The organism is Butyricimonas sp. RTP31003st1_G1_RTP31003_210430, assembly GCF_040920905.1.
Classification (GTDB): Bacteria; Bacteroidota; Bacteroidia; order Bacteroidales; family Marinifilaceae; genus Butyricimonas; species Butyricimonas paravirosa.
Genome location: NZ_JBCOSQ010000020.1, coordinates 1 through 57,671, shown reverse-complemented (window position 1 = coordinate 57,671; position 57,671 = coordinate 1). Strand labels below are relative to the sequence as shown.

Annotated in this window: 46 protein-coding genes and 3 tRNA genes (1 of these 49 running past the window's edge); 12 read left to right on the top strand and 37 right to left on the bottom strand. The window is 43.6% G+C overall.

Translation table 11 applies throughout. The features are described from left to right. The 5 genes in view from AB5542_RS08320 to AB5542_RS08300 are tightly spaced (at most 24 nt apart) and all read right to left on the bottom strand, a layout consistent with a single transcriptional unit that may run on beyond the window. Positions 1-1,333, bottom strand: the 5' end (the start) of a protein-coding gene (locus AB5542_RS08320; protein ID WP_279037074.1) for a S41 family peptidase. 1,919 nt of this gene lie to the left of the window's left edge; only the first 1,333 of its 3,252 coding nucleotides appear in the window; the start codon lies at positions 1,331-1,333; its stop codon lies beyond the left edge, outside the window. 24 nt (positions 1,334-1,357) lie between these two features. Beyond that, the gene (locus tag AB5542_RS08315) at positions 1,358-1,690 is read right to left on the bottom strand and encodes a hypothetical protein (RefSeq protein WP_279037071.1); all 333 of its coding nucleotides are present in this window, start codon (positions 1,688-1,690) and stop codon (positions 1,358-1,360) included. A 13-nt stretch (positions 1,691-1,703) separates the two neighbouring features. Further along, positions 1,704-2,621 (bottom strand): DUF4296 domain-containing protein, encoded by a 918-nt coding sequence (locus tag AB5542_RS08310; RefSeq protein WP_279037069.1) that lies wholly within the window; start codon positions 2,619-2,621, stop codon positions 1,704-1,706. Positions 2,622-2,641: 20 nt separating this feature from the next. Next, on the bottom strand, positions 2,642-3,412 hold the full coding sequence (locus tag AB5542_RS08305) for an ABC transporter ATP-binding protein (protein ID WP_279037066.1): 771 nt from the start codon (positions 3,410-3,412) through the stop codon (positions 2,642-2,644). After that, entirely contained in the window at positions 3,412-4,149 is a 738-nt protein-coding gene (locus tag AB5542_RS08300) for an MlaE family ABC transporter permease (RefSeq protein WP_087421470.1), read from the bottom strand. Before AB5542_RS08300 ends, AB5542_RS08305 begins: the two co-directional genes overlap by 1 nt. A gap of 138 nt (positions 4,150-4,287) precedes the next feature. Between AB5542_RS08300 and AB5542_RS08295 the strand changes: the two genes are divergently transcribed. Continuing rightward, positions 4,288-5,367, top strand: coding sequence for a mannose-1-phosphate guanylyltransferase (locus AB5542_RS08295; protein ID WP_270546472.1), 1,080 nt, complete (start codon positions 4,288-4,290; stop codon positions 5,365-5,367). A gap of 14 nt (positions 5,368-5,381) precedes the next feature. On the opposite strand, the gene AB5542_RS08290 is transcribed toward AB5542_RS08295, so the two are convergent. The 10 genes from AB5542_RS08290 to AB5542_RS08245 all read right to left on the bottom strand — a co-directional run bounded on the left by AB5542_RS08290 (position 5,382) and on the right by AB5542_RS08245 (position 16,570). Continuing rightward, entirely contained in the window at positions 5,382-6,632 is a 1,251-nt protein-coding gene (locus AB5542_RS08290) for a hemolysin family protein (protein WP_279037062.1), read from the bottom strand. Beyond that, positions 6,633-7,205 carry an LPS export ABC transporter periplasmic protein LptC gene (gene lptC, locus AB5542_RS08285; protein ID WP_279037060.1) on the bottom strand — a complete coding sequence of 191 codons (573 nt, stop codon included), beginning with the start codon at positions 7,203-7,205 and terminating at the stop codon, positions 6,633-6,635. A gap of 4 nt (positions 7,206-7,209) precedes the next feature. Then, positions 7,210-8,529 (bottom strand): tetratricopeptide repeat protein, encoded by a 1,320-nt coding sequence (locus tag AB5542_RS08280; protein WP_279037058.1) that lies wholly within the window; start codon positions 8,527-8,529, stop codon positions 7,210-7,212. A 122-nt stretch (positions 8,530-8,651) separates the two neighbouring features. After that, positions 8,652-9,389, bottom strand: coding sequence for a type III pantothenate kinase (locus AB5542_RS08275; RefSeq protein ID WP_118303876.1), 738 nt, complete (start codon positions 9,387-9,389; stop codon positions 8,652-8,654). A 3-nt stretch (positions 9,390-9,392) separates the two neighbouring features. Beyond that, positions 9,393-12,698, bottom strand: coding sequence for a transcription-repair coupling factor (mfd, locus tag AB5542_RS08270; RefSeq protein ID WP_279037055.1), 3,306 nt, complete (start codon positions 12,696-12,698; stop codon positions 9,393-9,395). Positions 12,699-12,768: 70 nt separating this feature from the next. Further along, positions 12,769-13,818, bottom strand: a complete 1,050-nt coding sequence (queA, locus tag AB5542_RS08265; protein ID WP_027200460.1) for a tRNA preQ1(34) S-adenosylmethionine ribosyltransferase-isomerase QueA — start codon at positions 13,816-13,818, stop codon at positions 12,769-12,771. A gap of 38 nt (positions 13,819-13,856) precedes the next feature. Further along, positions 13,857-14,573 carry a tRNA pseudouridine(55) synthase TruB gene (gene truB, locus AB5542_RS08260; RefSeq protein WP_087421463.1) on the bottom strand — a complete coding sequence of 239 codons (717 nt, stop codon included), beginning with the start codon at positions 14,571-14,573 and terminating at the stop codon, positions 13,857-13,859. After that, positions 14,573-15,361, bottom strand: coding sequence for an undecaprenyl-diphosphate phosphatase (locus AB5542_RS08255; protein WP_279037053.1), 789 nt, complete (start codon positions 15,359-15,361; stop codon positions 14,573-14,575). Before AB5542_RS08255 ends, truB begins: the two co-directional genes overlap by 1 nt. Before the next feature lie 68 nt (positions 15,362-15,429). Then, complete coding sequence (locus AB5542_RS08250; RefSeq protein WP_027200463.1) at positions 15,430-15,693, bottom strand: DUF3098 domain-containing protein; 264 nt, start codon at positions 15,691-15,693, stop codon at positions 15,430-15,432. Positions 15,694-15,703: 10 nt separating this feature from the next. Further along, positions 15,704-16,570, bottom strand: coding sequence for a cell division protein FtsX (locus tag AB5542_RS08245; RefSeq protein WP_087421461.1), 867 nt, complete (start codon positions 16,568-16,570; stop codon positions 15,704-15,706). A 288-nt stretch (positions 16,571-16,858) separates the two neighbouring features. On the opposite strand from AB5542_RS08245, the gene AB5542_RS08240 reads away from it, so the two are divergent. Continuing rightward, positions 16,859-16,934, top strand: a tRNA-Gly gene (locus AB5542_RS08240). 4 nt (positions 16,935-16,938) lie between these two features. Further along, positions 16,939-17,023 (top strand) — tRNA-Leu (locus tag AB5542_RS08235). Between the two features lie 60 nt (positions 17,024-17,083). Here the strand turns inward: AB5542_RS08235 and AB5542_RS08230 are convergent. The 15 genes from AB5542_RS08230 to AB5542_RS08160 form a co-directional block, all read right to left on the bottom strand. Further along, complete coding sequence (locus AB5542_RS08230; protein ID WP_087421460.1) at positions 17,084-17,620, bottom strand: GNAT family N-acetyltransferase; 537 nt, start codon at positions 17,618-17,620, stop codon at positions 17,084-17,086. A gap of 446 nt (positions 17,621-18,066) precedes the next feature. Beyond that, positions 18,067-19,455, bottom strand: coding sequence for a thioredoxin family protein (locus AB5542_RS08225; protein WP_279037049.1), 1,389 nt, complete (start codon positions 19,453-19,455; stop codon positions 18,067-18,069). Between the two features lie 15 nt (positions 19,456-19,470). After that, positions 19,471-20,589 (bottom strand): TlpA disulfide reductase family protein, encoded by a 1,119-nt coding sequence (locus AB5542_RS08220; RefSeq protein ID WP_279037048.1) that lies wholly within the window; start codon positions 20,587-20,589, stop codon positions 19,471-19,473. Between the two features lie 46 nt (positions 20,590-20,635). Continuing rightward, a complete protein-coding gene (locus AB5542_RS08215; RefSeq protein WP_279037047.1) occupies positions 20,636-21,877 on the bottom strand; it encodes a thioredoxin family protein in 1,242 nt (413 codons plus the stop codon). A gap of 26 nt (positions 21,878-21,903) precedes the next feature. After that, complete coding sequence (locus AB5542_RS08210) at positions 21,904-23,310, bottom strand: thioredoxin family protein (protein WP_087421456.1); 1,407 nt, start codon at positions 23,308-23,310, stop codon at positions 21,904-21,906. 12 nt (positions 23,311-23,322) lie between these two features. Next, a complete protein-coding gene (locus tag AB5542_RS08205; RefSeq protein ID WP_279037044.1) occupies positions 23,323-24,786 on the bottom strand; it encodes a hypothetical protein in 1,464 nt (487 codons plus the stop codon). A 12-nt stretch (positions 24,787-24,798) separates the two neighbouring features. Beyond that, positions 24,799-25,764, bottom strand: a complete 966-nt coding sequence (locus AB5542_RS08200) for a hypothetical protein (RefSeq protein ID WP_279037043.1) — start codon at positions 25,762-25,764, stop codon at positions 24,799-24,801. 23 nt (positions 25,765-25,787) lie between these two features. Then, positions 25,788-26,744, bottom strand: a complete 957-nt coding sequence (locus AB5542_RS08195) for a hypothetical protein (RefSeq protein WP_087421453.1) — start codon at positions 26,742-26,744, stop codon at positions 25,788-25,790. Positions 26,745-26,770: 26 nt separating this feature from the next. After that, positions 26,771-28,366, bottom strand: a complete 1,596-nt coding sequence (locus tag AB5542_RS08190; RefSeq protein ID WP_279037041.1) for a RagB/SusD family nutrient uptake outer membrane protein — start codon at positions 28,364-28,366, stop codon at positions 26,771-26,773. 13 nt (positions 28,367-28,379) lie between these two features. Beyond that, positions 28,380-31,907, bottom strand: a complete 3,528-nt coding sequence (locus AB5542_RS08185; RefSeq protein WP_288215165.1) for a SusC/RagA family TonB-linked outer membrane protein — start codon at positions 31,905-31,907, stop codon at positions 28,380-28,382. Positions 31,908-32,081: 174 nt separating this feature from the next. After that, complete coding sequence (locus tag AB5542_RS08180) at positions 32,082-33,245, bottom strand: FecR family protein (protein ID WP_279037037.1); 1,164 nt, start codon at positions 33,243-33,245, stop codon at positions 32,082-32,084. A 105-nt stretch (positions 33,246-33,350) separates the two neighbouring features. Continuing rightward, positions 33,351-33,920 carry an RNA polymerase sigma factor gene (locus AB5542_RS08175; RefSeq protein WP_087421449.1) on the bottom strand — a complete coding sequence of 190 codons (570 nt, stop codon included), beginning with the start codon at positions 33,918-33,920 and terminating at the stop codon, positions 33,351-33,353. Positions 33,921-34,063: 143 nt separating this feature from the next. After that, on the bottom strand, positions 34,064-36,655 hold the full coding sequence (gene clpB / locus AB5542_RS08170) for an ATP-dependent chaperone ClpB (protein WP_087421448.1): 2,592 nt from the start codon (positions 36,653-36,655) through the stop codon (positions 34,064-34,066). A gap of 217 nt (positions 36,656-36,872) precedes the next feature. Next, positions 36,873-37,931: an S-methyl-5-thioribose-1-phosphate isomerase gene (gene mtnA, locus AB5542_RS08165; RefSeq protein WP_288215164.1), complete on the bottom strand. Its 1,059-nt coding sequence runs from the start codon at positions 37,929-37,931 to the stop codon at positions 36,873-36,875. 76 nt (positions 37,932-38,007) lie between these two features. After that, positions 38,008-39,177, bottom strand: a complete 1,170-nt coding sequence (locus AB5542_RS08160; RefSeq protein WP_279037033.1) for a multidrug effflux MFS transporter — start codon at positions 39,175-39,177, stop codon at positions 38,008-38,010. Between the two features lie 144 nt (positions 39,178-39,321). On the opposite strand from AB5542_RS08160, the gene AB5542_RS08155 reads away from it, so the two are divergent. Together AB5542_RS08155 and AB5542_RS08150 are read left to right on the top strand one after the other, a co-directional pair. Further along, the gene (locus AB5542_RS08155; protein ID WP_158571848.1) at positions 39,322-40,209 is read left to right on the top strand and encodes a helix-turn-helix domain-containing protein; all 888 of its coding nucleotides are present in this window, start codon (positions 39,322-39,324) and stop codon (positions 40,207-40,209) included. 48 nt (positions 40,210-40,257) lie between these two features. Beyond that, complete coding sequence (locus AB5542_RS08150) at positions 40,258-41,346, top strand: choloylglycine hydrolase family protein (protein ID WP_279037031.1); 1,089 nt, start codon at positions 40,258-40,260, stop codon at positions 41,344-41,346. A gap of 53 nt (positions 41,347-41,399) precedes the next feature. Here AB5542_RS08150 and AB5542_RS08145 read toward each other — a convergent pair whose 3' ends face one another. The 4 genes from AB5542_RS08145 to AB5542_RS08130 all read right to left on the bottom strand — a co-directional run bounded on the left by AB5542_RS08145 (position 41,400) and on the right by AB5542_RS08130 (position 44,819). After that, positions 41,400-41,834 (bottom strand): PepSY-like domain-containing protein, encoded by a 435-nt coding sequence (locus AB5542_RS08145; protein WP_087421443.1) that lies wholly within the window; start codon positions 41,832-41,834, stop codon positions 41,400-41,402. A 408-nt stretch (positions 41,835-42,242) separates the two neighbouring features. Then, positions 42,243-43,538: an MATE family efflux transporter gene (locus AB5542_RS08140; RefSeq protein WP_410518800.1), complete on the bottom strand. Its 1,296-nt coding sequence runs from the start codon at positions 43,536-43,538 to the stop codon at positions 42,243-42,245. A 105-nt stretch (positions 43,539-43,643) separates the two neighbouring features. Further along, a complete protein-coding gene (locus tag AB5542_RS08135; RefSeq protein WP_279037027.1) occupies positions 43,644-44,567 on the bottom strand; it encodes a hypothetical protein in 924 nt (307 codons plus the stop codon). Positions 44,568-44,734: 167 nt separating this feature from the next. After that, positions 44,735-44,819, bottom strand: a tRNA-Leu gene (locus AB5542_RS08130). Positions 44,820-45,182: 363 nt separating this feature from the next. On the opposite strand from AB5542_RS08130, the gene AB5542_RS08125 reads away from it, so the two are divergent. Together AB5542_RS08125 and AB5542_RS08120 are read left to right on the top strand one after the other, a co-directional pair. Then, positions 45,183-47,591 (top strand): TonB-dependent receptor, encoded by a 2,409-nt coding sequence (locus AB5542_RS08125; RefSeq protein WP_279037026.1) that lies wholly within the window; start codon positions 45,183-45,185, stop codon positions 47,589-47,591. A gap of 26 nt (positions 47,592-47,617) precedes the next feature. Beyond that, entirely contained in the window at positions 47,618-48,235 is a 618-nt protein-coding gene (locus tag AB5542_RS08120) for an HAD family hydrolase (RefSeq protein WP_279037024.1), read from the top strand. 61 nt (positions 48,236-48,296) lie between these two features. Here the strand turns inward: AB5542_RS08120 and AB5542_RS08115 are convergent, their stop codons facing one another. Together AB5542_RS08115 and AB5542_RS08110 are read right to left on the bottom strand one after the other, a co-directional pair. Further along, positions 48,297-49,637 carry an MATE family efflux transporter gene (locus tag AB5542_RS08115; RefSeq protein ID WP_087421437.1) on the bottom strand — a complete coding sequence of 447 codons (1,341 nt, stop codon included), beginning with the start codon at positions 49,635-49,637 and terminating at the stop codon, positions 48,297-48,299. A gap of 121 nt (positions 49,638-49,758) precedes the next feature. After that, complete coding sequence (locus tag AB5542_RS08110) at positions 49,759-50,223, bottom strand: DUF2059 domain-containing protein (protein WP_087421436.1); 465 nt, start codon at positions 50,221-50,223, stop codon at positions 49,759-49,761. A 117-nt stretch (positions 50,224-50,340) separates the two neighbouring features. Between AB5542_RS08110 and AB5542_RS08105 the strand changes: the two genes are divergently transcribed. Next, complete coding sequence (locus tag AB5542_RS08105) at positions 50,341-51,708, top strand: S28 family serine protease (protein WP_270543948.1); 1,368 nt, start codon at positions 50,341-50,343, stop codon at positions 51,706-51,708. On the opposite strand, the gene AB5542_RS08100 is transcribed toward AB5542_RS08105, so the two are convergent. Beyond that, positions 51,697-52,917 carry a 3-deoxy-D-manno-octulosonic acid transferase gene (locus AB5542_RS08100; protein ID WP_270595303.1) on the bottom strand — a complete coding sequence of 407 codons (1,221 nt, stop codon included), beginning with the start codon at positions 52,915-52,917 and terminating at the stop codon, positions 51,697-51,699. The genes AB5542_RS08105 and AB5542_RS08100 overlap by 12 nt on opposite strands. A gap of 245 nt (positions 52,918-53,162) precedes the next feature. On the opposite strand from AB5542_RS08100, the gene AB5542_RS08095 reads away from it, so the two are divergent. The 4 genes from AB5542_RS08095 to AB5542_RS08080 all read left to right on the top strand — a co-directional run. Continuing rightward, positions 53,163-54,356: a DUF4252 domain-containing protein gene (locus tag AB5542_RS08095; protein ID WP_279037021.1), complete on the top strand. Its 1,194-nt coding sequence runs from the start codon at positions 53,163-53,165 to the stop codon at positions 54,354-54,356. A gap of 228 nt (positions 54,357-54,584) precedes the next feature. Further along, entirely contained in the window at positions 54,585-56,012 is a 1,428-nt protein-coding gene (locus AB5542_RS08090; protein WP_279037019.1) for an efflux transporter outer membrane subunit, read from the top strand. A gap of 106 nt (positions 56,013-56,118) precedes the next feature. After that, the gene (locus tag AB5542_RS08085) at positions 56,119-57,210 is read left to right on the top strand and encodes an efflux RND transporter periplasmic adaptor subunit (RefSeq protein ID WP_340278654.1); all 1,092 of its coding nucleotides are present in this window, start codon (positions 56,119-56,121) and stop codon (positions 57,208-57,210) included. Between the two features lie 155 nt (positions 57,211-57,365). After that, the coding region (locus tag AB5542_RS08080) for an efflux RND transporter permease subunit (protein ID WP_368243027.1) at positions 57,366-57,671 on the top strand (306 nt) is incomplete at its 3' end.

Genomic DNA, 57,671 nt, shown 5'->3' with positions numbered 1-57,671 from the left:
GCCGCACTTTCTTCGTCTTCAAATCAACGACCATCAATTTCGTACGATCCTCGATAAAAGCCAACTCTTTTCCATCCGGAGAGAATTGTGGGGCAAACCGCTCTTTGGTTGAAGCCGGAAGAACAGCTTCCTCTTCGATTAAAGTCGCATTCGGGAAATTCACCTCTTCCTCACGGGCAATCTTCGCCGTGTAGATATTCCAATTTCCTCCCCGCTCGCTGGCGTAAGCGATCGTCCGGTTGTCAGGAGCAAAGCTCAACCACTTCTCTCCCTCCGGAGTCGTGGTAACTTGTTTTGTCGTCGTGTAATCGGTAGAAGTCACGAATACATCTCCCCGGATAATCATGGCCACCTGTTTCCCGTCCGGCGAAACAGTCGCACTAGTTGCCCCGGAAGTAAAACGCAACGAGGCAATATTATCTTTCGCATTGTCACCAATAATATCCACTTTCACTTTCTTGGGACTTCCGGATGCATCTTTCACGTATATTTCACCATCATAACCAAAACACAAACGCCCGTTACCCGCGATACTCAAGAAACGCACCGGGTGAGTCTTGAAAGAGGTCTCTGCCTTTACGGCAGAAGGATCGGCCACCGGGAACGAGTACACGTTAAACGAACCCTCTCGCTCACTCAGAAAATATACCCTTTGTTCGTCCGGAGACAACACGGGAGAACGATCTTCCCCCGCCCGATCAATCAGACGGGTATGTTTCCCGCTTTTCATATCATAGCGATAAATATCACGTGTGATGGACGAGGTATGATGTTTACGCCATTCATTCTCCCCGCCTTTTTTATCTTGGTACAAGAATGCATCACCCGATTTGAAGAAACAAATCTCTTCTGCCGGGGTTGCCAATACCTGCCGAGGACGTCCCCCATTTACCGAAATGGCATACAATTCGGTCATGGAACCTGCCGGAAATAAAGCACTCTGAGCGGGATCACTCATTTGCGCCCCATAGACAATTTCTTTTCCATCCGGGGTAAACGTGTAGGGTATCTCCCTAGCTGAATTCGTCGTCACTTGCCGGGCATCACCTCCCCGGGCCGACATCACGAAAATATCGAAATTACCATTCCGATCACTCGTGAACGCAATCTGTTTCCCATCCGGAGACCACACGGGATACGATTCATACGCCGGATGCGTGGTCAACTGGCGAGCCTCGCCACCTTCCACGGGGACAACATAAATATCCCCCTTATAACTAAATGCAATTTGCTTTCCATCAGGTGAAATCTTCGGATAACGCATCCAAAGCGGTCCCGCCTGAACGAAAAAAGCAACCAGTAAAAAAGTAACAGTCAATACGATTTTATTCATCCTTCATTTATTTTGGTATTTAACTTAGCGCAAATATACGATCCGGGATTCCGGCATCCAGATAAAACGAGTAAAATCAACCCCTTGAATAAGGGCAAGGCCATTCCCACACACTCCATTTTCCCAGTATAATTGAAGTATTTTCTCTCGAATCGGATCACCGGGTACCCACTGGATATGCTGTCGGACACAATCATCAACAATCATTCCCCCATAGAATTCGAGACAAGGAATTTCCCGGATCTCGCCTCCGGTATTCACCACGTCCACCACCTTCCCATCCTTCAAAACAACATATCCATTCTTCACGAATTCAAATCCGGGTAACAAAATATAATTAGCCGCAATCTTTCTCATTCAGAATATGATCTTATTTCTTTTTTACAGATTTCCTTTCAAGCTCCATCTGTCTCCTCTGTTCGTATTCCTTTTTCAATTGTTTCTCCCGGTTCGGGGCCACGTACGTTTTAAAGATCTCGGTTTTGTACACGCAGCCTTCCCGATCATTCAACTTCTTCACTTTCACCCTCGTATCCCGGTCACTCTTGGGAATCTTCATGAATAACTTCGTGTAGCTGGAATCCGCCACGTAGAACTCCCAGTCTTTCTTGTAAGGGCGCAACGTGTCGACTCCCACGTACTGATCCGGAACTTTCAACGTGTCATTATCGGCAGACAGAAAATAAGTCTGTATGAAATTCCGTTTCCCCCGGTCGGATTTTTCCAATTTTATCGTCGAGGTAAATTTGTACATACCGGGAACAATGCTATCCAATTTCACCAGCACGAATTGATTCCGCTTGTCAAAATAAACCGTATCGGCTTTCACCACACGTGTTTCGTACACGATAGAATCTTTCTTCCGGACTTTAGCTTGTGTAGAATCCGGGCGTATGGTATCTGCCACGATCATCGTGTACCCCGGGAACAGATTAACCGTATCATTCACGGTCAACTCTTTCCACTCCCGCATGATTTTCGTCTGGCGACGACTCAAGGTATCGATCACCACGTCATAAATTTTATTGAATAACGTTGATTGCAGGGAATAGTAAGTTACGCAAGAATCAAAATCCTCCCGTGTAATCCCGTATTTCTCAAACAGGTCATTATAATATAAATAATTATCTTTTTCGGTTCGTATATCACCCCGTGCGACCGACAACATTCCATCCGTCGTGTGCATATCAATCAACAAAGATGTGAATTGATCCTTGTCCAACGGGACCTTCTTCGAACAAGCCGTTATCGCCGCAATAATCAATATCACCCATAAAATACGCTTCATATCGCTAAAACTTTTAGTATTTATTCCTCGCTCTTTTTTCCTAGTTTCTCCCGCACCATCCTGTTCAACTTCGACGAGAACAGGAATTCGTTCAACGCCTTGTTGTTCGTGTACATGATCTCTTCGTTACTGCCCTCCCATTCTTTGTGTCCTTCATGGATAAACAATACCTTTTCCCCAATCTCGAAAACCGAGTTCATATCATGCGTGTTTATAACCGTGGTCATATCATATTCATGTGTCAACTCGGACAACAGATTATCAATCACGATCGAGGTCAAAGGGTCCAAACCGGAATTCGGCTCGTCACAAAACAAGTATTTAGGCTGTAAAACTATAGCCCGGGCAATAGCCACACGCTTTTTCATCCCTCCACTGATCTCCGCAGGATAAAGATTTTCCACGTTATTCAGGTTCACCCGGTTGAGGCAGAAAATAGCTCGCTCCGTTTTCTCCTTTTCCGTCATCGAGGAAAACAGATTTAACGGGAACCTCACGTTCTCCAACACGGAAAGCGAATCAAACAATGCCCCGCCTTGAAAAACCACTCCCAGCTCCTTCCGGATCTCCTTTATCTGTTTGTTATTCATCACGGTAATATCCCGGTCATTGTAGAATATCTTTCCTTTATCAATCGAGTGCAAGCCAATCAACGACTTCAATAACACGGTCTTCCCGGAACCACTCTTCCCGATAATCAGATTTACCTTTCCCGGTTCGAAAACGGCATCTATATCCGTCAACACCTCTTTTTTATCAAATGACTTACATACCCCTTCCGCCCGTATCATTACAATAATATTTTGGTTAATATCAAGTTCACAAGCAGGATGGCAATACTACTATCCACCACGGCTTTCGTACTCGCCTTTCCGACTTCCAGCGCCCCTCCCTGCACGTTATACCCGTAAAAGGCGGGAATAGAAGTAAATATCACGGCAAAAAACAAAGTTTTGACAATAGAATAGGTCACGTAATAAGGATTGAATGAAAAGTGCAACCCGTGTATATAATCATCATAGTTTACCACCCCGGATGCCAATCCCGAAAGGATTCCCCCGATAATACCGATAAACACGCTGAATATATAAAGAACCGGATTTACCACCAAGGCAGCCGCAATCTTCGGCCCCACCAAATAGGAAACGGAATTCACTCCCATCACCTCCAACGCCTCGATCTGTTCCGTGATTTTCATGCTACCGATCTCGGATGCGATATTACTCCCAATCTTTCCGGCCAGAATCAAGCTCACGATCGTCGACGAGAACTCCAGTAATAACGTCTCCCGGGTCAAATAACCAATCAGATAACGAGGTAGCAGGGGACTCGACATATTGTAAGCCGTTTGAAGCGTCAACACCGCCCCGATAAAGAAAGAAATAATCATCACCAACATAACGGAATTCAACCCCAACTTCTCCAACTCGTTAGTCAATTCTTTTAAATAAACTTTCTTCTTCTCAGGTTTCGTGAAGATTCGCCCCATGAATAATATGTAAGCTCCTATCTTATCTAATACTTTCATCTATACTAACTCCTTAAATAATACCCTCCTGTAAACCCTGTCTCAAATTTTATCGTAAAAATAGAAATTATTCACGGATTTATTACTAATTTCGACAACAATAAGATGAATTTAATTTTAAATGTATAACTAAATAAGATGAATAAGAACTCATATTGCGTTATAATGGCCGGCGGTCTCGGAAAACGTTTCTGGCCCGTGAGTACGAAAGCCTGTCCGAAACAATTTTGTGACATCTTAAATGTCGGGAAAAGCTTCCTCCGTCAAACCTTTGAAAGAGCAAATCAAATCTTTGATACCCAAAATATATTCATTGTTACAGGTACCGCCTACGAAGAGCTGACTAAACAGCAAATCCCGGAAATTCCTTCCGAGAATATTCTGAAAGAACCTTTCGGCAAGAACACCGCCCCATGCGTGGCTTATGCGGCCTACCGGATTGCTCGGGTTAACCCGCATGCGAGTATGGTAGTTGTCCCTTCCGACCATTTTATCACCAATGACGCAGTCTATCTCGATAACATTCAGAAAGGGATTTCTTTCGTTGAACAGTTCGGCGGATTACTCACCATCGGTATCAAACCAACCCGACCGGAAACAGGCTACGGGTACATCCAGATCAAGAAAAACAAGTTCTCCGAATTCATATCCAAGGTTAAAACGTTCACCGAAAAACCGGACAAGGAACTGGCAAAAGTCTTTCTGGAATCGGGTGATTTTCTTTGGAACGCCGGGATATTTATCTGGAAAGTAGAAGATATTATCGAAGAGTTCAAAACATACCTCGAAGATATGTATTTACTGTTCGAGCAGGAATATAAAAATGTGGAGAACCCGGATTCTCCCGAAAATATTGCTCACATCTACGGACAATGCCGTAATATTTCCATCGACTTCGGCATCATGGAGAAGTCCGCGAAAGTCTATGTCATGAAAGGTGAGTTCGGTTGGTCCGATGTCGGCACGTGGCACTCGTTCCATGAAATCAGCCCGAAAGACGAGAATAACAATGTATCCAACAGCGAACAAGTCCGCTTAATCGAAACAAAAGAATGTATTATTAACGTTCCCCAAGACAAGAAAGTCATTATTGAAGGGATCGAGAATTGCATTATCGCAGAAAACAATGATATTCTAATGATCTGCCACCGGGATCACGAGGATAACATCCGGCATTTCGACGATATGCTAAAACATACAACAAAGGAGCTTAATTAAAGCTCCTTTTCTTTTTATATCTTTACCCGAACCTCCTCTATCCGGGCGCTCTTGACACTCACGATTTCAAAAGATATATCCTCAATAGAGATCCGTTCCCCCTCTTCCGGAATATCCTCATTGTAATAAAGAATCAACCCGGCCAAAGTCTCGTACTCCTCGTTCTCCGGAAGATTCAAATCATATTTTTCATTCAGATAATCCACTTCAAGACGGCCGGAGAAAATATATTCATCGGGAGCGACCTGTTCTTCTTTCAGATTCAAACGGTCATGCTCATCCTCGATCTCCCCGAATATCTCCTCCATAATATCTTCAATCGTAACCATCCCGGCCGTTATTCCAAATTCATCAACCACGACCGCCACGCTTTTCTGTTCCTTCGTGAAAAGATTCAACAACCTCAAGGCCGACATGGTTTCGGGAACAATCAATATTTTGCTCACCGCTTTCTTCACGGTTTCGGGATGATGAAACAAGGCGGATGAATGTACATAACCGATCACGTTATCAATCGAATCCCGGTAAATCAATATCCGGGACAACCCCGTTTTCACAAATAGTTCCCTCAACTCATCCAGACTGCCATCTATCGATAAGGCCACAATATCCGGACGGGGAACAATACATTCCCTCAATTTCACTTCCGAAAAATCCAACGCATTCCGGAACAATTTAATATCGTGTTCGTCTTCATTTTCTTCTCCCCCGGTCTCACCCTCTTCTATCAGATTATTTAAATCTATCTTGCCAAAAGCCCGGTTTTCCTCTTTATGCGTCAGTTTGCGTCCGGTAAATATCCTCAGCAACAATCCCCCGAACCACACGGAGAAATACGAGATCGGGAAAAACAGGATATAAAACAAAAATACCGGAATAGCGAATACCCGTAAAAACACATTCGGCCTCAAACGGAACACCGCTTTCGGGAAAAACTCTCCCGTCACCAGCATGATCAACGTCGATATCAACGTCACAAGAATCATTCGCAATCCCAGCGAAATCCCGACACTCTCCAACCTAGGATCGAGATAATCGGACATAAAGATACCGTAAATAACCATCACCACGTTATTCCCTACCAGAATCGTGGTGATATACATCCCCGAATTGGAAACAAAAAGATCTATTAACTTCTGCGTGATACCCTTGTTCGATTTATCAATCTCGATTCGGAGTTTATTGGAAGCCATAAAAGCAATTTCCATCCCCGAAAAGAAAGCAGACAGGACCAAACAAATCAATATGGCAACAAATCCTGACATTTAAGGTTTATTTTCAATTTCTACCACACCCGTAATCTTGTTAAAGACCGGGTTTTTCAAGGATTGATCCGACTTGAAACCTTTATTCCCCTCTATAATCTGGTCCCCAGAAGTGAGCCGGGAATAGCGATCGGAATAAACGATCTCTTTTTTCATATCCCAGTACATCAGATCGGTTTCCAACTTCTTCCCCTCGGCATTGATCACGACCACCTCGTTACGCAACTCCCACAGCATCTCTTCTTCCAACTTCTTCGCATATTTCGAGGTAATGGAACCGACCATGCTACCATCCTTCTCGTACAACTCCGCATGAATCCCTTTCGGAAATTCATCATATTTCTTGTCATCCTGGTTATACTTATTATAAAGGGGTGTTATTACTTTATACTTCAGCAATGCGGAATCGGAATAAAATAACTCCATGTTCTCCCCGGACATTTCAGGCATACCGTTCCGGTTCCCAATCGCATCCACATCCTTCATATTCGTTTTACACGAAAAGAGCATTACCGTCCCTAAAGCAAGGACGGTAATGCTTTTTATTTTTAATGCACGATATAGAAATGTCATGTATCTAATCTCTAAATCTGGCAGTCGTTGTCTCGTTAATCCATCCACCGACTTTCACGCTTTTCCCTGCCGTAATATCACGGAAGAAAGCCTCGTCCTTCGTCGGGAAGTGAGGAGAATACCGCTCAATATATTCGTTAGCCTTTCCTGCTACTGATGGATCAACTTGTTTCGCTTTCACAAACTTATCCACGGCAGCCCAGAATACGGTACGTTTGTCGAACTCGTCTCCTTCATAGTCATTGCTACTTACCGCGTAAGCCAAACCTATCGTGATGTAAGCATCACCCATATTCGGGTTTGTCTTCAAAGCATCCAAAGCATATTTTTTGGCTGACGGATAATTCTTCTTTGACAAATACACCTGTGCCAGCTTGTAATTATAATCTGCTTTAGCTTTCGGATCATCTGATTTATCAATAGCCTCCTTCAAATATTGCTCGAATTTCGCAATATCTTGTTTTGAAAAGAACATCATAGCCAAACTGTAAGCAGCATCGGCACTCGGTTCTTGCTGATAAATCTTCTCGGCAACCGTAGCATACAACGGTAAATCCGTACATTCACGTCTTCTCAAAATAGAAGAAATATCTTTCAGAACAGGCAGACTATCTTTATTCGCCTCGTATTTCTGATTCAACAAACCGGCCAATGTATTACAATCAGCATACCCGGACTCGAAGAAAATGGCATCCAATGCAGATTTACATACGGCAAAATTATCACATCCTTTTTCACCCGATGCCAAACGTTTGTCCGCAAAATCAGAGAATTTCATATACAAATTAATGAATTCCTCTTGAGATAACTGATTTTGTTGAACCAATCCACACCCCACTTCAAAAGTGGCATGAATCAACTGTGCCGGAGTACCTTCTCCTTCCAATTCATACGACCTCATCAAATTATCAAACCCGGCTTTCAACATATTAATATCCCCATTGGAATATTTCACTTGAGCCATACCTTTTTTCCCAAGAACATATCCTTCACGGCTCCTTTTTCCCATATATTGAAGACGACGATCGAAAACCATCATTAAAGTATCCACATACTCCTTCTTTTTCGTCTTCTGGATCATGAACTCAATAATATCTTCCCCCCGGATATAGGTATTTAATTGAAATGCAGGTGCGTTCAAGAAAACGTATCTCCAAGAGGGTAACGCTTCTTCGTAATTTTTCTGTTTCCAGTATTCCGTGTACAGAGAAGCATTCAGAATGGTATTCGCACTATCCAATCCGTACTGAGACTCCAACGTTTGCGCTTTTGTCGGTAGAATGAATAGAAACATCCCAAATGCTATAACAGCAATCTTTTTCATGGTCATCCCTTTTATTTAAGTTAGTTCGAATAAGTTTTTTTTCATCATAGCCAGTCCACCCACGTGAGGACTATCGCAAAATTACCACTATTTCTTTAAAACGGAAATGTTTCACATATTTTTCATGTATAATTAACCGTTTTTTGGTATTCTAAAATTCTGTTTAAACCAGTGATCACTAACTTGTCTTCAAAAAAAACCGTCCGTTTCAACGTTTTTCTCAGATATTCACTTCCGCCACCCGTTATAATTACCGCAGCATGGGGATTATTTCGGAGCAACTCATCTATATACCCTCTTACTTCAAAAAGTATACCATTCATCACCCCGTTCAAAATTGCATCATGCGTGTTCTTCCCGACATACCCGTGTTCCATGGAACACTTCACCAACGGAAGACTCGCAGTAAACTCGTTTAGCGCTCGGAAACGAATACCCAGCCCCGGAGAAATATTCCCTCCCCGGAACTCCCCGTCCGCACTGACAAAATCATACGTAATCGCCGTACCGGAATCAATCACCAGCAACTCCCGACCCGGAAAAAGGAATGCCCCGCCCACACAACCGGCAATCCGGTCAACGCCCAAGGTCTTCGGGGTATCATATCCCAAGCGTATCGGCAAAGGGATTTCCGACGACACTTCACAAAAGAAAGTGGAAACCTCACGCAGTCTTTCCCGAACTTCCGCCGAGATAGCTCCCGTGCTTGACAAAATCAAGTTTACTTCCTTCCCGCTTTTTCGGTAAGTCGTCGCCAGATCATATACTTCCGGTAATCCCAATCCACACTCCACCCAATCGCCCTCGTCAAAAACAGCGTACTTGGTTCGTGTATTTCCAATATCAACAATTAGATTCATAGCTTAATTATTACCATAAGCAAAGTCCCGCATCTCCCGCGTAATTTCCGATACCCGATTAATATCGACAATACTCGTGAAAACCAGACTCAACTTATCATTCTTTTCGCTGATCTTGCAAGGGATCACCTGTTTCTGTATAAATTTCAATAACTCGCTAAACACGGGAGAGGCATAGAATGGCGAATTCTGATCACTGATAAAATAAACAATCATCTTGTTATTCTTCACCATCAACCGCTCGATTCCCAAGTCTATACATCTCTGACGAATTCGGACCACTTCCATCAACCCGACAACCGGAGCCGGAATCTCGCCAAAACGGTCTTTCATCTCTATCTCGAAACGCTGCAAAGCCTCTTCGTTCGCAATATTATCCAACTCCCGGTACAAGCGGATTCGTTCGCTCACGTTCTCCACGTAAGTATCGGGAATCAACAAAGCAAAATCCGTGTCGATCACGCAATCCGTGGCGAACGCCATCGGCTCATCCGGATGCTCCTTCTGTAATTCGGGGAATTCCTCGTCCCTCAATTCCACTAACGCCTCGTTCAGAATTCTTTGATAGGTCTCGTACCCCACTTCTGCAATAAAACCGGATTGCTCTCCCCCTAAAATATTCCCGGCCCCACGAATATCCAAATCCTGCATGGCAATATTGAACCCACTCCCCAAGCCGCTGAAATCCTCGATCGCTTTCAACCGCCTCCGGGCATCCGCATTCACTAATTCCAAAGGCGGGGCCAGCAAATAACAAAAAGCCTTCCGGTTGGAACGTCCCACCCGTCCCCGCAACTGGTGTAAATCACTCAACCCGTAATTCTGGGCCTGATTAATAATAATAGTATTCGCATTAGGAATATCCAACCCCGACTCCACGATCGTCGTGGCAATCAACACGTCGTAATCTCCCCGCACGAAATCATGCATCACCGTCTCCAACTCCTCCCCGCTCATCTGCCCGTGTCCCACACAACTCTTGATGCCGGGAATCAGACGATGAATCATATATTGAATATCCCGGATATTATCCACCCGGTTATGAATAAAAAACACCTGTCCCCCACGGCTCACCTCGTAAGAAATCGCATCCTTAATCACTTTCTCGTCAAAACGATGTAACTCCGTCACGATCGGGTAACGATTAGGCGGGGCCGTACGGATAATCGACATATCCCTCGCCCCCATCAACGAAAATTGCAGCGTCCGCGGGATCGGTGTCGCCGTCATGGTAATGGTATCCACGTTCAATTTCAAACGTTTCAACTTCTCCTTCACCGCCACCCCAAACTTCTGCTCCTCATCAATCACCAGCAAACCGAGGTCCTTAAATTTTATATCATTACTTGTCAAACGATGCGTCCCGATGATAATATCCACCTTCCCCGCTTCCAAATCTTTCAAAATCCGCTTAATATCGGCACTCTTTTTCATCCGACTGATATACTCGATCCGGCAAGGCATCCCCTCCAGACGTTTCTTGAAAGTATTATAATGCTGATAAGCCAAAACCGTCGTCGGCACTAACACGGCCACCTGCTTACTATCAGCCACTGCCTTGAATGCCGCACGAATAGCGACTTCCGTTTTTCCGAATCCCACGTCCCCGCAAACCAGACGATCCATCACGTGAGGACTCTCCATGTCCGCTTTCACCGCCTCGATCGCCTTCATCTGATCCGGCGTTTCCTCGTACATAAAGGATGCCTCCATCTCGTCCTGCAAGAAACTATCTTTCGAGAATGCATAAGCCTCCTCCCGCCTGCGTTTGGCATACAGGGCTATTAACTCCCGGGCAATATCCTTTACCCTCGACTTGGTTCGCTGCTTTAATTTATTCCAAGCCTCCCCGCCCAACTTACTCACGGTTGGCGGTTCACCGTCCTTCCCCTTGTACTTGGAAATTTTATGCAATGAATGGAGACTCACGTACAATTCGGAATTATTCTTATATACCAAACGTATGGCCTCCTGAATCTTCCCGTCATTATCAATCTTCGTCAACCCGCCGAAACGCCCGATCCCGTGATCTATATGCACCACGTAATCACCTGGATGCAGGTCCTGCAACTCGCTGATCGTGATGGACTCCCGCCCTTTCCGAATCTGCGAAGTCTTCAAACGGTATTTCTGATAACGATCGAAAATCTGATGCTCCGTGTAGATACACACCTTGATCTGGGCATCACTGAACCCCTCATGGATTGTTCCCTCCACGGGTACAAAATTCACCTCATGCCCCTTGTCCGAGAAAATATCCCGCAATCGCTGGAGCTGCATATCGTTCGTAGAACAAAGATAAACCGTGTAGCGATCCATCTGCTTGTCTAGCAAATGCTCTGCCAGCAAATCGAACTGCTTGTTCACGGCCGGTTGCACCTCCGCTTCCAAGCGAATCACCTCACCCCGGAAAAACAACTCCGGTCCCCACTCCACCACACTGTTCCCCTCGATCGTCCGGAACAAACTATCCGACGTGATTAGGAACTCCCCGGCATCCAGCTCTTTTAACGAATTCATGCGGTCATGAATCAACAAGGAATTCTTCATCCACCATGTGGCCTCTTTCCCAAGAAACTCGGTCAATCCCACGTTATCATTCTTATCCGTTGACTCACTCAAATCGGGCACGATCACCACCTTGTCAATCAACTGTTCGGAAAGCTGTGTCTCTACATCGAAATAACGAATACTTTCCACCTCGTCCCCGAAAAAATCTATTCGTACCGGACGTTCTTCCGCGAAAGAATAGACATCCACGATACTTCCCCGGATAGAAAACTGCCCGGGTTCATACACGAAATCATTCCGTTCGAAACCGTACTCTCCCAACAACGACTCCAAAAACGTTATCGACAGCTTGTTACCCTTGATCACGGGCATCGACATATCGGCCAACATCTTCTTGCTCACCACCTTCTCGGCCATCGCCTCCGTGTAAGTGACCACCATCCCTACCTCCTTTGCCGTCAAGGCATTCAACACCTCTGTTCGAACCAGGATTGAATCGTTATCTTTATCTTCAAAATTACCGGAACGCCGAAACGAGGAAGGCAGAAAACGCACATTCTCCTCGTCATAAAACGTCAACAAATCATTGTAGAAATAAGCAGCCTCCTCCTTGTCGTTCAACACGAAAAGCTGTAATCCCTTCATTTCCCGTCCCACAGCGGCCGCAATAAAAGCCACGAGCGAACCGATCCCGTTCTCCAACTTTATCTTTGTCCTCGTCTGCTTACGCAGCCGATTGGCAATTTTCTGAACAACAGGATGATCTTGAAATAAATCTAATAACTCTTTTGCTTCCAAATCTTTGTCCCTTTATCAAAAAAACGGCATACCTTTCAGCATACCGTCTTCAACCCTCAGGTTCTATATTTTAAATGATAAGCATGGCATCGCCATAAGTACCAAAACGATATTTCTCCTTAACCGCCTGATTATACGCTTCCATGACGTGTTCATACCCACCGAAGGCCGCCACCATCATCAATAACGTTGAATAAGGCAAATGAAAATTGGAAATGAAAGCATCCGGCACGCTGAAATCATACGGGGGAAAGATAAACTTGTTCGTCCACCCTTCAAACTCGGTCAACCGTCCTTTCGTGGTCACACAGCTCTCCAACGTACGTACCACCGTCGTACCCACGGCACAAATTTTATGCTTTTCATCTTTTGCGTCATTCACGATTTTCACCGTTTCCGGTGTCACGAAGATTTGTTCCGAATCCATCTTGTGTTTCGTCAAATCCTCTACATCCACCTCCCGGAAGTTCCCCAATCCGACGTGTAACGTGATATAAGCGAAATCAATCCCCTTAATCTCCATCCGTTTCATCAACTCGCGGCTAAAATGCATTCCCGCAGTCGGGGCTGCCACCGCACCTTCATGCCGGGCAAAAATAGTTTGGTAATTCTCGGCATCCTCCGGTTCCACCTTCCGGTTAATAAAACGAGGAAGCGGGGTTTCGCCCAACGCATACAATTCCTTCTTGAACTCGTCATATTCACCATCGAACAAGAAACGTAAAGTTCTCCCGCGAGAAGTGGTATTATCAATGACCTCTGCCACCATGCTATCATCTTCCCCGAAATACAACTTATTCCCGATACGTATTTTCCGAGCCGGATCAACCAGTACATCCCAGATACGCAATTCCGGGTTCAACTCTCTCAGCAAAAACACCTCGATCTCCGCCCCGGTTTTTTCCTTGTTTCCATATAACCTCGCCGGGAACACCTTGGAATCGTTAAAAACGAACACATCCTTTTCATCAAAATAATCAATCACATCTTTAAATACCTTGTGTTCAATCTTCCCGGTTTTCCGATCCAGAACCATCAACCGGGCTTCATCCCGGTTAGGCGTCGGATGTAACGCAATCAACTCCGGCGGCAACTTATATTTAAACTTAGATAATTTCATGTTGAATAATGTTTATATATTAATCAAATCTTGCTAAATTACAAATTTTCCTGTAAAACTCCAATAATTTCATCCATTTTAAACCCATCTTCCACCCGGAAGTCTCCTACACGGGTTCTTCTTAGAGCTGACAGATGCGAACCGCTCCCGCAGGCTTTTCCCAGATCATGAGCCAGCGAACGGATGTACGTCCCCTTGCTACACACGATCCGGAGTTCCACTATTGGAAGTTCCACTTTCAATATTTCAATCTCCCGAACCATCACCTTCCGGCTCTTCATCTCCACCTCGTCCCCTCGGCGAGCCATCTCGTACGCCCGGACCCCGTCAACACGAACGGCCGAATAAGAAGGCGGGAACTGTTCAATCTCCCCGATAAACTGCTGGACCGCCCGCTCCAAACAGGCTCTATCCACTTGTTCATACGAAAATTCTTCGTCAAAAGATGTCTCCAAATCATAAGAAGGAGTCGTATGCCCGAAAGTAATTTCCGCTACGTACTCTTTCTCCTGCCCCATATACTCCTCGATCTTCTTCGTCTCCTTCCCCACACAAATAATCACCACGCCCGATGCCAAAGGATCCAACGTCCCTGCGTGCCCCACTTTTATCTTCCCGTATCCTTTTCTCAAGCAAATACGAACTTTGTTCACCACGTCAAACGATGTCCAGCGCAATGGCTTATCGACCACGAACACCGCTCCTGCCCGGAAATCCTCTCCTTCTCTAAAAAAAATATTACCCCACTTGCTCATTATCCTAAAACAATCGTCAATATACCCGCAATAGCGCAATAAAGAGCGAACCAAATCAACTTACCCTTTTTCACGATATTAATCATCCAGCGACAAGCAATACATCCCGAGATAAAAGCTGCCGCAAATCCAACCAATAGTGATACGGTCGAAATACCACTTGCTTCTGCCGAGAACCCGCCTTTCATCAGATCCAGAAAAGCCTCCCCCAGAATAGGAATCAATACCATCAAAAAAGAAAATTTGGCCACCGCCTCCTTCTTGTTACCCAACAATATCCCGGTAGCAATAGTCGAACCGGAACGAGACAAACCAGGCAACACAGCACACGCTTGCGCCAACCCGATCACGAACGCATCCCGATACGAGATTTTTTCTTTCAGCCGGGGTTTAGCGTAATAAGCGAACGACAACAACATCGCCGTTACCAGCAACATACACCCCACGACCGTCAATCCCGAACCAAATAACGCCTCCACGTAATCCTTGAAACAAAATCCCACGATAGCCACCGGTATCATGGAAAGAAATATCTTTAGCACGTAGGCCATCTCGTCATTATACTTGAACGTGAAAAAGCCCTTGAACAACACGGACACTTCCTTCCACAAAATCACGATCGTACTACAAACCGTCGCAGCATGAACCGCCACGGCAAACGTTAAATTCTCCTCTCCTTCTAACCCGAAAAGAGCGCTAAAAATCTGTAAATGCCCGGAACTACTCACCGGCAAAAATTCTGTAAGCCCCTGGATGATACCAAGCACCAATGCCTCAAACCACTCCATCTATGAATTGAAAATTGAGAATTGAAAATTGAAAATGCACGCACGTCAATATTCAATTACATTAATATTTAATTTTTCTCCTCTCCCTTCGTTTTGGGTTTCCGCATGATACCCCAGAAAACGAAACCGAAACCGAATAACACCACGATGGGCGCTAACGTGATCCGGCGAAAACTAAAAATGTCATAATTAAATGTATCGGGCGAATCCGCTCCCCCTCCCATCATCAAGAGGAAACCCACTATAACGATCCCGAAACCGATCAGGATCATCTTGTAATTATCCTTCGGTATAGGAAAACCGTCTTTTTTTTCGTTTAAAATTCTTGCCATATATTTTTATTTACACGTATAAATCATTCAAATCCCGCCGCAAATAACGACGTACCGAGAACCAAGCCGAGAAAAATGACAACACCACCCCGGAAAGGATCACGAAACCCACCATCAACAGGATCACGTCCTGCCGCATAATATTAATCACGTTCCCCACGTTCTCCTGCACGAAAAATATCGCACCCAGCAACACCAAGTTAGCGATCAGAGCCCCGAAGAACCCTCGCCACATACTCCCGTACACGAAAGGCTTGCATATAAAAAACGGAGTAGCCCCCACCAACTGCATCGTCTTGATCAACAGTCGCTGCGAGTAAACCGCCAAATGAATCATGTTACGAATCAACGTGAACGAAATCAACACCAACACCGCCCCGACAATCAAAAAGATAATCGTGATCCGCCGTATGTTTTCGTTAATACTCTCGATCATGGATTTCTGGTAATATACCTCGTGAATAATATCAAATCTTGCTAATCCTTTCTCTATCATCGCCAGCGAATCGTTATTCGCGTATGCCGGATTCAATTTGATCTCAATGGAAGGCAACAAAGGATTAGCTCCCAATATCCGTTCAAAATCCTCTCCCATCTCTTTCTTGAAAGACTTCGCCGCCTGTTCTTTGGTAATATACTTCGAAGTGTAAACGTAAGGTTGGGTATCCAAAATCTTTTGCACCCGCTTGATCTCCACCTCATTCGTGTTATCCTTCACGATCACGGCAAAACCGATATTCCGTTTCACGTGATCCGAAACCGCCCGAGCATTTAATAAAATAAATACAAGCATACCGACCACAATCAATACCAAAGAAATACTGATTGTGGGAACAAAATAAGCACTTTTTCCCTTTCTACTTTCTGTCCGCGACATTTTTTCTGTCTTAAAAACTTGACAAATATAATCATTCTACACCCGAGAACAACCCATTTCTAAAAAAAAATCGCAAAATCACATCTCCACTAGCCCCCATTCGCCCTCCCGTTCTCCAACATTCACCTCTTTTCCCCTTTAGTAACTGCATGAAAAACAGTTTTCAAGAAATGAATTTAAAAAATCCTTTGCATTTTCTTATCAAACCCTTTGCTGAAAACAAAAAATGCTCTATATTTGCAATCGCAAAAAAGGAAAGCGTTCCTAGAAAATTTTGCAAGCAATCATGCGAAAATAGCTCAGTTGGTAGAGCATAACCTTGCCAAGGTTAGGGTCGCGGGTTCGAGTCCCGTTTTTCGCTCCAAGTTGCTCGAGTGGTGGAATCGGTAGACACGCGGGACTTAAAATCCCGTGGCCATTGCGGCTGTGCGGGTTCAAGTCCCGCCTCGAGTACACGGAATATTAAGGAGTTAGTAATCACTAACTCCTTTTATTTTATCCAGAAAACTCTAATCACTTTTTAAAATTATTCCCTCTCGATACCCTAAAAACGATATGTGGCATCTCGACACCCCGGTAGTGTTTGACAAGAGTATCGACCTCCACCATTCCATTCCGCCGAGCCACGTTTTGGGATGCCACGTTCGAATCCCGAATAATGGAATAAACCTCGTCAAAATTCAACTCTTGAAAAGCGTACTCCTTACAAGCAATGGCCGCCTCTGTGGCAAATCCTTTATGCCAAAATTCTTTCCGGAACAAATAACCGACTTCCGGAACCCTGCCCCCATTATATTCCTGGTACGTGATACCACATTGCCCGATAAGCTCGCCACTGCTTTTCTCGATGACCGCCCACAGGGCAAAACCGTCATCCTCGTACCGCCGAAACATCTTATCCAACCATGCCTGAACTTCCTGATCGCTAAAAGCGCCCTCGTAAGCATACATCACCACGGGGTCCTGCAACAATTTACACACCTCGTCAAAATCACCTTGTTCTAACTTTCTTAGAACCAACCGTCCCGTTTCTAATAACACTTCTCTCATTCTTCTATTTTCAGGCAAAAATACCCAAAAAAATATTTCCCTCAACAAATAAATCGTACCCAATAAAATAATCGATCATAACGACAATATGTATTACCCCCGTTATCAAATAAAGAAAGGATGAACACTTAAGGTAATTACCAGATAATCAAAGATTAAAAATCTATCAAAGACGTATCAAAGACGTTCGTGAACGTCTTTGATACGTCTTTGATTCGAAATTGATACGTCTTTAACCCCTAAGTACATCGAATATGCAACGTGTCTCGTCCTGAAAAAGTTTACCGTAACCCCAAGTAAACCTATGCCAGCATTAAGCCAATTTCGTTATTCTCATCTGACACTAAAATTGGCTCAAAAACAAACTGCCCCTGAAAGTTTTTTGTTCACTTTTTGGGGGCAGTTCTGTACTATACTACAATAGCCTATTTCAAATAAAACACATGCTACATTTTTTCCACACGTTCCTTTACAGATTGAATATCCTTCGGTTCTGCATCACTTAGCGAGTTATTTTTAATAACTTCCAACACATCAATCAAGAGCCTCTTCGCCCCCTGTTTGTCCCCGATCTCTTCCATTAGATCCGCACATCCCCAAGCCGTCGCCGGAGTTCGATCCAACTGATAAGCATAATTTACCCAATCGATACATTTCTTTTTCTCTCCTACATTCTGCTGATCGGTAATCTTCCAGTAATGACGGGTAGCACTGATCACGAAAGAGGACAATAGTTTATACTTCACCCCGCCAAACAGACTCGCCATACCCATCGTCTTCTTTATACTCACAATCGCGGTTGAATCATTCTTCATTTTAGCTGAATCAATCAGCATCTTAAAATGCTGGTTTGTTATCTCTTCCGTTTTTCTCAGGGAATCAATGCTATTCTCTTGCTGCTGGGCAATCATATACTCGTTCATCAACGTCTTGAATTTATCGTCCAGACGGTTGTTCGAATAGAAATCCAAACGCAACTGCTCTGCCGGAAGATAAGATTTACCGCCACCCATCATGGCAGACATTCCATTCTCCAGATTTCCCAACCCGGCCTTCACGCCAAGAATTCCTTCTAACGCCTTTTCATCCTTCTCTTTCACGCAAGTGGCAAAACAAGCGCTCAAGCTCTTCATCACGGATGCATTCAAACGATTACCCAACTTCTTGTTTTCGCCCTCGACCTTCTTGATGCCCTTCACCAAACGATCAAAAAGAACCGGATCAAAAATAGAAATATTACCTATATTACTCACGTTCTCCTCCAACAACAACTCCCCATCAGAGAGGCATTTCAAGTACTCGTTCAGGACAATGCCACCGCCTGCCCCGGACTCTTTCAATAAAGCATAATACTCTCCAAGGAAAACTTTTCCCCGTTTTCCTTGTTCGTATTCTTTCTCCATTGCCGCGATACGGGGAGCCAGCGCGTACAAACGCACAGCTTTCTCTCCTTCAGCGATAAGCTTATCGGCCGTACGGACTCCCATAAACTTATACACCAACTCGCCTGCAGCATTCACGAAAACCAACGTCGGGTAAGCCGAAACCTCGTACTTACCCGCTAGTTCCGGTCCTTCACCTTTCTCCGCGTCAATCTTGTAATTGACGAAATTTTTGTTGAAGTAATCCCCCACAGCCTGCTGGGGAAAAGTCTCCGCAGCCATTTTCTTACAAGGACCGCACCACGTCGTGTACAGGTCTACAAAGATCAGTTTATTCTCCTGTTTTGCTTTCTGTAAAACCTCTTTCCAGCTACCGGTTTCGAACTGAATCCCCTGTGAAAAAACGTTCCATGAGAAAAGCAAAACGACTATTGTTAAAAATATTCTTCTCATTATTTCTATCAATCGTTATTCTCCAAATTGTTCTGCAACTTTTTCCATCAACAGATCTCCCCGCAATTTGGTAGCGACAATTTTCCCTTCCTTGTCAATCAATAACATAGCCGGAACCCCGCTCACGTTATACAATTTTGCCACCGGACAACTCCATCCCTTCAAGGAAGAAACATGTCCCCAATTCAAATCGTTCTTTTCAATCGCATTTACCCAATTATCCTTTTTATCATCCAGTGACACGCTCAATATTTCAAATCCTTTATCATGAAACTTGTCATATACTTTCTTCACATTGGGAACTTCACGCAAGCAAGGACCGCACCAGGATGCCCAGAAATCAAGCAAAACGATCTTCCCACGATAATCAGATAAAGAAACATCCTTTCCGTCCGGAGCTTGTAAGGTGAAATCCGGGACAACACTACCGATGGATGTTTTTTTAATATTATCTATTGATGTTTTCAATTTACGTCCTAAATAAGCATTTTTGATACGGGGAGTCAAACCTTCATACATTTTTTCAACTTCCGCCAAATCTCTATCCTTGATCACGAAATTATTAATAATCAACGCAGTTGCATGGCAATCGGGATAATTTGTAACCAAGCTGTCAATCGTCCGCACGGTTTTCTCCTTCATAGCCGTATACATCTGTATTAAAGAGTCCTGCATGGCAGCACTCGTATTCTCATCTCTACCCATGAAAGAAAGTCCCAGCATCATCAACATCTCATCCCGCTGTGCTAACAGCATTGTTTTAAAAATATCCTGCTCCACGCTCCCCGATATTTCTGCTCTGACATTCTCAATCTCTTTTCCCTTGACCGTTTTTTTCACGGTTATGCATTTTACATGAATTGGAATAGAGTCCAAAATAACGATATTCGTACTACCATTTATTTCCAAAATCCGCTCATCCACGTCTCCAAGCGGCTTTTGCATTTTAAAACTACCGTTTGCCACGATAGCGGAATCCAATATCTCATATTTTTTGTCTCCCAAGTCCTTTTTTAAATAGACTACTTTTCCATCTCCACCTTCCCACTCTCCTTGAATGGTATAAGTTGTCTCTTGTTTGGTACATCCCATGAACAACAGGCCTATCAATAATCCACTGATAATTTTTCTCATACTTCCGGAATTATTTTAACATTTTTAAATCAAGTATCGTTTATATTTATTCTGATTTTTTCAAAAATGACTCGAACTCTTTCGCTTTCTCGGCTCTGATTTTCTCGTCCATCTTTTTGAATTCTTTTGCCTTTGCATTATTGCCAAGTTTAGCATGCAAAACAGAGAGAGTTCCGTAATAATTAGATTTTAGTTTAGCACTTCCCTTATCTTCTTCTTTCTGCAATCCTTCGATTAAAACCAAGTACTTCTCTATTATGCCCTTATCTTGACAATATGCCGCAAGGTATCGAGCCGTTTCATCCAAATCACGATCAGAATAACCCAAAGCCTTGATGTCACGATACATCATCTGGCTTTCGTATACTTCATTCCACTTTTGAGCCAACTCCAATTCATAAATCTTTATTTTGGCACGATACGTTTCTGCACGTTTCAAATTCCCGCGGTCAATCAAACGTAACAAAGTATCTATTTTTCCTTGCTCGGCAACCAAACGCAAGGGAACCCCATTCTCATCAAATTTAATTTCAACCACTCGATCTACTGCTTTTTCCAGCGCCCAACTTAATTGTCTCTCCACGTTATAGCGATCAAATTTCACTTTATGAGCCAAACGGTCTATATTGAAAATCACGTAGTCAAATTGCGGAGAATAAGGGTTTTTGATAAAAGCTCCCACGAAATCCCAGATTTCTTTTTCCTGCAATTTTTCCACAGGTATCGTATTCATGTAATCAAGTACGATTTTCTCGATGTCATCTTTCAAGAAGGCTCCTTCCAACGCGGCAACATATTCTTTCAGAAACGCCAAGTCCCGTTCTCCTGCCTCGTACCTATCACGACAAGCAAACAAACTTTTACCTTCCTTACCCGCTTTCATCCCGGCAATCAATACATCTGCCTCTTGGAATCCCGCCATTTGATGCATAACTTTTCCTTCCTTATTAATTAACAAGAGTGTCGGGAAACCAATAATATTGGATTTATATTGTTTATACAGATCTTTCCCCACACCCTTTTCCATATCGTATTTCACGTTGATGAAATTCGCGTTAAAAAAGTCGCCCACGTCTTTGCGAGTAAAAATATCTTTGGCTAAAGCCTTGCACGGGCCACACCAAGAGGTATAGCAATCCATAAAGATATATTTGTCCTGCTCTTGAGCCATTTTCAAGATATTTTCCCATTTCTCGCCTTCGATAAAACGAATCCCGTCTCCGGCCGACTGCCCGAACGAAAACAAGGCCAAACATAAAAATTGTACTATAAATCCAATCTTTTTCATAATCAATCCTATTTACAAATATGCTATTATTTTAATTCATCCAATTTTGCCTGACAAGCTTTCACGTCACTCTCTTCGACCCCGGCCGCAGAACTTCCATCTTTCAATCCCAAGGTCAAAACTTCTTTCGCTTGTTCCTTTTTGTCCAAGGCTAATAACTTATCGGCCACGTATGCCGCCGTCTTTGCGGAAGGGCTCAACTGATGTAAAAACACGTACCAACCGGCAACCCGATCCTTGTATGCCGCATCTTTCTCTCCTGTATATATCTCCTCGTAACGTTCCACGTTCTCAACCATACTCGTTGAAGTATAGTAATCATCGATACTTGAAAAAGCGAACATCATCGCGTTCAGTTTTCTCGCTGCCTGATATTCCTCTTCATTCCCACTTTCTTTTGCCTCTTTCAACTTAGCCTCCATGGCCTTTAGCATGGCAATTTTCTCCTTATGAGTTTCCTCATATTTTTTCTGAAGTTCCGCTATATAACTGATAAAAAGCTGATTAAACTTATCCAGTTTCTTTTTAGCCGAATAATAATTTAAACGTAGTAATTCAGAAGGGATATAGATATTTCCTCCCCCCAATGAAGCCGCCGTGGCACTATCCTTACCTCCCGTCGCCTTAAATAAACGATCTTTCAAAGCCAGCACTTCCTCAAAGTTTTCCTCTTGATCGGCTTGTGCCGTCTTTTGAACGCTAGCACTCAAGAAAGTACAAATCGCTTTATTCACGGCAGTAGAATGTTTTTTGTCCTTCGCCGGATTGACAGCCTCCGCACAAGCCGCATCCACCAAGCGGTTGGCTAATTTCTTGTCGAAAACCGTGATTTTGGCAATACGAGGAACATTGACAGAATCCAATAAATGAGCATCGTCCACCAATGCAAAATAATCAAGTAATACATCGCTACAATCCAATCCGGATTTGTCTTTCAATATAAAATACTGATTCAAAAATTCTTTATCCCGGTTGCCTTCCTCGTATTTTTTCATGTATTTCTTCAATTCCGGTTGTGCGGCAAACGCATCCACGGCCTTCTCGCCTTCCTTGATAAACATATCCACGGTTTTACCGCCCAGGAAACGATAAACCAATTCCCCGTCTCCATTAACAAAAAGGAACGTGGGATAAGCAGATACTCCAAATGTTTTCGCAACCATTTTCCCGTCTTCACTCTTTTCTGCATCCAATTGCAAATTCAAGAAATGAGCGTTATAATATTCGCCGACTTTAGCTTGTGGGAATACATTATCCGCCATGTGCTTACAAGGTCCACACCATGAGGTATATATATCTATAAATACCAGTTTATTCTGTTTTTTCGCCATTTCCAGTACCTCTGCATAACGCCCCTTTTGGAAGTCGATCCCCTGTGAAAACACGGTTAAACCAGTGATTAAAATCGTCACTAACAATACTAATTTTTTCATCTTACAATCCCTTTAGTTTATGTCCAATACTATTGTATATTTTTTATTCCTCTCAAAATCACAATTATAAAGCAACAAGAAATCCTCTGCCACGGCAACTTCCCATTTCTGTCCCCCCGCCAAACACGGGTTATTTACACGTTTCGGGAAATAATAGGCAAACGGAATATCCGTCACGTGTTCCTGTTTCAATTTTCCTCCTCTCATCAATCCCCCGTCAAAATATTCATTGGTCGTGATCGTCACGAAACATTGTTTCCCTTTTATCTTGAAATCTACACGGTATCCTAATGGTTTCGGATTTTGCATCTTTACATCCCAAGCCGGATCGCCATACAAAACAACTACATCCCGGTCATGTACAAATCCCATCTGGTCTTTCGTCGGCTGCTGACCCGTCACCGCCTTGAATTGTTTTTCAAACATCTCCCTCTCCCCAAAATCTATTTCCGAAAAAGGATAATTTACGGTCAACATTTTCGGATGCCACTCGTTTTCCGTCCTCAACATATCCTGCTGGTTCAGATAAACGGCCTGCGCCAAGGTCAACCGCCCGGCATTGGCAACCCAGTATTTCAAACCTCCCCAACCGTTCCGGCCATACCAAGTTGTAACGACATATCCCACCATGGAAGTTGCATCCATTCCGCTCAACCAAGCCACAGCCATACTCTCCGGGTCATTGTCAATATTCCCGATCAGACAGTTACCCGCCGCAAAATAAACTCTCGGGTGAGCCGTCCCTTCCAAAAACTCAGGAGTCATGAAGTCGGCATACAACCGCCCTCCCCGTGGTTTCAGATTACCAACCGTAAATGGCATTTCAAGATTTTTCTCGGTTGCGTGTGAAGAGGTTACCAGCAAATCGGGATCAATTTCTTTATATTTCTCCACCCATTTATTCAGTATTTCCCATTTATTGATCTGCTCATTCTTCACTTCCCCGTTGCGGGTTGTCTTCTCGCCCCAACCGCCGGGTGTTCCCCCGTCATTCATAAATGCAAAACGATCAAAATATTTTCCATCGCTCAATTCTGCCGTCGTGTTCAATGCTGTATGAATCACAAAAGGTTTAGCGCTCCCCTCGACCATTCGCATAGCATCTGTAGCTGAATACCCCGTGATAATTCCCCACAAGTAATCCGCATAAATATCATCATCTATTTCCCGACTCAAACGATGCCCTTCCATGACAAACTCCCGATTGAGGTTTTCCGGTTTTTCCACCACTGCCACGTAACGGGGAGTTAAACGCCGTAACTCCGCCAACAGTTCTCGCGGCTGTTTGTCGTAATATAACACGGTTGCTTTATGTCTTTTAGCTAAAGCCTCTACCACTTTCATCCATTCCCCGTCAGCCTGAACCTTTTTCGAGGTAACAACCACATAGTCACGAACCTGTTGAGCTTTTACCCCCAATAAATTACAAGTCGTAAACAGCCAAACGGCAAACATTACAACTATCCGTTTTTTCATCATATTTCCAGATTAATTAGACTGAGTTGCTTTAAACAAATCCTTATACCGTTCCATCCGCTCCGCTTCTATGGCATCCCCCATCTTTTTATATTTATCAGCGTTACTCCTATCGCCCACAAGAGCATACAAACGACCTAACAAGTTATAATAATTGGTCGAACCACCCTCCGCCTTCTCCTGTTCACTTATCCTCAACACGAATGACAAGACGCTGTCAATTAAATTCTTATTCAAATTTCTTTCAGAAAGGAGGGTCAAAACTGCTACAATATATTCACCCCGAACATCTGTCATGTGCAAGTTCGCAGCTACTTCCAAGTCTCGAAACACCTGTTCGTTATCTCCTGTATGCAAAGCTTTAATAATAGCGAGTTTTAAACGCATTCCATCCTGTCCCAATAATTGCCCTTTATTTACCAGATACGTCAATCGTTCTAGTTTTAATGAATCATACAATGGCCAAACATACCGTTCATCCTGGAAATGAGGCTCGCATTGTTTCTCGATCTCTTTGTTCAAATTTCGACTCAACACCATCAATACCTCATATCTCTTATCAATCTCATTATCCCCACTAACCCCACTTCCCAATCCTTTGAAAAGTCTCTTCAAACGTGCAGCCTTATCCTCCGGAGCGGAACTTTCTTCCCGATCCCATTTCATTTTTTTCACAGCATAAATGCCATACTCAAAAACATTGGAATAAGGGTCTGCAAATACATATTTATTTAATAGCAAGTAAGTATCCTTATCTTCCACCTGCAACACCGGACACCGAGACATATATTCCTTTATCACCTGTTCTGCCTCTTTTCCCTTTCTCGCATCCTCCAAGGCCTCCACGTATTCCTTCACGACCTTAATGTCTCGCTTGTTTACCGTGTATTTCTCTTTCAAACTTTCTAGGTCAGTTTGTGCAGATGCTGCTAAGCAGCATCCGACACAAACCAATATCATGATTGTCTTTCTCAACATATCTCTTATATTATACAGACGAATCATTCTTGTAGATTCTTAAAATAATCAGCCTCCACCGGATCATCGGGACAAGCAGCATTTTGCATGGCAACGATATCCAATCCAAGTACATCCGTCAAATATGGAACGATGTCAATTGTACGCTCCAGCATTTTAGGAAAATGTTCAAAGGTGTAGTCTAATTCTGCTTTAGGTGTTGTAGTCAAATTACTGATATAGTCAGCAACATCAACTTGTCGCTTAGGAATTAAGACTGTTTCTGCAGGAGAACTATTCCAATACCCGTTCGTACGGAAAGTATAAACACAATCCGTATATTTACCATCAGGATCCTCTAACCAAGCTGTCGCATATATTGCTGTCGCATCATCTTTCCCGTTTGCTTTCTTCAATCTTGAGTTGAAGAAATCCGTCGGTTCCTCTGTTGCTCCTAAATACAAGCGTGAAATCAACAGATCAGAAAACTCCTTTTTCCATGACGTCCAATCCTCATCCGTGTAAGCTTTCATTACTTCTCCCAAATTAGGGATAATCAACATATCCTCACGCTCCAAATAAGTTTCAACCAAGTCATCCGGATCATACGAAGAATTATCACACAAAGAATCACATAAGAATACCCGTATAAACCAATTTCTCCGAATGTAATCCCCATCCATCCCGGCAAACACCTCATCTTGCAATTTATTTACAACCGTTCTCACCAGTTCCCGGTTTTCCTCCTTTACAGGAGTATACCATCTATTAACACCCCCGGTCCAGTTAGCGGTTTGAAAAGCATATTCACTATAATCATATAGATAATACACTCCACAAAATTCCCATGTGTTATAAATCAATTCTTCCAATGAACCAGGTTCGCCTTTAGTTAATCCATATAATGGTCCTCCTAAATCCGGATTCGGGGTCAATTTTTCAGAACAGGCTGAAATAAGTAATATGACAGATATCAGATATATATTTAAACTTTTTTTCATAATCAATCATTTTAAAAGATAAATCGTTACTCCGCATTAATCACTTCACGGGCATTATCAACACAATCTGTATTGTATGTCAATTCTGAAGAAGGAATACCAAGCACATAATTCGGACTACCTTGCCTCAAGGTATAAGTTTCGTAATTATTCCAAGAAGTATACCATCGGTGTTCGATTTCCGGCATTCCCTGACGACGCAAGTCCCAGAAACGCATAGCCTCTTCAAAACATAGTTCCCGACGGCGTTCTGCCCATATGAATTTAAGCAAATCATCACTATTTTTAAAATCAGCCATTTGTTTGTCAACATACTTATCCGTACTGATACGTCCACGGCGTAATGAATTTAGCAAATCAATAGCCTGCTGGTCTATCGCATTACTCTTCCGAACATAAGCCTCCGCTAGATTTAACAATACTTCAACGCTCCGCCAATTTTCATGAAACAACTTTTCATTCGGTTTCTCGGCCCCGGTACTATATCTTCTTCGATATTTAATCGGATATTGATAGTTATAGGTAATTTCCGTATAAAAACCCCATTTATCTGTCTCTCCCGGTTTATCCGATTTAAAATAAGCCTGCAAACGTAAATCCCCCTCGTCATATGATTTCAGCAATGAATTCTCAGCCTCCTGTGATGGCCGGAATCCCAATCCATACATATATCCAGACATCGTAATAGCCAAGAAATCATAAGAATATGATGAATTACCGAATGTAAATACAATTTCCGGATTAACCAACCCATCCATCATGCAAAAGCCTTTACTGTCATTTGTATTAGTAAGTAACTCAGGATCAACCGAATTCAAATCATAAACCTCTGAATTATTCTCCATGAACAATTCTCCTAAACGAATCACTTCATCCCAATTCTCTTGGAAAAGCGCAATTCTGGACCCTAATAACCACACGGCAGGCTGTGTTAATAAATGAATGTTGTCCGCAGCCGTACTTATTTCCATATATTTCTCCGCTTTTTCAATATCCTCGTTTATCAATTTATAAGTTTCACGAAGAGTTGACCGTTTACGAGCCTGTATATCCACTTGCGGCGTCGTACGAAGAATAACACCAGCTTTCTCCAAATTTTCCTCTGCATAAGGAGCAGCATAGGTGTTTACCAAACACCAGTAATTATAAGCTCTTAAAGCATAAGCCTGCCCGGCTAAATGATTAAATTTACCGGAATCCTGCACCTCCATCGTCGGCAGAGCATCTATCACGATGTTACAAGCCAAAATATTCTCATAACGAGCATTCCAGAAATTATCTGTCAATTTCTCTTCTATATCCACATTCCAAGTATAAGCCTGTTTTCCTTCTCCCCCCTCAAGAACATCAAAAGCATTTCCGTCTTTGTCTAAATAAGCCTCACCCAAAGAATCAATTTCCAAACGGCCAGACTCGACATCATCCGTCATTAATTTAAACCACGAAACATCATCATTAAAGTCTGATGGATAACCTTCCGCATACAACATTGGAGAAAATTCTTCCACTTTCTTGGGAATCAGCAAATCTCCGGAATCTTCTTTTAAATAATCACTACATCCCGTAGCAATTAACGCTCCCAACAATATCTTTCCACTATATCTAAAAATATTCTTCTTCATATACTCAAATTTCTTAGAATGAAACATTTATTCCAAAACTATAAGCAGGTAATACCGGAATATTAGCATCCGGAGTTTCAGGATCTAAGCCTTGCCATTTTTTGCTGGCCCATACGTGCAAGTTGGTTGCCTGAAAACGCAGCATCATCGAAGAAACACCTATCTTCTTAACCAGTTCTTCCGGCATCGCATAACTCAAACCAATTAAACGTAAACGTAAATAATCCGCTTTAGCAACCCGATGATCAGATTTGTCATAATAATACGTACACTGCTCTACGGCTCTTCTGCCATCCTCATCATCGACATAGTTCATTAACCCTTCATATCTGAAATTATTTGCAAACTCTGAATTATAGAGTGCGGGAATATCAGTTTTTAATTCATCTCCGGACTTTCTCCAACGTTTCTTCCAATCAGTAGAAACATTTGATAATGGGTCGAATACTTTAGAATTATCATCATATACATCAGGTAAACGTTTCACACCCCCAATATTGTAAGCAAAACCAATATTTAATGACAAACGTTTTTTAAATGTCAATTGAGTATCAAAACCACCCGATAAATCCGGATTAATGGAACCACTCTTAACTAATTTCATCATTGTCGGATCTCCACCATGATATTTTTTACCATCTTTCCCATAAAATAGAGGATAACCATTATCGGCAGACAACCCAGCATAAGCAAATGAATACATCATGCCTAATTTCTCTCCTTCCACGGCCAGATTTCCATTCAACATTTCAGTGATCTTCTCCAAATCATTGTACAAATTATCATTTGCCAATATCACTTCGTTCGTATTTCTTCCAAAGTTCACATTAAAGTTCCAGTCAAATAATTTACTTTTCAATAAACCAACGCTCAAATTACCCTCCACACCAGTGTTGTTCATCTGACCAGCATTGATATACAAGTGCTGTTTACCATTGGATGCTGCTACAGTCTTATCAATAATCAAATCATCCGTATGTTTTTTGTATACATCCACACTTCCGGATAATCTTCCTGACCAGAAAGAAAAATCTACCGCAACGTTCCAAGAAGAGGTCTTTTCCCAACGTAAATCAGGATTAGGCAAACGATAAATAGTCGATTGATCCAAAGTACTCGTTTCGTTACGATCACCGATTTCCAATATCAAATTAGGCGTTGAATCATCGTGAATGTTTCCTTGGACCCCATAACTACCGCGAATCGACACGAAATGTCCTTTATCAGCAAAAGCAGATAAAAAGCTTTCATTGGTCAACGTCCATTTACCGGCAACAGACCATGTAGGTAACCATCTGTATTTGGGATTACTACCAAATTTATTCGCTCCATCGGAACGGATATTAAAATTCAAAACATAGCGGTTGTCATAAGTATAGCTAGCTGTTCCAAAGAAAGAGGCCACTCGGGATATAGTATTCGTATTCGTGGGAAGTAATTTCCCTTTCGCTGCATAATTTTGTGTAAATCTATCCGTATAAATCGGCATAAAACGTTCTCCAAATTCAGGCGTCCAACCATATCCCGTTACACTAGTACCACTATACTTGTTCCCTCTTAATTCCGAACCTACATAAATATTAATATCATGCACACCTCCAAACATCGCCACGTAGTTCAAAGCATTTCTCACGGTATAACCGGTTTTCGTTGTATTCTTGCTGGTTAGAATACCACCATAAGGCAACGAAGACTCCCAGTATTTATCTTCAGTCTCGTCATATTCCTTATAATTATACCCTCGAATCTTTGCTACTGCATTTGATTCTTCCGTTTGCCAGTCTCTTTGTTCAGTCGTTGAATTGTGGAAAGAGAACGTTCCCTGATAAGATATATTCTTGATTAATTTTACATTCAAATTTAACAAGGCATTAAAATCATTCGTCTTAGCACTCTGGCCAGTCTCATCCAACTCTTTCAAAATATTATATTCATAAGCAGACCCTTGCTTGTACATATGATAGCTACCATCAGCCTCATAAGGACTTAAAGTACGGGAAGTCTTGTAAGCATAAGAAAAAGGATTTACTCCTACTGCATACCCGTCATTCTTAGTTGTACTATAATCAATTTTAGTCATAAAATTGACATACTCACCCAAATTCACGTCCACTTTGGCTAAAGTCGTGAAACGTTCACTCAAAGATTTTTGTGCTGCTCCCTGATTATTATTATACCCAGCAGAAAAATAATATCTTGTTTGTTCATTTCCTCCTTGTACACTTAACGTATGATTGTGAGTTACCGCATTCCGGAACAGGATATCAAACCAATCGGTATTACGTTTAGCCATTTCCATCGCTAACTCAGAGAATTCTGCATGGGTAATTCTTCTATTTACCAGCTCATTCACCAATCCCTCATAAGAATCATTGGGATCAAGTGAAATATTACTCCCGTATTTCAATCCATCCTCGATAACTTCCTTCGACAAGGTCATACGCTCTGACGAGTTCATCAAATCAAAATTCCGATAAGATGGACGCTGATTTACGACCACTTCACCATGGTAAGACACAGAAGGCTTTCCTATTTTCCCCTTTTTCGTAGTCAAGACGATCACACCATTCGCAGCTTTCACACCATAAATTGCTGTAGCAGATGCATCTTTCAATACGGTAATGGATTCAATATCCTGCGGACTAATACCGGCAATGGCATTACCAACCAAGTACTCGGCATCCTCGCTATTCAAATCTGAAGCAGTAATAGGTACATCCTGTTCCAAGATCACACCGTCAACCACCCAAACCGGAGCCTTATTCCCATTAATGGTCGAAGTTCCACGAATTCGAATTTTCGGGGTTGCACTCGGTTCTCCTGAAGTATTTATCACCATCAATCCCGGTATTTGTCCCTGTAACATCTGGTCAATACTTGTAGCTCCCGCCACATAAATCTCGTCCGTTTTCACCACGGAAACCGCACTTGCAGACTCTCGACGATTCACTGTCTGATAACCCGTCACAACAACTTCGTCCATGTCTACCGTAGAGTACTTCATCACCACGTGTAAAGAATCCTGTCCTTGCCAAGTAATTACTTTCTGCTCCATCCCCACAAAAGAGAAAAGTAATTTTTGACCTATTTTATTCTCAATCATCATCTGGAACAATCCGTCCACGTCCGATGCCACTCCACGAGTCGTTCCTTCCACAACAACAGAAACCCCGGGAAGAGGCACCCCATCTGTATCAACCACTTTCCCCTTGATCAATTTTAACTTAACTTCATCCTTTTTCTGTGGTGTCGGTTTAACAATTACCACACCTTCTGAATACTCGTAACTAAAAGGCAATCCCTCGAAAATACGCTCCAAAGCTTTCTCGAAAGGTTCATTTGTCAGAACCATGTTAAGTTTCACGTTCAAACTTGCAATCTCCTCTTCATTGAACACGAAATAAACTCCTGTCTGATTCTTCAACTCTTTAATAGTCTCCCTGAGACTTGCATTCTCTAATTTCAACGTCACAGATTGTGACGATACACTGGCTATTGCCGTGAAAGAGAAGAACATGGTCAAAAGCAAAGTCAATCTCATTGCTAAATAAATTTTTCCCCTCGCATTTTCAGGCGAGGATTGTGTAGAATTTCGTCTTTTTTTCATACATTTGGATACTTTGATTAATAAACGTAGCCTTTTGCCGAAGGCTGCCATTAAATTTTCAACATAGAACGGGGAGTGCTGGGAACATTTCCCGTTTTTATGTTTCTTCTATTTCATCACTGAAGTTATTGTAACATTTCTTCCATTAATAATAAATTTTACGTTAGTTGTTTTTTCTATCATATCTAGCACGCCATTTAGATCTTCATATTTCCGCACCACTCCGGTAAAACGACGCTTTTTATATTCTGATGCCGAAAAAGTAAATTGTACATCATACCATCGGGCCAATTGCACCACAATATCATCCAATTCCATATTCTCGTATTCAAATACACCCCGCACCCACGAGGTGTACAAAGAAAGTTCCACTGCACGTTGGCTGATAGTTCCGGAACGTTGGTCGACCACAGCCTGATATCCCGGTTTTAATACGACCTGATTACCTCCAGATATTACTTGCACAGTCCCTTGTACCAAAGTTGTCATAATCCCTTCATTTTCTGGATAAGCCGAAACACAGAATTTCGTTCCCAACACTCGCACGCTCACATCATTTATCCGCACGATAAAAGGTTTATTCTCGTCATGTTTCACGTCAAAATACACTTCACCCTCAACAAGGACCTCTCGCGCATCTCCCGTAAAACGAGTGGGGAATGTTAATCGTGAAGATGAATTCAACCATACCATCGTTCCATCCGCCAACGTGAAATGGTATTCCCCGCCAACCGGAGCCGAAATGGTATGATATATCGGTTTCTCTTCTATCTCGTCATTTACCTCCACGTTATCATATCGCAATTCATTCTTTTTATCTTTCAAAACAGTAGCCCCGTACTGCCCTATTACCTCTTGTAAATTATCTTGTGTCAAATCGACTTGTATTCCATCTGCCACAATCAGAGTTGCTTTCGTTCCTCCGGCATGCACCTTCGCCAGCACGGGAGACATCTCTTCTGATTTCGGAGTATAAAAGAATACAAATGATAACGCAAACAAGATCACAACAGAAGCCACAGCAGTAATCTGAATCCATAACTGTCTTCTCTTACGAGCCTTGATCTTTTCCCGTATATGTTCCAATGAATCCGAGGCATCTTTACTCGAACGAGCAACCATTTGATACTCCCGCACCATTTTCACCCCCTCCATAAAAAGTTGTTTGTTTTCCTCCGCCTCGTCCATCCACGCTCGCAACTCCCGTTCCTCACTCTTATCCAAAAGTCCGGAACAATAATCACCAATCCACTGCCAAATTTTACCGTTCATCTCAATCTATTTTCTCTTATATACCGGAAGATTGAAAAAGAGATGACAACTTTTTTAGGAAAAATTGCAGGAAAAATAATTTTAACAAAATGAAGGAGTAAAAACTTATCGCAAAATAATAAAAAACAACACCAAAGCGTTTCCACCCAGCTCTTCTTTTAACTGTTTCAATGCCCTGTAATACATTGTCTTCACGGTATTCACGGTTATCCCAAAACGGTCACCCACTTGCTGGTAGGTCAGGTTATCCAACACCACGGCTTTAAATATTTCTTTTGTCTTTCCCGGTAAAGCCTCCACCCGGGCATATACTTTATCGCGTAATCGAGAGAACTCGCTCTCATCATACTCTGCCAATTCTTCTAAAAACTGATCCACATACTTCTCCACGTCGTCAAACATGATCCTTCCCCGACGTGTCGCAAACTTTGAGGCAGCCTTGGCTACTGCCCCGAAAAGATAAGAACGAACGGAACCGGAAAAAACAGTTCGTTTCTTGTTCATCCAGAAAGAAACAAACACCTCCTGCACAATATCCTCTACATCATCCGCATTCGAAACAAACCGCAACGCATACACACACAATGCCCGATAATAATTATCAAAAAGCATATTCAGACAGACCTCATTTCCTGCCTCCAGTTCGTGTACAATTTCCGATTCGCTATATACCATACAAAAATCTAAATCGACAATTATGATTCATGCAAAGATAGACATTCTCGCCAAGAATCAAAATTATCGACATATTACTAACCCACAAAAAAGTAGGCCGTTTCAAAAGAAAAACGACCAACCTCATATGATTTTAAGAATCCTTATTTATTTTCGAAAATGATCTTGTCATCCTTCACGTCTACCACGATACGGCTATCTTTGGAGACTTCCTCTGCAAGAATCTGTTTTGACAAATCATTTAACAATGTACGTTGAATAACCCTTTTTACGGGACGAGCGCCAAACTGCGGATCATACCCGGCATCTGCCAGCCATTGAACAGCCTTGTCGGTAATCTCGATGGCAATACCATTGTTTTCCAACATCTTCTTTACGCCATTGAATTGCAAACGTACAATATCCACGATTTCCGACTTCTTCAACGGGGCAAACATGATGATCTCGTCGATACGGTTCAAGAACTCCGGGCGAATCGTCTGTTTCAACATCTCGTACACCTCGTGATTCGTCTTGTCAAGTACCTCATCCCGGTTATTCTCATCGATGCCTTTCAAACGTTCCTGAATGATATGCGCACCGATATTCGAAGTCATGATGATAATCGTATTTTTGAAATCGACTACCCGACCTTTATTATCAGTTAAACGCCCGTCATCCAGCACTTGCAACAAGATGTTGAACACGTCGGGATGAGCTTTCTCGATCTCGTCCAGCAAAACCACGGAATAAGGTTTCCGACGAACAGCCTCCGTCAACTGACCACCTTCATCATATCCCACGTACCCCGGAGGCGCCCCGATCAACCGGGAAACAGAATGACGCTCCTGGTACTCGGACATATCAATACGGGTCATCAAGGATTCATCGTCAAACAGGAACTCTGCCAATGCCTTCGCCAACTCGGTTTTACCGACTCCCGTGGTTCCGAGGAAGATAAACGAACCGATAGGACGTTTCGCATCCTGCAATCCTGCACGGTTACGACGAACGGCATCTGCCAGTGCCGTAATGGCCATTTCCTGACCGACTACCCGTTTGTGCAACTCGTCTTCCAAGTGTAATAATTTCTGACGCTCACTCTGCATCATCCGGCTCACCGGAATGCCCGTCCACTTGGACACGACAGCCGCGATATCATCTTCCGTCACCTCTTCCCGAATCAACGACTCTCCATGTTTCATATCCGCCAGCTTGGCCTTCACCTCTTCAATACGACGCTCGGCCTCCTTAATCTTACCGTAACGAATCTCGGCAACCTTTCCGTAATCGCCTTCCCGCTCAGCCCGGTCTGCCTCGAAACGGTACTGTTCAATCGCATCCTTATTCTTCTGGATCTCGTCAATTAAAGAACGCTCAGACTCCCATTGGGCTCGCAATTTCGTACGCTCTTGATTCAAATCGGCCAAATCTTTCTGGATCTCGTCCAGTTTCTTGCTTTTCCCTTCCCGCTTGATCGCCTCTTTCTCAATTTCCAACTGTTTGATCTTACGGTCCAGTTCATCAATCTCCTCCGGCACGGAATTCATCTCCAAACGCAGACGGGCAGCCGCCTCATCCACCAAGTCGATAGCTTTATCCGGCAAGAATCGATCCGAAATATACCTGTGAGATAACTCCACGGATGCAATGATGGCATCATCCGTGATCCGTACCTTATGGTGATTCTCGTAACGTTCCTTCAATCCCCGCATGATACTGATCGCACTCATCACGTCCGGTTCGTCAATCATCACTTTCTGGAAACGACGCTCCAAGGCTTTATCCTGTTCAAAATATTTCTGGTACTCGTTCAACGTGGTTGCACCGATAGCCCTCAAATCACCACGAGCCAAAGCGGGTTTCAATATATTCGCCGCATCCATTGCCCCGTCAGACTTTCCAGCCCCCACCAAGGTATGAATCTCATCGATAAACAGGATAATTTCTCCTTCCGAAGACAACACCTCGTTCACAACCGATTTCAAACGTTCCTCGAATTCTCCTTTATACTTTGCCCCCGCGATCAAGGCTCCCATATCCAGCGAGTAAATACTCTTGGATGCCAGATTTGAAGGCACATCCCCGTTCACGATACGCTGCGCCAATCCCTCGGCAATAGCCGTTTTACCAACACCCGGCTCTCCGATTAAAATCGGGTTATTTTTTGTTCTCCGGGACAATATCTGTAATACCCGACGGATTTCATCATCTCGTCCGATTACAGGATCCAGCTTACCGTTCCGAGCTCTTTCATTCAAATTGATGGCATACCTCCCCAGCGCATCATAATTATCTTCTGCCGACTGAGAATTTACTTTCGACCCCTTCCGCAACTCGTCAATCGCCGCACGGGTTTCCTTCTCGGTCATTCCCGCATCCTTCAACATACCGGAAACCGGATCCTTCACTGATAATAATCCCAATAAAATATGTTCCAAAGAAACATACTGGTCACCCATCTCTCCCGCCAACTTCGTGGCTTTCTCCAACACTTTATTAGCCTCGTCGGACAAATAGGGAGAACCTCCCGACACTTTCGGGTATCCGTCCACGATTCGATCCAAAGCAGCCAAGACATTCCGGCTATTTACACCCAACTTGTTAAAAATAAAGTTCGTGATATTTTCACCTTTCTCGATCACGCCTCTCAACAGATGACCTGTTTCGATGGCTTGCTGACCTTTTTCCTGCGCAAGTTGCACGGCTGACTGCACGGCCTCTTGCGACTTAATTGTATAATTGTTCATGTTCATAGTCTCATTTTCTCCTTTCTGCCTTCAATTTTACAAAGTATATACCGAAACTCTTATCCAAAAGTTTCATCTGGACAAAATGAAAAAACATTTCGACCTATAACATTAACAATCAATAAAAAAACGAACTATTGATTTTTGTTTTCTAAAACAAAAGGTATTATAAATATGTCATTTTGTCTTTATGTTTTATAGAATATATGACAAAATGACTCAATTATTTACATTCTTTCCATCCCCGGAATATGTCACGAAACGGGGGATAGGCGATCCCTTTCTCCGTGATAATGGCCGTGATCAACTCGGCAGGAGTCACGTCAAAGGCGGGATTATACACGTGAATCCCCTCGGGAGCCATTCTTCGGGCATACCATTTCTCGGTCACCTCTGCCGGATCACGTTCCTCAATTTTAATCTCTTTGCCCGTGGTACAATCCATATCAATGGTGGACGTCGGCCCCAGCACGTAAAACGGAATTCCATAATATTTAGCCAACACGGCTACCCCCGAAGTACCGATTTTATTTGCCGTATCTCCATTGGCAGCCACCCGGTCACACCCAACCAGCACGGCCTGCACCCATCCCTGTTTCATCACCGAAGAGGCCATATTATCACATATCAAGGTTACATCCACTCCCGCTTTCTGCAATTCGAAGGCCGTCAACCTCGCCCCTTGCAGTAACGGGCGGGTTTCATCGGCAAAAACCGAAAAACCGAATCCTTGTTCCTGTCCCAAATAAATCGGGGCCAAAGCCGTACCGTATTCAGAAACCGCCAGATGCCCCGCGTTACAATGCGTGAGCAAGCCCATTCCCGGTTTCAACAGCGACAATCCATGTTCTCCAATTTTCCGGCACGCCGCCGCGTCTTCTTTCCGAATCTCCTCGGCCTCTTCCCGCAAGACTTGTTTCAAAACTTCCACCCCCGCACCTTGACATTTCAACAACGCAACTTCCATTCGCTCCAATGCCGTAAATAAATTTACCGCCGTGGGCCGGGAAGATGCCAGATAATTCTTCACCCTTGCAAACTCCCGGTAGAAATCATCAACCTCGTCCACCTTTTGCATACACACGGAAATCCCGTAAGCGGCAGCCACCCCGATGGCAGGCGCACCCCTTACCTTTAACAAATAAATGGCCTCCCAAATTTCCTCCGGAGTTTTCAACGCCAAATAAACTTCCCGTTCCGGAAGTTGCGTCTGGTCAATAATCACCAACGCACCCAGCTCATAATCCGCACGTGCGGTCACTATATCAAATATATTACTCATAACTCATATTGCCGGTTCAAGATTTTCATTCCCTGCAATATTACACATTTTCCCCGGAATCTCATCTATATTAAATCTACCTCTTCGCCATTTTCAACACCTTCCAAGTACAAACCAGAATCAACACGCAACACACGAACATAATAGCACTCGTCGAGTAAAGAATATTTCCCATACCCGTTAAAGGAGAAACAATCCCTCCTCCCAAGAAGGTCAAGAAACCGAGTATTGCAGAGGCCGTCCCCGAATTCTGCCTTTCCAGATTCAAAGCCAGCGTCGTGGAAGTCGGCAGTATAATTCCCAAGAAGAAAAGAAACAGGAAAAAGACAATCTCAATAATGATAACGGATAATTCCATGCAGAGAGCCGCCCCGGTGCAACAGCACAGGAACATAAATCCCCATACACCCACTCGCAAAGCATGTTCATTCGACCGAAAACGAACTACACTCAGACTACCCAACATGATTGCCACGGCATTGCAGGCAAAACAAACGCTATACATAACAGGAGAAAGATGGTAATGTTCCTGAAAAACAAACGGCGAAGATGCGATATATGAAAACATCACTCCCATTCCCAAGACTTGAATCAACACGAAATACATGAATTTCCGATGCCGCAACACCTCTTTATAATAAACAAACCGCTCTTTCAACTCCCCTTGTAACCGGTTTTCTTTAGACAAAGAATCATGAAACCTTAACAAAACCAGCAACAACAATATCCCGATTAACACCAGCAACCCGAATATTCCCCGCCAATTCGTCACCAATAGCAACAGCCCTCCCAACACAGGCGCACAAATCGGAGCTAATCCCTGCACGCAAGCCAGCATGGAAAAGAATTTCGCCAAATCCTTTCCCCCGTACAAATCAGTCGCTATCGACTTGGAAATCACGATTCCCCCCGCACCCGAAAATCCTTGGATAAAACGAGCCAGAATAAAAATCTCTATACTAGGCGAGAAGACACAGCCAATCGATGACAAAACAAAGAAGAACATCGAGATCACTAACGGTCGCTTTCTTCCAAATTTATCACTCACCGGACCCAAAAATATCTGTCCCACAGCCAACCCGATCATACTAAACGTCAAACTCAACTGCACCTGCGAGGCTGTCGTATCAAAATAAGTCACCAAATTGGGAAATGCCGGCAAGTAAAAGTCCGTCACGAAAGGCCCTAGGGCCGAAACCATTCCGACGACAATAAGTATGTAAATTTTCGAATTTCTCTGTTCCATAATCTCTAGTTTTTATCATTTTTACATCGCGAATATCCCCAACATTCTACAAACATTTTCGTCCTAATCATCCACAGATTTGCCCTATAATGCTTTTTCGTGCAAATATCTTATCTTTGTTTCCGGAACATGAAACCAGAGTACATGCAAAAAGGAAATGACATACCAAACAGCACGACAATCCCCTCTCTTGGAAATTTCTTTATTTCCATGTTAAGCAAGGAATCCTTCATCCAATTATTTCCTCTCCACAAGCCACGACGTAACGACATCAACGGCCTGACCGTCATCATGATTACCGCCGGAGAAGGTCATTTGAAAATCAATACTAAAGACCACCTCGTTCACCCCGGCACGTTAATCTCTCTTTTACCTTTCCACCTGATCGAGAATCATTACCTGTCAGATGATTTCGCTTGTAAATACCTGTCTTACAGCTTTGACTTCATGGTTGATTTCCCGTTCGTTCTCAAATCGGGGACCTCGGAAAGAATAGGCAACAAACCCTACCTATCCTTAACAAACGAAGAATTCAACCACCTGGACGAATTCTTCGTTTTTATTTCCCACCAGGCAGCCAGACTCGATCATCCCTCCCGGGAGGAGATCACCAAAGCCTTACTTTTCTCCTTCATCGCAGAACTCAGTTTCATTTACTCTCACCAAACCGTACTCGTGGGAACCAATCGCCAAAAACAAATTGTAGACGATTTCTTCCGGCTATTGCACCAGCACCACAAACAAGAACGCTCCCCATCGTTCTATGCCGACAAACTTTGCATGACATCGAAATACCTATCGAGCATACTGAAACAAACCACCGATTGCTCCCTCTACCAGTGGATAACGAATTTCAGCCTGCAAGAAGCCAAAGTATTATTGAGATCATCGGACATGAGTATCATCCAGATTTCCGAAGAACTTAACTACCCGAACTCTTCCTTTTTCGCCCGCTTTTTCAAAAAACACACGGGCATGACACCCCTACAATTCAGAAACAACAAGCAAGTTCATGAAACTTCCGAAGAATGAAACAAAAAGCCGTTTTCCCCGTTATCTTAAAATAAAAACAATGCTCTTATGAAACAGAAATTATCAATAACCCTATGGGTGATATTGCCCCTTATCACCTTCTTCCCCAGAGAACTCAAAGCCTGCACCGGAATCACGTTGAAAGCCAAGGATGGTTCCTGCATCGTGGCCCGCACCATAGAATGGGGAAGTAGCAATCTCAATAGCCAATATGTTGTCGTACCAAGAGAATATAAACAACAATCCTACATTCCCGGCGGCACAACAGAAGGGATGATTTTCACGGCTCGCTACGGGTATATCGGGCTAGCCGTGGAGCAAGAACAATTCGTGGCAGAAGGACTGAATGAGGCAGGACTCTCTGCCGGACTGTTTTACTTCCCGCAATACGGGAAATATGAAACTTATAATCCCAAAGAAAAAGCATCCAGCATTGCCGACCTACAACTCGTTTCATGGATATTGGGCAGTTGCAAGACCGTGGACGAAGTAAAAGAATCCATCAAAAAAGTTCATGTCATCGGTATCGATCCGAGGGCATCTACCGCCCACTGGCGTTTTGCCGACACCACCGGACGCCAGATCGTTCTCGAAATCATCAATGAAAAACCGATCTTTTACGAGAACAAACTAGGTGTACTGACCAACTCCCCAAGTTTCGACTGGCAGATGACAAACCTGAATAACTATGTCAACTTGATTCCCGGTATGGCCCCCTCCCAACAACTGGACGGAGTGACTCTTACTTCTTTCGGAAACGGAAGTGGTTTTCTTGGTATACCGGGCGATATCACCCCTCCCTCCCGATTTGTCCGTGCCGCTTTCTATCAAGCAACCGCACCACGGCAAGAGACAGGGCAACAATCCGTTATTCAATGTTTCCAAATACTGAATAATTTTGACATACCCATCGGAATAGAGTTCGCTCCCGATCAAACTCCTGTTGATATTCCAAGTGCCACGCAATGGACCTCGGCAACCGACATGACGAACCGCATGATCTACTATCGTACCATGTACGATAGCGCCATCCGTTGCATCGATCTCCGTAAGATCAATTTTGCCCGGGTAAAATATCAAACAGAGCCTCTCGACAAAGTAAACCAGCAACCGATAATCCCGATCCGGATCGGATAATAAAATAGAGGGGCCACTCAAGCAGCCCCTCTACACACACGTTCACTTTATCTTTAATCGTCAATATCCACTACCTGAAACTTATTATTGAATTTAATCTCCAAGCGATTTGACAATTTGATCTCATATCCTTCCGAGTCATGCTCGATCTCTAAAATTTTTGCCTCCGGATAATTGGCCTTCACATATTTAAGTATCGCTTCCGGAATAATGGCAGCAGGAACCTCACCCGTCTTGCATTTCACCTCTGTCCAATCTCCCGATTTATCGAATTCCAACTTTTCCCCGCTTGCAAACACCACATCATAACTCTTGTAAAACAAACCCGTCTCCTGTGTTATCAATGCCACTTTCTGATCTTTAAAATAAGTCGTGATAAACGTCTGCGCCTTCGCCGGTAACTGATTCATCTCAATCGGCTTGTCATTATCAGCCTTTACTATCGTCATCGAGAATAAACATACGAGTAAAAAAACAATCTTTTTCATATTCTTCTATTTTTAATGGGTTACTATTTTATTATTTACATGACAAAAATATCCCCCGAATCTGAAAAGAATCTGGAAAAATTAAGAACCTGTTTAAATTTCGCATGGATAAGATAAAAATATCGAGTGTCAGTTGTTCAAAAGACAGGCTATCCAATACAAGATAGTTATCCACGAACAAGTGTTTCACCACTCCCATGGTATGCTGTTACACTATTGTTTGGCTAGGTCTTCTCCGTGCTTTCTCCGTGCTTTCTCCGTGTCACTTGCGAGTGATCGCCGGAGGAAATACATTTGAACGCAGCACAAATCAAGACGGGATCATATTGGAACATTAAAGGAACATCGAAGGGACATTGGCACGCCCTAGGGGTAATCAAGCAACGACAAGATTTTGTTCAACAAAATTTAAACAGACTTTAAAATACCCGATCTCGTAACACTCGAGAACAATCTACGATAATACCACAACCCAACAACATCAGCCAAGAACCAACCAATAGGGATTGACCACCAGATTCCCACAACCCCGATAGCCGGAATCGCGGATAAAGCATAAGCCAAAGCGACACGAGTTCCCAAAGAAATAACAGTCAGCACGACCGACATCCCCGGTTTCCGAATCCCCCGATAGAAACCATACAACAGGAACAAGCAACCGATTCCACAATAAAAAGCCCCTTCGATTCGCAGGTACTGAACCCCAATAGAAATAATTTCCGTTTCATGTGCCGGAACAAAAATCAACATCAAGGGACGGGCAAATGCGAATACAAGAAGAGAAATAAACACACAGAAAATAGTTGCAGAAACAACCGCCACCCGGATTCCATCTCGAATACGCTTCATTTGTCCGGCTCCAAAATTCTGGGCTATAAACGTCGAGAAGGCGTTCCCGAAATCCTGCACGGGCATATAAGCAAACGAATCTATTTTAACCGCGGCCGCAAACGCTGCCATCACGGCAACCCCGAAACTATTGATCAATCCCTGTACCATCAATATACCGAAATTCATCACGGACTGCTGGGCGCAAGTCAAGGATGAATAAACCGCAATCTCCTTTACCGTTTGCCACTTCATGCACATATCCTCCCGCCGAATTCGGAACTCCGGAAATTTCCGGATCGTGTACACACAAAGTCCTACCCCCGAAACGGCCTGTGCGATAACAGTTGCCCATGCCGCTCCCTTCACTCCCCAATCACACCACAAAATAAAAATCAAATCAAGCGCAATATTCAAAACAACCGCCACTCCTAAAAACCACAATGGCACGACGGAATTACCTATCGCACGCAGTAACGAGGCATAATAATTATAGATAAAGGTGAACCCGAGGCCCCAAAAGATTACCCAAAGATAATCACGCATCAACGGGTAAACATCTTCCGGGACTTGCAATAATCTCAGTATGGGATCAATCCATACGAAAACAGCAACATTCAAAACCAAAGTAACCAAGCCTATTAACACCAAAGAAACAAAAATACTACGTTTCAATGCCTCCCGGTCTCCCGCCCCATATTGCAGAGAAAAAATGGCCCCACTCCCCATGCACAACCCCAAAAGTACCGAAGTCAGAAATATCATCAACGAGTAAGCCGATCCGACCGCCGCCAACGCATTCGCCCCTAAAAACTGCCCCACGATCAGCGTGTCGGCAATATTATAGAATTGTTGCAACAGATTCCCTAAAATCATGGGTACAGCGAACCACAACAACCCAAGAGTTATATTTCCGGTCGTTAGACCCCGATCCTTTTTTATACCATTAAACGCCACGTCCCTCTCTGAAAAACGTAAATACTATTTTTGTTGCAACAACCACTCTATCAACTCTCTATTGTCAACAATACTCCAAGAATGTGGATGTCGGTTATTATTCGGCTTCCGATACCCTTTATTCTGAGTTACAATAAGAGCAGCCCTGTCGTTACCCAACCTTTTCAATTCATTGACCATTGCGGAACAATCAATGATATTCAAACCAAAGACATCCGTTTCCCGTTCATCAAGCCACCATTGAATATCAGGTTCTATATATATCCTGATCGGCACATTCAACAGCCTTTTTATAGCAGCTTGCGTCGTGTCGGAAAGCGAATAAGGAGATATTTCGTGATAATTCTTCAATGCCGTCTGAGGCGTTCCACCCATGATTTGCTCGATCCTTGAAAGCAAATAAAGATATATGTTCTCTTGGTCAGAACCACCCTTTCCAAACAACACGACATCCCGTTTTGTAGAGTTATAAAACCGTTCAAAATCCAACGGGGAGTCGATAGCAAAAACAGCTTTGGGCTTTTTATCTGCCGTTTCCGCAAATTTTACCACCGTACTTCCTCCCATCGAAAAGCCACCAAGATAATATTCCGAATCCTGCAATTTATACCTATTCGTCACATCATCAACGATTCGATGAAATGCCTGCTGGCTCAAACGATCAAAGCCAAACGAAGAAACGCCATCTTGAAAAGTAGGTATAATGGTCAAAATCCCCTTTTTCGCCGTTTCAACAGGCAGTTTTGTTTGTAGCAAAACATCCTCTGCCGTTTCACCAAATCCCGGCACCAAAAACAAATATCCCACCCATGGTAGCGAGTCCGGATAAATAATCGTGTAGCAATTCCTTGTCGTATCATTCTTATCAAGAAATACTTTTTCTATCTTTTGAGCAGAAAGTTCCGCCATCATTAGAAAGGATAGAATAATCAACGAATATCTATACATATATAATCTTAGTTTACAGCTCATTATAAACATTCCATTTTCTCACGCAATTTCTAAGCCAACCTTTCAATAAACAAAAAGATTTCTTCCAGTTTACATGAAAACTATCATCAAAAGAAAAACCCTCTCAATCATCTGACCAAGAGGGTTATCTTTCGATTTTTTAGTACCCAGGGCGGGAATCGAACCCGCACGTCTTTAAGGGACACTGGATTTTGAGTCCAGCGCGTCTACCAATTCCGCCACCTGGGCGTGAACTCGGGTGCAAAAGTAGATCTTTTTTCTCAAACTCCAAACAAAATGACATTTTTTTTTACAAGAAAAAGCAGAAAATATTTACAACAACATTCTCTCATTTCCATAATACCAAGAAAATCAATTGCACACCCAAACAACTCTTCGGGTTATAATCTCATACAATCCTGCACACATCGTTGTCATCCTCATGTAACTCTATTGGCAAAGGGCTATGAAAGGGTAATGAAAGGGCCATAAAAGGGCGTGGCCGTATTATTACCCAACTATATCCCCGAATTAAGTTTGGAATTAGTTTAGGTTATCTCCCTGTTGACAAATCAGCTATTTTAATTACTTTTGCAAGAGATACAAAAAAACATGAAAACTATTATACGATTTGTTTTTACCCTATTATTATTTCTTCCACTTTGCCTTTCCGCACAACAAAAAGGTGTCGTGAAAGGACGGGTTTTTGATAGTAAAAACAATGAACCAATACCTTTTGCCAACGTGGTGATTTGGAAAACAAGCATAGGCACGGCAGCCGACGAAAACGGATACTTTCGTATAGAAAACGTGCCTTTGGGTTTCAACCGCCTGGAAGTAAGCAGCATCGGCTACACGACAAAATTATCGGAAGAATTCATGGTAAACACGGCCTCAGAACGCACGGTAAACGTCGACCTGGAAGAAAGCCAAGTTAACTTGGAACAAGTAATGGTCAAGGCCAATCCATTCCGCAAAGCAGTGGAAAGTCCTGTTTCTTTACAACGCATCGGGATCGCCGAGATAGAGAAAAACCCGGGTGGGAATCGAGATATATCGAAAGTATTACAATCCATGCCGGGAGTCCTTTCCTCTCCCGCTTTCAGAAATGACTTTATTGTTCGAGGTGGAGGCCCCAGCGAAAACCGCTTTTACTTGGATGACGTGGAATTGCCCAACTTGAACCACTTCGCCACACAAGGGGCATCGGGTGGTGTGGTTAGTATCGTGAACATCGATTTCGTGAAGGAGGTAAATTTCTACTCGAGTGCATTCCCTGCTTCCCGGGGAAACCTGATGAGTTCCCTGCTTGACTTCCGCCAAATAGCGGGGAACCCGGACAAAATAAAAGTACGTGGGACTTTAGGGGCAACGGATTTCGGGTTATCGCTGGACGGGCCTCTAGCACCTAAAACCACGTTCATCATGTCCGCCCGCAGGAGTTACCTGAAATTCCTGTTCGATATGATCGGTCTCCCTTTTCTGCCCGTGTATAATGATTTCCAGTTCAAGACGGAAACAAAGTTCAATCAGAAAAACGAATTAACCATACTGGGCATCGGGGCATACGATGTTAATCATCTCAATAAAGGGATGAAAGATCCCGATGATGACCAAAGATACATGCTCAACTACCTGCCGGAGAGCGTGCAATGGAGCTACACGATCGGAATTACCTACAAACATTACGGGGACCGTTGGAACCACCTTTTCGTACTCAGTCGCAGTACCCTACAAAACGAGATCGAGAAATACACCAACAACGACAAAAGCCAAGCGAAACTGGTGGACTACAATTCCGGCGAAACGGAGAATAGATTCCGATTCGAACACAATCATTTGTTACGACACGACATCAAGTTGAATGTCGGGGCCGGGATCGAATACGCTACTTACAAAAACAAGACAACAAGAGAATTATACACCCTCGGAGTGTTGAATCATGTACGCTACGACAAGAATTTTGATTTCTTCAAATGGTCTCTCTTCGGGCAAATCAGCAAAAATTTCTTTCTGGAACGTCTCGCAGTTTCGGTAGGAGTCCGGGTTGATGGGAACAGTTACACGCCGGGAATGAACAATCCTTTCAAACAGGTATCACCCCGATTGTCTCTCTCCTACTCGCTCTCCCCCGAATGGTTTATCAATGCAAATGCCGGACGCTATTATCAACTTCCCTCGTACACCACGATGGGATATGCCGACGAGCAAGGAAACCTAGTAAATAAACAAAACGGGTTGAAATATATCGGGACAAACCACTACGTGGTCGGTCTGGAATATCGCCCCGGTAGCCGGACAAAAATCACACTGGAAGGGTTCTACAAAACGTACGACCATTACCCGGTCTCCCTACTGGATAGCATCGTACTTGCCAACAAAGGTACCGATTACGTGGCGATAGGTGACGAACCCGTGAAATCTCTCGGCGAGGGACAAGCGTACGGGGTAGAACTGATGGTTCGCACGCAGGAATTTTTCGGGATCGTGGCATCGCTCGCTTACACGTATTACTATTCCGAGTTCAAGAAAATGGATCATGACCTGCACCCGATCTCGGAATATATTCCCAGCAGTTGGGACAACCGCCATATCCTTTCCCTCACGGCAACCCGCAAGTTAGGTCTCTGGGATATAGGTATGAAATGGCGAATCACGAACGGGGCTCCCTTCACTCCTTATGATGCAGAGACCAGTTCACTAATAGCAGCCTGGAATGCCAAGCGGCAACCTTATCTTGACTACTCCCGTTTCAATAGCGAACGGGCCTCCTCATTTCACCAGCTGGACATTCGGGTTGACCGGAGTTTTTATTTCAAAAAATGGTCATTAATCCTGTATGCCGATATACAGAATATCTATAACCACAAGACGCAAAGCCCCGATCTGCTCGTACCGCAGGAGAACCCGGACGGAAGTTACAAAATCGACCCCGAACACCCGGATCACTACCTGATGAGATACATCAAAAATGACACGGGAACATTATTACCGTCCGTGGGTATTATTATTGATTTTTAAACAGATAACCGATTAACACTGAAAATATGAAGAATATTATTTTTGACCTGGGAGGAGTTGTTGTTGAATGGAATGCCAAACGAGTAATTGAAACCTTTAGAGGGAATCCTATTCTCGTGAATTTTGTCAGAGAGAACCGTCTTTTCCTGAACGATTGGCGGGACTACGACCGGGGAGACGTCACTCGCCAAGAACTGATCAACAAAGTCGCCATCTTATCCGGTTGCCCTCCAGAAGACTGTAACGAATTCGTGGAACACGTGAAACATTCATTGGTCTCCATTCCCGAAACTGAAACTTTGATTAAAGAACTTTACGCACGGGGATTCAAACTTTATTGTCTTTCCAACATGTCTGTCGATTTCTACGATTACCTGAAAACACGGGAAGTTTTCAAGTACTTCGACGGGCAAATCATATCCGCCCTAGAACACATGGTGAAACCCGACCGGGAAATTTACGACTTGATTCTAAATCGCTATCATTTAAAACCCGAAGAGTGTCTGTTTATTGATGATTTGGAACCCAACGTGAAGGCCGCACAAACAGTAGGAATTAACACGGTACATTTCACCGACAGGCACAAGGGCTACGAGGAGATCCGAGAAAGACTAAAAGAGAATGTTCTGAATCCGAAATTATAAATACACGAAATCCGAGAATTACCGAGAACGAGTAGGAGTGCCAACATGATTATTGACATTCCTATCCTTTTTTCCGCAAGAAATGATAGAATCGCCAACACATCATTCCCCCAGTAAGCGTTAAGCCCACGGGGTAACCGACCCATATTCCCTCGATTCCCCAATCCAACACGAAACCACAGATATAAGAAACCGGCAACGCAATCACGAAATACCCGATAAAGGAGATCACCGCCATAGAGGTCACGTCTGCCACGCCACGCAAGGCATTAGCAAAAATGATCTGTAAACTGTCACCAAACTGGTAGAATACCAGAATAACCATCAACACGGCTACCAAGTTTACCACATCTTCTGACGAAGTATATAACCACCCGATATGCTCCCGCACCAACAGAAAGAACACGGAAACCGAGATTGCCAATAATCCCAGCAAATGGGTTCCTGCCAAAGTTGCCCGTCGGACTCCTGCAATATCTCCCCGCCCGAAGAAATTACTCACCCGGATAGAAACAGCCGACCCAACTCCATAATAGACCATAAACCCTAACGTGGAGATAGAGGCCACCACCTGATGGGCTGCCAAGGGAACCGTCCCCAACCAACCGATCATAACCCCACTGATACTGAATAATGCTGTCTCCATTCCCATTTGTAAACCGACCATCATCCCCATTCTATTCAGCACTTTCAAATCTCCCGTGTTATAAGTCGTTCGGTGATAGCCGACAAGGTAACGCCGATAAGATTGTTTCCGGAAAAAGAGAATAGCAAAAGCCACGAACATGAAAATTCGCGAGGCCAGAGTAGAAATCCCCGCTCCCGTCAATCCCAATGCCGGAAGTCCCCACACACCATAAATCAAGAGAGAATTCCCGATAATATTCAGCAGGTTAGCCGACAACATAATCCACATGGAAGTCTTTGTATCCGTGATGCCATCAGCAAATTGCTTGAAACTATTAAACATCATGACAAACACGAGAGAGGTCAACTGCAACAGAAAATAAGGCCGAATCAAGGGTAACAATTCTTCCGGTTGTCCCATCCTATGTACATTCAAGTACATAATTCCCATCGCCACAGAAAGGAATAACCCAATCATAAAATTTGCCAACAAGCTGTTACGTAACAACCCGCCAACCCTGAACTTATCACCTCGACCAAAGAATTGCCCGACCAAAGGTGTCAAGCCATAAGAAAATCCCATCCCAAACAGGATCGGAATATTAAACACGCTATTCACGAAAGAAGCGGCTGCCAAGTCGGACGTACTGAAATGTCCCACCATAATATTATCCACCAATCCAACAACCACAATCCCTAATTGTCCCAACACGATCGGCACCCCGATTTTGATCGTCGCCGAATAATCCTCTCTATATTTTTGCAGCCAATTCATTTCAACAAAATAAACCAGGTTGAAAGTTCATAAGGTTTATAAAGCCATATACTACCCCCTCCGCCCCCCCTACACAGGGGGAGAGCTGATTACCAAACGGCCTTACAAACTTTATCAACTCCTATAAATACCCTTTCGCCTTCAACGACTCCTGTACTTTCGTCGCAATCTTCATTCCCCATTGCTGTCCGACAGCCATACTTTCAGTAGCGATTGCCGGTTGTGCGGCAGCCATTTTTTTACCGACAGGAGATTCGTAAAATTTCGTAATTTCCTGTAAATCGGACAAAGTTAGACGCTTATGATAAATCGGGGCTAACATTTCAACCAAGTCATCCACCAATGTCTTCATCATCTCTTTTTCTGCCTCACTCCAAAATTCAGCAGGAACATTCGGGAGTTGTTGTTTCATCATGGCAAACATTTGCGGGATAACAAGCTTGAATGTCGCATCGCTTCCGGAAACCACGATCATTTTTTTCAATGCGGCAACGTATTCTTTAGAAGGTTGAGTTTGTGCTGTCTGAGCGACACTTACACCTCCTATACCCAAAACAAGAACAAGGATAAATAAAATTTTTCTCATAACATCATATTTTAATTTGTGTTACAAAGATACCTTTTTTACACAAAAGTGCGGACGAGACAAGAAAAAACAGAAATAATTTATACCTTGCAGCACAATAACGCAAAGAACTGAACTATGAGATATGTATTTTCACTTTTTGTAACTCTATTATTAGCTTGCGGATCCGTACTTGCAAACGGCCCGTTATTACAGAAATTACAACAAATCAAAGAAATATCCGGTATTCGGGAACTAAAAGTTCAACCTTACACGGAATACTACGAATTCTGGTACGAACAACCGATAGACCACAATAATCCCTCTAAAGGAACTTTCAAACAAAGGGTATTACTGGGACATCGGGATTTTAACGCTCCCATGGTAGCCATCCTCGAAGGGTACGGGATTTACTCCCCGGCAGAAAGCGAGTTGTCAAAACTATTCAAGACAAACCAGCTTACCATCGAACACCGCTTTTTCAACAACAGCAAACCCGAAGGAGAAACACCGTGGACAGACTTAACCTTGAAACAGGCTGCCACTGACCAGCACGAGATTATTCAAGCCTTACGACAAAAAATATATCCGAACACGAAATGGATCTCCACGGGAATCAGCAAAGGGGGACAGACAACCGTCTATCACCGTTATTTCTACCCGGAAGACGTGGAGATAAGCGTGCCTTACGTGGCTCCCATTAACCTGGAAAAAATTGATCCCCGGTTAGAAAAATTCCTTTCCAAACTGGGCGGAACCCCGGAAAACAGAAAATTACTCGAAGGTGGTGGAAAAGATATTAAATGGCAAATCTTCGATTTTCAAAAGAGATGTCTTGAAAATATGGATAAGCTTATGCCGCTCATGCAGGAATTAACGCAAGCAAAAGGCTATTCATTCAACAAGGTTGGCGGGATAGAACGGGCTTTCAAACTCACGATCCTAGAATTCCCATTTGCATTCTGGCAATGGGGAAACAACATCAATGATATGCCCCAACCGGAAGAAGACGATTATAACGAGATATTCAACTACTTGGTGAAAGTGTCTTCCCCGGATTTCTTTGACGACAAAGCCATTGAAAATTTACAAGCGTTCTATTATGCCGCTCTAACAGAAACAGGCATGTACGCTTATAATACCAAGCCGTTCAAAAAATTCTTCAAGGATGAACCGGAACCGATCATCACGTTCGACTTCGCCATGCCTAAGGGATATGAAAATGCCCCGTTCAACACACAACAATTGCAGGATATTAATCATTGGTTACAGACCAATGCAGAAAACATTCTTTTCATTTACGGGGGAAGTGATCCTTGGAGCGCCACAGCTGTCGATTTGAAGAAAAACGACAAATGCCGCAAGTACATCAAAGCCAACATGGACCACAAATGTCGCATTGCAAGTTTCGAAAACCTTACCCGTTCTGCCATTGTCAAAGTATTGAAATCATGGCTCACGGGCACGGAAGTCGAAGAAGAAATTGAAGAAGTTTTAATCTACTAACTGACGAATAATTGCGTCTGTCGCACCAAGTTGTTGATTGACGAACTTTAAAGCACTTTGCCCGGCCGCCTCAGCGATTGCCGGGCTATTTATTAATGAATCCATCAAGGAAGTAAATTGCTCCTTATCCGAGATTGAAAACGCCCCGCCGCAAGCGATCAAATCAACCGCCTCTTTAAACTTGTGATATTTCGGCCCGAACAGAACAGGAATCCCATAGATTGCAGCCTCAAGCGTGTTGTGAATCCCTTTCCCGAAACCACCCCCGACATAGGAGATAGAACCGTAACGATAGATTGAAGACAGCACCCCGATCGTATCAACCACGAGGACCTGACATTTCGTCACATCGGCCGTCTCATCTGTATAGCGAGCAACCGACTTGCGACACTTACCCAAAATATCTTTGATATGCCCCTCCCCTATCTCGTGAGGCACGATAATCCACTTGTAATTTCCTTCCTGCGCGTTGATATAATCCAGAATAATATCTTCGTCTCCGGGCCAAGTACTTCCACAAACCACGGCCCTCCTGTCATTACAGAAAGCCTCCACCTTTTCGATTCTTTTTGCCGCATCCGCAATCTGTTTTACCCGGTCAAAACGAGTATCTCCCGTCTGTTGCACGTGAGTAATACCAATCGTCGACAACAACTTTACGGATTCCTCATCCTGCACGAAAAGACGCGTAAAAAACCCGAGCATACGACGATGCAGATTCCCCCATTTCTTGAAGAACGGTTGCTCCGGACGGAAAATTGCAGAAATTAAATACGTCGGCACTTGATGTTTATGCAGTTCATTCAGATAATTATACCAGTACTCGTATTTCACGAACACGGCTGCATCCGGTTTCCATGTTTCCACGAAACGACGGGCATTTGAAGGAGTATCAATCGGTAAATAATAGATATAATCGGCTCCTTGATAATTCTTGCGAATCTCGTACCCGGAAGGAGAGAAAAAGGTCAATAATATTTTCGTATGAGGCTCTATCTCTTTCAATTTTTCAATCACCGGACGTCCTTGCTCGAATTCTCCCAGCGATGCGGCATGAACCCACACCAATCGTCCCTTTCCACGCTCAACAGCCTCCATCCGTTTCCATATTCCTTTTCGCCCTTTTACCCATAATGCCGCTTTCTCGTTAAAAAGAGAGGCCACGCCGATAGCACAACGATATGCAATAATTCCGAAATTATATAGCATAATTCTATGATTTAATGATTTTAGATTCAGTGATTATTCGAAATTCATAATCATGCACCTAAAATCACATAATCATAAATCACCTAATCACCTAATCATTTTTCGGCTTCAAAGGTATAAAATTTATCGCCCAATGGTATAACTTTTGTAAATAACGTTAAGCAGGGGAGAATGAACGAGTTATTACATTACATTTACTCTCCGAATAGAAGTACGTGTCAGTAAAACATTAAAATAGTCAAGTTATGAAGATCAAAAGTCTATTAACATGCATGATGGTAAGCCTTGTCACGATCCTGCCATTACAGGCTCAGGTCGGCAAGGAAATGAAAGCATTTCGCAACAAGGATGGTATAACCGTAACGATGTTAAACCCATCGCTTTACAGCCTTTACAAACAAGGTGACTTGTCCCTACCTGCGGAAGAGGCTTTGAAAGACATAAAAGAAATCAACGTGATGCAAGTTGACATCAAACGGGCTACCCCCAAGGTTGTGGAAGAAATTTCTCAACGCATCACCCCGATCGTGGAAAACGAGGCCAAATACACGCTCGTGCGCAGCCACCGGGGAGCTTACAGCCAAGAATACCTCTACGTGACACAACATGAAGAACGTATCACGTCTCTCGTTTTATGGAGCGAGGATGCAGAAACACTTTCTATCGTGGAACTCAAGGGTAACATCCAACTGGATAACGTGGATGAAATCGCCAATGCACTAAAAGTGAAAGGACTCGATCGTTTGGCTTACATCAACACGCCGACAGATCAGATTGCATCCGGTTCCGATTTTATCAAAAAACTGGAAGAACGCTTTGGTATAAAAAGAGATTCCATTTTCGGGAAAGATCCTTTTGGTTCATTCCGGGAAAGTTTCGGCAGCATGGACGATATGCTCAAAAAAGCGGAAGAAATGTTCCGTGACATGGGTCCCATGTTTAGCGGAGAATCGGATATGGAAGGGATGGGAGAATCCATTTCCAACGGCCTGGAAGTTATTCAGGAAAACGGGAAAACCCGTATAAAAGTAAACGCCAAAAACTCGGAAGTATCTTACGTGATCGACGGTATCGAATACGCGGCCGATTCCCTTAAAAACGGTATTCCCGACGAAATCGCCACCGTGAACATGATTACCTCCCCGACGAATGCCAAAAAATCATACGTGGTAATCAACACGAAACAGAAAAAAGGACAATTCATCAGTTATGCCAACGGTGTACTGAAATACAAGTACAACAAACAGGAATACACGTTGAATCCCGAAAAGTTGGAAGAACCGGCCTTGATTATCAACAACCGTCTGACAAGAAGTTTCAATATTGATCCGGTACAAATTATACAGATTCGCCCGGTATCCGAATTGGAACGACAATTATTAGGCGCCCCATCAGCCCAAGTCATTATCGTAACCGATAAAATGGGTTTCTTCTTCTAACATTTTTGTAATAAAAAACGTATAGCAGCAATACATGGGAAGGGGCTATCCAAAAAGTCCTGCTTGTATTTGCCAACTACCCCCACCAGCTCCCCCTTACACAGGGGGAGAGCTGATTACCAAGCGGTTTCTCCCCCTGTGTAAGGGGGAGTTAGTGGGGGTAGTTGTTTAAAATTGACTTTTGGGACAGCCTCTTCCTGCTATAAACTAACAATCAACGCATACGTTATGAAATTGGCTGCTATCACGAGAACGGGAAGTTATTTCCTAACATTATTTCTATTCACCCTTACCCCTTCGGCCGGGAATGCCGGGCAATACCAACCCGACCAACCGGAAAAGATCAAACCATATAAAAAGGTAAGTGAACATTCGAACCTGCAACAAACCTTACCCTCTAACGATGAATGGTGGCAACTGTTCAAAGATCCGATTCTCGACACGCTTATTAACAAAGCCGTCATCAAAAACTACGATGTACGGAATGCTATTCGCAAAATAGAGATGGCAAAAGCAAAACTGCGTGTGGATCGCAGTCCCTACTACCCGACTATCTATTTTTCTGCCAACTATGCCCCGGAAAAGAGCAGCCTTAGCGCAGATAAAAAAAATATTATCGAACGGAACGGAACCGCCACCGTCAACCTAAACTGGGAACTCGACGTGTTCGGACGAATCCGGAAAGAGAGTTCTTCTCAAAAAGAATTTTACCTTGCCGCACAAGAAGATTACCGGGGAGTGATGGTATCTCTTGCCGCACAATTATCCACGGCATACATCAACTTGCGGAGTGCCCAGAAACAACTGGAAGTAACCCGTGAAAACATCGAATCACAAAAGAAGGTTATGGAACTCACCGAATCAAGGCTTAAACTCGGATTAGCCTCCCAACTTGACGCGGCACAAGCCAAGAGCCTCTACCTGCAGACCAAAGCGTCATTACCGGGAATCGAATCGACCATTGCCCAGCAAATCAACCTAATCGGGGTTCTTATCGGAGAACATTCGGTTGCCATCCGGGACTCGTTATTGAAAATCCGTCCCATCCCGACCAATCCCCGGCAAGCCGCAAACGGTATTCCTGCCAACCTGATCCGCCAGCGTCCCGACGTACGTTCGGCAGAGAGAACGATTGACGGATTGGCCGAGGCCGTGGGGGCAAGCCGTGCCGACTGGTGGCCCAAGTTCCTCGTGACCGGATTCTTCGGCTACTCGTCCGAAAACTTCGAACAGTTTACGAATAAAGAAAACATGATCTGGCAAATCGCACCCTCTATTAAATGGACGATCTTCAGCGGTAGAAACTTGGTGGAATCCAAGAAATCTGCCCAATTACAACTTGACGAAGAGATCAACTCGTACAATCAAACATTACTGACCGCCTTGCAAGAGGTGGATAATGCTCTGGTAACTTACAACAAATCACTCCTGCAAATATCCGCCTTGAACGACGCATTCCAACAGTCACAATTAACGTTAGATCTCGCAATAGAACAATACAAAAACGGATTGGCCAGTTACCAGACCGTGTTAAGTTCCCAAATCAGTCTTTTGAACTACGAGAATTCCCTTGTGGAAGCCAGAACTGCCTCCCTTCGCTACCTGATAGAACTTTATCAAGCCCTAGGAGGGGGATGGCCTGTCGGAGATTTCTAATTTTAAATTTTAAATTTTAAATTTTAGATTCCAGCCGCACCAGCTACCACGCACCTTATGAACCTTACAAACCTTACAAACCTTACGAACTTTATAAACTAACCATATGAAAGCACTTTCCATCATTTTCGTCGTTTTCCTGTTTCTTTTGGCCGGATGTGGCAAATCGAAGAAACAACAGGAAACAGCTCCAACACCCTCGGTTGCCGTTGATCATCCGCAGTTGCGCACGGTGGTCTATACGTTTGAGTACCCGGGGTATCTACAAGCGGAACAAACGGTAAATCTCGTGGCACGGGTTTCGGGCTACTTGGAATCCTATCAATTTACTCCCGGACAACGGGTTCGCGAAGGGCAAACTCTTTTCGTGATTGAGCCGCAACCTTATAAAGATAAAGTGACACAAGCCGAGGCAAACGTGGAAAGTAGTAAATCGAAACTCGCCTACACAAAAGCATCCTACGAACGGATGCAGGAGGCCGTGAAGACCAAAGCGATCAGTGAGATAGACTACCTTCAAGCCCAATCCGACTACGGAGAAGCCCTTGCTGCTTACGAAGGGGCCCGGAGCCAGTTAAGCCTGGCCAATATAGACCTTTCATACTGTATCGTGAAAGCACCTTTTACCGGACGAATCTCCCGGAACATGGTCGATCCGGGCAATATGGTCGGAACAGATGCCAGTAATTCGGCTCTAGCCACCATATACAAGGATAATCAAATGTATCTCTATTTCAACATGGCTTACCCGGACTTTGCCCGGTTGCCCAAGAATACCCCATCTGCCCTTCCGGTTACCATACAAGACGTGAATAATCCGGAAAAGACTTGGATCGCCGCTCTGGATTACAGTTCCCCAAACATTGACCTCAACACGGGAACCCTCAACCTGCGAGCCATTGCCCGCAACCCGAACGGAGAACTTCTTAGCGGAATGTACGTGAAAGTCATTGTCCCCTACAAAAGTGTCCCGAAAGCGATTGTCATTCCGGAAGCGTCCCTCGGAACCAATCAAGGCGGACGCTATGTTTATCTCGTGGGACCGGATGACACGATCGTCTTCCGTCAAGTGGAAGTCGGAGTACTCACTCCCGATGGGATGCGGGAAATCACCAGCGGTCTCACCCTAGAAGACCGCTACGTAACCAAAGCCCTCATCAACGTACGCCCGGGAATGAAAATCAAACCAACTTTATGATTTAATGATTTACGATTTTAGATTTTAGATTCCAGCCACACAAAAACAACGCTTTGAGAATTACAAAATCTAAAACTAAAAATCATTCATCTAAAAGCAACCAACTCGCGTTGTTGAAATTTAAAATCTGATATCTAAAATTTAAAATCAACAAGATGTTATCTCGCTTTTTCATCAATCGACCGATATTTGCCACCGTTCTATCTATATTAATTGTAGTTGCAGGTGTGATCACGTTGAGATCATTACCCGTGGAACAATATCCCACGATAACCCCGCCCACGGTAGTCGTGGAGGCTCAATATCCGGGAGCAAATGCCACAACCATCGCACAGATGGTAGCCACCCCGATCGAGCAACAAGTTAACGGGGTCGAAGGAATGCTTTATATGTCATCCACTTCTTCCAGTGCTGGGGTCTATCGGCTTACCGTAACCTTCGAGGTCGGTACCGACCTGGAC

Coding starts and splice junctions, on each gene's coding strand:
- AB5542_RS08115 (WP_087421437.1), bottom strand. CDS start 49,637: ATGAATTGGCTGCAAAAATATAGAGAGGATTATTCGGCGACGATCAAA.
- AB5542_RS08090 (WP_279037019.1), top strand. CDS start 54,585: ATGAAATTGGCTGCTATCACGAGAACGGGAAGTTATTTCCTAACATTA.
- AB5542_RS08160 (WP_279037033.1), bottom strand. CDS start 39,177: ATGGAACAGAGAAATTCGAAAATTTACATACTTATTGTCGTCGGAATG.
- AB5542_RS08180 (WP_279037037.1), bottom strand. CDS start 33,245: ATGAACGGTAAAATTTGGCAGTGGATTGGTGATTATTGTTCCGGACTT.
- AB5542_RS08295 (WP_270546472.1), top strand. CDS start 4,288: ATGAATAAGAACTCATATTGCGTTATAATGGCCGGCGGTCTCGGAAAA.
- AB5542_RS08315 (WP_279037071.1), bottom strand. CDS start 1,690: ATGAGAAAGATTGCGGCTAATTATATTTTGTTACCCGGATTTGAATTC.
- AB5542_RS08095 (WP_279037021.1), top strand. CDS start 53,163: ATGAAGATCAAAAGTCTATTAACATGCATGATGGTAAGCCTTGTCACG.
- AB5542_RS08205 (WP_279037044.1), bottom strand. CDS start 24,786: ATGAAAAAACGGATAGTTGTAATGTTTGCCGTTTGGCTGTTTACGACT.
- AB5542_RS08230 (WP_087421460.1), bottom strand. CDS start 17,620: ATGAGAGAAGTGTTATTAGAAACGGGACGGTTGGTTCTAAGAAAGTTA.
- AB5542_RS08310 (WP_279037069.1), bottom strand. CDS start 2,621: ATGAAGCGTATTTTATGGGTGATATTGATTATTGCGGCGATAACGGCT.
- clpB (WP_087421448.1), bottom strand. CDS start 36,655: ATGAACATGAACAATTATACAATTAAGTCGCAAGAGGCCGTGCAGTCA.
- AB5542_RS08190 (WP_279037041.1), bottom strand. CDS start 28,366: ATGAAGAAGAATATTTTTAGATATAGTGGAAAGATATTGTTGGGAGCG.
- AB5542_RS08255 (WP_279037053.1), bottom strand. CDS start 15,361: ATGGAGTGGTTTGAGGCATTGGTGCTTGGTATCATCCAGGGGCTTACA.
- AB5542_RS08225 (WP_279037049.1), bottom strand. CDS start 19,455: ATGAGAAGAATATTTTTAACAATAGTCGTTTTGCTTTTCTCATGGAAC.
- AB5542_RS08150 (WP_279037031.1), top strand. CDS start 40,258: ATGAAACAGAAATTATCAATAACCCTATGGGTGATATTGCCCCTTATC.
- queA (WP_027200460.1), bottom strand. CDS start 13,818: ATGAAATTATCTAAGTTTAAATATAAGTTGCCGCCGGAGTTGATTGCG.
- AB5542_RS08250 (WP_027200463.1), bottom strand. CDS start 15,693: ATGGCAAGAATTTTAAACGAAAAAAAAGACGGTTTTCCTATACCGAAG.
- AB5542_RS08105 (WP_270543948.1), top strand. CDS start 50,341: ATGAGATATGTATTTTCACTTTTTGTAACTCTATTATTAGCTTGCGGA.
- AB5542_RS08175 (WP_087421449.1), bottom strand. CDS start 33,920: ATGGTATATAGCGAATCGGAAATTGTACACGAACTGGAGGCAGGAAAT.
- AB5542_RS08185 (WP_288215165.1), bottom strand. CDS start 31,907: ATGAGATTGACTTTGCTTTTGACCATGTTCTTCTCTTTCACGGCAATA.
- AB5542_RS08300 (WP_087421470.1), bottom strand. CDS start 4,149: ATGAAAGTATTAGATAAGATAGGAGCTTACATATTATTCATGGGGCGA.
- AB5542_RS08195 (WP_087421453.1), bottom strand. CDS start 26,744: ATGAAAAAAAGTTTAAATATATATCTGATATCTGTCATATTACTTATT.
- AB5542_RS08125 (WP_279037026.1), top strand. CDS start 45,183: ATGAAAACTATTATACGATTTGTTTTTACCCTATTATTATTTCTTCCA.
- AB5542_RS08110 (WP_087421436.1), bottom strand. CDS start 50,223: ATGAGAAAAATTTTATTTATCCTTGTTCTTGTTTTGGGTATAGGAGGT.
- lptC (WP_279037060.1), bottom strand. CDS start 7,205: ATGACATTTCTATATCGTGCATTAAAAATAAAAAGCATTACCGTCCTT.
- AB5542_RS08085 (WP_340278654.1), top strand. CDS start 56,119: ATGAAAGCACTTTCCATCATTTTCGTCGTTTTCCTGTTTCTTTTGGCC.
- AB5542_RS08155 (WP_158571848.1), top strand. CDS start 39,322: ATGCAAAAAGGAAATGACATACCAAACAGCACGACAATCCCCTCTCTT.
- AB5542_RS08210 (WP_087421456.1), bottom strand. CDS start 23,310: ATGAAAAAATTAGTATTGTTAGTGACGATTTTAATCACTGGTTTAACC.
- truB (WP_087421463.1), bottom strand. CDS start 14,573: ATGAGCAAGTGGGGTAATATTTTTTTTAGAGAAGGAGAGGATTTCCGG.
- AB5542_RS08245 (WP_087421461.1), bottom strand. CDS start 16,570: ATGTCGCGGACAGAAAGTAGAAAGGGAAAAAGTGCTTATTTTGTTCCC.
- AB5542_RS08100 (WP_270595303.1), bottom strand. CDS start 52,917: ATGCTATATAATTTCGGAATTATTGCATATCGTTGTGCTATCGGCGTG.
- AB5542_RS08120 (WP_279037024.1), top strand. CDS start 47,618: ATGAAGAATATTATTTTTGACCTGGGAGGAGTTGTTGTTGAATGGAAT.
- AB5542_RS08305 (WP_279037066.1), bottom strand. CDS start 3,412: ATGATACGGGCGGAAGGGGTATGTAAGTCATTTGATAAAAAAGAGGTG.
- AB5542_RS08215 (WP_279037047.1), bottom strand. CDS start 21,877: ATGAAAAAGATTGGATTTATAGTACAATTTTTATGTTTGGCCTTGTTT.
- AB5542_RS08135 (WP_279037027.1), bottom strand. CDS start 44,567: ATGTATAGATATTCGTTGATTATTCTATCCTTTCTAATGATGGCGGAA.
- AB5542_RS08280 (WP_279037058.1), bottom strand. CDS start 8,529: ATGAAAAAGATTGCTGTTATAGCATTTGGGATGTTTCTATTCATTCTA.
- AB5542_RS08220 (WP_279037048.1), bottom strand. CDS start 20,589: ATGAGAAAAATTATCAGTGGATTATTGATAGGCCTGTTGTTCATGGGA.
- AB5542_RS08200 (WP_279037043.1), bottom strand. CDS start 25,764: ATGTTGAGAAAGACAATCATGATATTGGTTTGTGTCGGATGCTGCTTA.
- mtnA (WP_288215164.1), bottom strand. CDS start 37,931: ATGAGTAATATATTTGATATAGTGACCGCACGTGCGGATTATGAGCTG.
- AB5542_RS08290 (WP_279037062.1), bottom strand. CDS start 6,632: ATGTCAGGATTTGTTGCCATATTGATTTGTTTGGTCCTGTCTGCTTTC.
- AB5542_RS08145 (WP_087421443.1), bottom strand. CDS start 41,834: ATGAAAAAGATTGTTTTTTTACTCGTATGTTTATTCTCGATGACGATA.
- AB5542_RS08140 (WP_410518800.1), bottom strand. CDS start 43,538: ATGATTTTAGGGAATCTGTTGCAACAATTCTATAATATTGCCGACACG.
- AB5542_RS08275 (WP_118303876.1), bottom strand. CDS start 9,389: ATGAATCTAATTGTTGATATTGGAAATACACGAACCAAGTACGCTGTT.